The organism is Niallia sp. MER 6 (genome assembly GCF_023714395.1).
Taxonomy (GTDB): domain Bacteria; phylum Bacillota; class Bacilli; order Bacillales; family Cytobacillaceae; genus Niallia.
Map to the genome: position 1 here is coordinate 1 of NZ_JAMAUK010000006.1, position 57,671 is coordinate 57,671.

53 protein-coding genes and 3 pseudogenes (1 of these 56 running past the window's edge) are annotated in these 57,671 nt (G+C 35.9%); 40 read left to right on the plus strand and 16 right to left on the minus strand.

Features of this window, described 5'->3' with window-relative positions; translation table 11 throughout:
- The first annotated feature begins 534 nt into the window (after positions 1-534).
- The 6 genes from M3600_RS09985 to M3600_RS10010 all read left to right on the plus strand — a co-directional run bounded on the left by M3600_RS09985 (position 535) and on the right by M3600_RS10010 (position 6,283).
- A complete protein-coding gene (locus M3600_RS09985) occupies positions 535-1,506 on the plus strand; it encodes a LacI family DNA-binding transcriptional regulator (protein WP_237942863.1) in 972 nt (323 codons plus the stop codon).
- Positions 1,507-2,019: 513 nt separating this feature from the next.
- Positions 2,020-2,577: an RNA polymerase sigma factor gene (locus M3600_RS09990; RefSeq protein WP_251645694.1), complete on the plus strand. Its 558-nt coding sequence runs from the start codon at positions 2,020-2,022 to the stop codon at positions 2,575-2,577.
- On the plus strand, positions 2,543-3,994 hold the full coding sequence (locus M3600_RS09995; RefSeq protein ID WP_251645696.1) for an anti-sigma factor: 1,452 nt from the start codon (positions 2,543-2,545) through the stop codon (positions 3,992-3,994). The genes M3600_RS09990 and M3600_RS09995 overlap by 35 nt, the downstream gene beginning before the upstream one ends.
- Before the next feature lie 225 nt (positions 3,995-4,219).
- On the plus strand, positions 4,220-4,954 hold the full coding sequence (locus M3600_RS10000; RefSeq protein ID WP_251645698.1) for an SDR family NAD(P)-dependent oxidoreductase: 735 nt from the start codon (positions 4,220-4,222) through the stop codon (positions 4,952-4,954).
- Positions 4,955-5,071: 117 nt separating this feature from the next.
- Entirely contained in the window at positions 5,072-5,575 is a 504-nt protein-coding gene (locus tag M3600_RS10005) for a DinB family protein (RefSeq protein ID WP_251645700.1), read from the plus strand.
- Between the two features lie 135 nt (positions 5,576-5,710).
- Positions 5,711-6,283: a cysteine hydrolase family protein gene (locus tag M3600_RS10010; RefSeq protein ID WP_251645702.1), complete on the plus strand. Its 573-nt coding sequence runs from the start codon at positions 5,711-5,713 to the stop codon at positions 6,281-6,283.
- Positions 6,284-6,588: 305 nt separating this feature from the next.
- Here M3600_RS10010 and M3600_RS10015 read toward each other — a convergent pair whose 3' ends face one another.
- A complete protein-coding gene (locus tag M3600_RS10015; RefSeq protein ID WP_233315116.1) occupies positions 6,589-7,050 on the minus strand; it encodes a MerR family transcriptional regulator in 462 nt (153 codons plus the stop codon).
- Positions 7,051-7,415: 365 nt separating this feature from the next.
- On the opposite strand from M3600_RS10015, the gene M3600_RS10020 reads away from it, so the two are divergent.
- The 6 genes and pseudogenes from M3600_RS10020 (at position 7,416) to M3600_RS10040 (ending at position 12,005) form a co-directional block, all read left to right on the plus strand.
- Positions 7,416-8,267 carry an aldo/keto reductase gene (locus tag M3600_RS10020; protein ID WP_237942858.1) on the plus strand — a complete coding sequence of 284 codons (852 nt, stop codon included), beginning with the start codon at positions 7,416-7,418 and terminating at the stop codon, positions 8,265-8,267.
- 52 nt (positions 8,268-8,319) lie between these two features.
- Positions 8,320-9,330, plus strand: coding sequence for a zinc-binding dehydrogenase (locus M3600_RS10025; RefSeq protein WP_251645704.1), 1,011 nt, complete (start codon positions 8,320-8,322; stop codon positions 9,328-9,330).
- A gap of 169 nt (positions 9,331-9,499) precedes the next feature.
- Entirely contained in the window at positions 9,500-10,666 is a 1,167-nt protein-coding gene (locus tag M3600_RS10030; RefSeq protein WP_233315119.1) for an MFS transporter, read from the plus strand.
- Positions 10,667-10,855: 189 nt separating this feature from the next.
- Positions 10,856-11,066 (plus strand): annotated as a pseudogene (locus M3600_RS29180) (cyclase).
- A gap of 325 nt (positions 11,067-11,391) precedes the next feature.
- The gene (locus M3600_RS10035; RefSeq protein ID WP_237942853.1) at positions 11,392-11,556 is read left to right on the plus strand and encodes a hypothetical protein; all 165 of its coding nucleotides are present in this window, start codon (positions 11,392-11,394) and stop codon (positions 11,554-11,556) included.
- Between the two features lie 129 nt (positions 11,557-11,685).
- Positions 11,686-12,005: pseudogene (locus M3600_RS10040) on the plus strand (glyoxalase superfamily protein).
- A 690-nt stretch (positions 12,006-12,695) separates the two neighbouring features.
- Here the strand turns inward: M3600_RS10040 and M3600_RS10045 are convergent.
- Positions 12,696-14,114, minus strand: a complete 1,419-nt coding sequence (locus M3600_RS10045) for an MFS transporter (protein ID WP_233315122.1) — start codon at positions 14,112-14,114, stop codon at positions 12,696-12,698.
- A 608-nt stretch (positions 14,115-14,722) separates the two neighbouring features.
- Here M3600_RS10045 and M3600_RS10050 point away from each other — a divergent pair.
- Together M3600_RS10050 and M3600_RS10055 are read left to right on the plus strand one after the other, a co-directional pair.
- Positions 14,723-15,955, plus strand: a complete 1,233-nt coding sequence (locus M3600_RS10050) for an MFS transporter (protein WP_233315123.1) — start codon at positions 14,723-14,725, stop codon at positions 15,953-15,955.
- A 12-nt stretch (positions 15,956-15,967) separates the two neighbouring features.
- Positions 15,968-17,437, plus strand: a complete 1,470-nt coding sequence (locus M3600_RS10055; RefSeq protein WP_237942851.1) for a glycoside hydrolase family 32 protein — start codon at positions 15,968-15,970, stop codon at positions 17,435-17,437.
- Positions 17,438-17,478: 41 nt separating this feature from the next.
- Here M3600_RS10055 and M3600_RS10060 read toward each other — a convergent pair whose 3' ends face one another.
- Complete coding sequence (locus M3600_RS10060) at positions 17,479-18,309, minus strand: helix-turn-helix domain-containing protein (RefSeq protein ID WP_237942850.1); 831 nt, start codon at positions 18,307-18,309, stop codon at positions 17,479-17,481.
- Positions 18,310-18,460: 151 nt separating this feature from the next.
- On the opposite strand from M3600_RS10060, the gene M3600_RS10065 reads away from it, so the two are divergent.
- The 6 genes from M3600_RS10065 to M3600_RS10090 all read left to right on the plus strand — a co-directional run bounded on the left by M3600_RS10065 (position 18,461) and on the right by M3600_RS10090 (position 24,386).
- A complete protein-coding gene (locus M3600_RS10065) occupies positions 18,461-19,075 on the plus strand; it encodes a Gfo/Idh/MocA family protein (protein WP_251645706.1) in 615 nt (204 codons plus the stop codon).
- Positions 19,062-19,607 carry a Gfo/Idh/MocA family oxidoreductase gene (locus tag M3600_RS10070; protein WP_251645720.1) on the plus strand — a complete coding sequence of 182 codons (546 nt, stop codon included), beginning with the start codon at positions 19,062-19,064 and terminating at the stop codon, positions 19,605-19,607. The genes M3600_RS10065 and M3600_RS10070 overlap by 14 nt, the downstream gene beginning before the upstream one ends.
- The gene (locus M3600_RS10075) at positions 19,604-20,497 is read left to right on the plus strand and encodes a sugar phosphate isomerase/epimerase family protein (RefSeq protein WP_251645721.1); all 894 of its coding nucleotides are present in this window, start codon (positions 19,604-19,606) and stop codon (positions 20,495-20,497) included. The genes M3600_RS10070 and M3600_RS10075 overlap by 4 nt, the downstream gene beginning before the upstream one ends.
- Before the next feature lie 132 nt (positions 20,498-20,629).
- Positions 20,630-22,048 (plus strand): sugar porter family MFS transporter, encoded by a 1,419-nt coding sequence (locus M3600_RS10080; RefSeq protein ID WP_285854771.1) that lies wholly within the window; start codon positions 20,630-20,632, stop codon positions 22,046-22,048.
- 474 nt (positions 22,049-22,522) lie between these two features.
- Positions 22,523-23,578 (plus strand): acetamidase/formamidase family protein, encoded by a 1,056-nt coding sequence (locus M3600_RS10085; RefSeq protein ID WP_237942846.1) that lies wholly within the window; start codon positions 22,523-22,525, stop codon positions 23,576-23,578.
- A 175-nt stretch (positions 23,579-23,753) separates the two neighbouring features.
- The gene (locus tag M3600_RS10090; RefSeq protein ID WP_251645722.1) at positions 23,754-24,386 is read left to right on the plus strand and encodes an esterase/lipase family protein; all 633 of its coding nucleotides are present in this window, start codon (positions 23,754-23,756) and stop codon (positions 24,384-24,386) included.
- A 52-nt stretch (positions 24,387-24,438) separates the two neighbouring features.
- Here the strand turns inward: M3600_RS10090 and M3600_RS10095 are convergent, their stop codons facing one another.
- Entirely contained in the window at positions 24,439-25,215 is a 777-nt protein-coding gene (locus tag M3600_RS10095) for a hypothetical protein (RefSeq protein WP_251645723.1), read from the minus strand.
- A gap of 202 nt (positions 25,216-25,417) precedes the next feature.
- Between M3600_RS10095 and M3600_RS10100 the strand changes: the two genes are divergently transcribed.
- A complete protein-coding gene (locus M3600_RS10100) occupies positions 25,418-26,053 on the plus strand; it encodes an esterase/lipase family protein (RefSeq protein WP_233315131.1) in 636 nt (211 codons plus the stop codon).
- Between the two features lie 51 nt (positions 26,054-26,104).
- Here M3600_RS10100 and M3600_RS10105 read toward each other — a convergent pair whose 3' ends face one another.
- From M3600_RS10105 to M3600_RS10125, 5 genes are all read right to left on the minus strand, one after another.
- On the minus strand, positions 26,105-26,755 hold the full coding sequence (locus tag M3600_RS10105; protein WP_237942840.1) for an ABC transporter ATP-binding protein: 651 nt from the start codon (positions 26,753-26,755) through the stop codon (positions 26,105-26,107).
- 20 nt (positions 26,756-26,775) lie between these two features.
- Positions 26,776-27,627, minus strand: a complete 852-nt coding sequence (locus M3600_RS10110; protein WP_251645724.1) for a hypothetical protein — start codon at positions 27,625-27,627, stop codon at positions 26,776-26,778.
- A complete protein-coding gene (locus M3600_RS10115; protein WP_251645725.1) occupies positions 27,614-28,393 on the minus strand; it encodes a hypothetical protein in 780 nt (259 codons plus the stop codon). Before M3600_RS10115 ends, M3600_RS10110 begins: the two co-directional genes overlap by 14 nt.
- Before the next feature lies 1 nt (position 28,394).
- The gene (locus M3600_RS10120) at positions 28,395-29,528 is read right to left on the minus strand and encodes a hypothetical protein (protein WP_251645727.1); all 1,134 of its coding nucleotides are present in this window, start codon (positions 29,526-29,528) and stop codon (positions 28,395-28,397) included.
- 87 nt (positions 29,529-29,615) lie between these two features.
- The gene (locus tag M3600_RS10125) at positions 29,616-30,020 is read right to left on the minus strand and encodes a hypothetical protein (protein ID WP_251645730.1); all 405 of its coding nucleotides are present in this window, start codon (positions 30,018-30,020) and stop codon (positions 29,616-29,618) included.
- Between the two features lie 356 nt (positions 30,021-30,376).
- Here M3600_RS10125 and M3600_RS10130 point away from each other — a divergent pair, with 356 nt between their 5' ends.
- From M3600_RS10130 to M3600_RS10165, 8 genes are all read left to right on the plus strand, one after another.
- On the plus strand, positions 30,377-31,921 hold the full coding sequence (locus tag M3600_RS10130) for an alpha-amylase family glycosyl hydrolase (protein ID WP_237942829.1): 1,545 nt from the start codon (positions 30,377-30,379) through the stop codon (positions 31,919-31,921).
- Between the two features lie 424 nt (positions 31,922-32,345).
- Positions 32,346-32,888: a hypothetical protein gene (locus M3600_RS10135; protein ID WP_233315138.1), complete on the plus strand. Its 543-nt coding sequence runs from the start codon at positions 32,346-32,348 to the stop codon at positions 32,886-32,888.
- A gap of 179 nt (positions 32,889-33,067) precedes the next feature.
- Positions 33,068-33,934: a MurR/RpiR family transcriptional regulator gene (locus M3600_RS10140; RefSeq protein WP_233315139.1), complete on the plus strand. Its 867-nt coding sequence runs from the start codon at positions 33,068-33,070 to the stop codon at positions 33,932-33,934.
- A gap of 279 nt (positions 33,935-34,213) precedes the next feature.
- Complete coding sequence (locus M3600_RS10145; protein ID WP_233315140.1) at positions 34,214-35,251, plus strand: zinc-dependent dehydrogenase; 1,038 nt, start codon at positions 34,214-34,216, stop codon at positions 35,249-35,251.
- 37 nt (positions 35,252-35,288) lie between these two features.
- Complete coding sequence (locus M3600_RS10150) at positions 35,289-36,113, plus strand: class I fructose-bisphosphate aldolase (RefSeq protein ID WP_233315141.1); 825 nt, start codon at positions 35,289-35,291, stop codon at positions 36,111-36,113.
- A gap of 14 nt (positions 36,114-36,127) precedes the next feature.
- Positions 36,128-37,669 carry a xylulokinase gene (locus M3600_RS10155; RefSeq protein ID WP_251645737.1) on the plus strand — a complete coding sequence of 514 codons (1,542 nt, stop codon included), beginning with the start codon at positions 36,128-36,130 and terminating at the stop codon, positions 37,667-37,669.
- Positions 37,670-37,750: 81 nt separating this feature from the next.
- Positions 37,751-39,085, plus strand: a complete 1,335-nt coding sequence (locus M3600_RS10160) for an MFS transporter (RefSeq protein ID WP_233315143.1) — start codon at positions 37,751-37,753, stop codon at positions 39,083-39,085.
- 100 nt (positions 39,086-39,185) lie between these two features.
- Entirely contained in the window at positions 39,186-40,151 is a 966-nt protein-coding gene (locus tag M3600_RS10165; protein ID WP_233315144.1) for a 2-hydroxyacid dehydrogenase, read from the plus strand.
- Positions 40,152-40,207: 56 nt separating this feature from the next.
- On the opposite strand, the gene M3600_RS28915 is transcribed toward M3600_RS10165, so the two are convergent.
- The 3 genes from M3600_RS28915 to M3600_RS10175 all read right to left on the minus strand — a co-directional run bounded on the left by M3600_RS28915 (position 40,208) and on the right by M3600_RS10175 (position 41,824).
- On the minus strand, positions 40,208-40,339 hold the full coding sequence (locus M3600_RS28915; RefSeq protein WP_267913346.1) for a hypothetical protein: 132 nt from the start codon (positions 40,337-40,339) through the stop codon (positions 40,208-40,210).
- Positions 40,340-40,620: 281 nt separating this feature from the next.
- Positions 40,621-41,187, minus strand: a complete 567-nt coding sequence (locus tag M3600_RS10170; RefSeq protein WP_237942822.1) for a hypothetical protein — start codon at positions 41,185-41,187, stop codon at positions 40,621-40,623.
- A 121-nt stretch (positions 41,188-41,308) separates the two neighbouring features.
- Entirely contained in the window at positions 41,309-41,824 is a 516-nt protein-coding gene (locus M3600_RS10175) for a DnaA N-terminal domain-containing protein (RefSeq protein ID WP_251645739.1), read from the minus strand.
- A gap of 183 nt (positions 41,825-42,007) precedes the next feature.
- Here M3600_RS10175 and M3600_RS10180 point away from each other — a divergent pair, with 183 nt between their 5' ends.
- From M3600_RS10180 to M3600_RS10200, 5 genes are all read left to right on the plus strand, one after another.
- Positions 42,008-42,178, plus strand: a complete 171-nt coding sequence (locus M3600_RS10180; protein WP_248574496.1) for a hypothetical protein — start codon at positions 42,008-42,010, stop codon at positions 42,176-42,178.
- Positions 42,179-42,472: 294 nt separating this feature from the next.
- Positions 42,473-42,844 carry a DUF956 family protein gene (locus tag M3600_RS10185; protein WP_233315146.1) on the plus strand — a complete coding sequence of 124 codons (372 nt, stop codon included), beginning with the start codon at positions 42,473-42,475 and terminating at the stop codon, positions 42,842-42,844.
- Between the two features lie 490 nt (positions 42,845-43,334).
- Entirely contained in the window at positions 43,335-44,309 is a 975-nt protein-coding gene (locus M3600_RS10190) for a mannose/fructose/sorbose PTS transporter subunit IIA (RefSeq protein WP_237942817.1), read from the plus strand.
- A 32-nt stretch (positions 44,310-44,341) separates the two neighbouring features.
- Positions 44,342-45,148, plus strand: coding sequence for a PTS mannose/fructose/sorbose transporter subunit IIC (locus tag M3600_RS10195; protein ID WP_233315148.1), 807 nt, complete (start codon positions 44,342-44,344; stop codon positions 45,146-45,148).
- Between the two features lie 18 nt (positions 45,149-45,166).
- The gene (locus M3600_RS10200; protein WP_233315149.1) at positions 45,167-46,078 is read left to right on the plus strand and encodes a PTS system mannose/fructose/sorbose family transporter subunit IID; all 912 of its coding nucleotides are present in this window, start codon (positions 45,167-45,169) and stop codon (positions 46,076-46,078) included.
- Between the two features lie 88 nt (positions 46,079-46,166).
- Here the strand turns inward: M3600_RS10200 and M3600_RS10205 are convergent, their stop codons facing one another.
- Positions 46,167-46,859: an ArsR/SmtB family transcription factor gene (locus M3600_RS10205; RefSeq protein ID WP_237942816.1), complete on the minus strand. Its 693-nt coding sequence runs from the start codon at positions 46,857-46,859 to the stop codon at positions 46,167-46,169.
- Positions 46,860-46,994: 135 nt separating this feature from the next.
- Between M3600_RS10205 and M3600_RS10210 the strand changes: the two genes are divergently transcribed.
- Positions 46,995-47,885 (plus strand): DMT family transporter, encoded by an 891-nt coding sequence (locus M3600_RS10210; protein WP_237942815.1) that lies wholly within the window; start codon positions 46,995-46,997, stop codon positions 47,883-47,885.
- Positions 47,886-48,185: 300 nt separating this feature from the next.
- On the plus strand, positions 48,186-48,383 hold the full coding sequence (locus M3600_RS29350; protein ID WP_396953806.1) for a DUF3953 domain-containing protein: 198 nt from the start codon (positions 48,186-48,188) through the stop codon (positions 48,381-48,383).
- Between the two features lie 195 nt (positions 48,384-48,578).
- Here M3600_RS29350 and M3600_RS10215 read toward each other — a convergent pair whose 3' ends face one another.
- The 3 genes from M3600_RS10215 to M3600_RS10225 all read right to left on the minus strand — a co-directional run bounded on the left by M3600_RS10215 (position 48,579) and on the right by M3600_RS10225 (position 51,262).
- A complete protein-coding gene (locus tag M3600_RS10215) occupies positions 48,579-48,725 on the minus strand; it encodes a BH0509 family protein (RefSeq protein WP_233315152.1) in 147 nt (48 codons plus the stop codon).
- 674 nt (positions 48,726-49,399) lie between these two features.
- Entirely contained in the window at positions 49,400-50,230 is an 831-nt protein-coding gene (locus tag M3600_RS10220; protein WP_237942814.1) for a sulfite exporter TauE/SafE family protein, read from the minus strand.
- Between the two features lie 150 nt (positions 50,231-50,380).
- Entirely contained in the window at positions 50,381-51,262 is an 882-nt protein-coding gene (locus M3600_RS10225) for a LysR family transcriptional regulator (protein ID WP_251645741.1), read from the minus strand.
- A 608-nt stretch (positions 51,263-51,870) separates the two neighbouring features.
- On the opposite strand from M3600_RS10225, the gene M3600_RS10230 reads away from it, so the two are divergent.
- The 4 genes and pseudogenes from M3600_RS10230 to M3600_RS10250 all read left to right on the plus strand — a co-directional run.
- Positions 51,871-52,833, plus strand: coding sequence for an HNH endonuclease (locus M3600_RS10230; RefSeq protein ID WP_251645743.1), 963 nt, complete (start codon positions 51,871-51,873; stop codon positions 52,831-52,833).
- A gap of 739 nt (positions 52,834-53,572) precedes the next feature.
- Complete coding sequence (locus tag M3600_RS10240; protein WP_237942811.1) at positions 53,573-54,460, plus strand: glycerol kinase; 888 nt, start codon at positions 53,573-53,575, stop codon at positions 54,458-54,460.
- Positions 54,461-54,613: 153 nt separating this feature from the next.
- Positions 54,614-56,242 carry a PAS domain S-box protein gene (locus M3600_RS10245; protein ID WP_251645745.1) on the plus strand — a complete coding sequence of 543 codons (1,629 nt, stop codon included), beginning with the start codon at positions 54,614-54,616 and terminating at the stop codon, positions 56,240-56,242.
- Positions 56,243-57,128: 886 nt separating this feature from the next.
- Positions 57,129-57,671: pseudogene (locus tag M3600_RS10250) on the plus strand (class III lanthionine synthetase LanKC N-terminal domain-containing protein); it runs 12 nt beyond the window's last position.

A 57,671-nucleotide genomic window follows, 5' to 3' on the forward strand; every position in this document is an offset into this window, starting at 1 on the left:
GTGAAAATCTTTTTACTCATTATTTTCTCCGTCTCCATGTTTCTCTAGTTGTGTTACATAATTATACAAAAAAATACCCTATAGGTAGACTTTTTTTAAGTGTCTACTCTATAGGGTACATTTTATATGCGGATTCGGGCTTTTATTATGCACTATTTCGGGGCATATCATGAAGGAGCGACAAGCTGAGAAATATTTTCCGTATTTTATGTTGTATTTCCTGAGAAATCGCATGATATGACAATGTTTGCGGTTTTTTTACATCATTTATCTATAGAATAAAGACAAAATGAAACTAACTGAATTCTGACTTTAAAACAAAAGTAATCTTCATGTCTGTTAACCCAAGATTTGCTGATTAAACATACAAACAAGAAAATTCAGAGTAGAGCTTAAAAATGGAAGTGACGGCTAATGTTAATAACGTGATGAGCACTTTTTCTTCCTAAAATGTTATAAATCTTTCATCCAGTAAAACAGCGGATAATCTTTTGTACTATAATATACTTAATTGGTTTTTTAGGAGGAACAGAAATGAAGCCTAAAATTGAAGATGTGGCGAAAAAGGCTGGTGTTTCGCCAACTACTGTTTCGCGTGTTTTGAATAACCGCGGGTACATAAGTGATAAAACTAGGGAAAAAGTCCAAGAAGCGATGAATGAGCTTAATTATTTTCCAAATGATGTTGCTCGGTCTTTATTTAACAAGCGGTCTAACTTAATTGGCTTGATACTGCCGACAACGGCAAACCCTTTCTTTGGAGAACTGACTTTTCACTTAGAAAACATTTGTGCAACGTTAGGGTATAAGGTGTTGCTTTGCAATAGTTTAAATCAGATTGATAAAGAAGAAAAATACTTGGAAATGTTATTACGAAATCAGGTGGATGGAATTATTGTCGGTACACATAATCGCGGTATTTTTGATTATCATAAGCAAGGTTTAGCTGTTGTTGCTATAGATAGGTATCTGTCTGAAACCATCCCAGTTGTCGGCTCTGATAATTACGAAGGTGGGAAAATCGCAACAGAATTGTTAATTGAAAATGACTGTAATTGTATTGTGCTAATGGATGGAATTGGAGAACTGGAAACGCCGGCCAGATTAAGAAGAAAAGCGTATATAGATCTTATGGAGCAACAGGGCAGGACGCCAATTATTTATGAAATATCAGAGGTTTTTGCTCAAAATAGTTATATACATATAATAAATGAAATTTTTAACGACCATCCAGAAGTAGATGGTGTATTTGCCACTAATGATTTATTTGCGGCAGCATTTTGGAATGAAGCAAAAAAACGAGGAAAAAACATTAAGGTAGTCGGCTATGATGGGACAGAGACAGCTCAAACATTATTACCAGAACTTACAACCATTAGGCAGCCAGTCGATCTAATAGCGAAAACAGCTATCGATATTTTATTGAAAGAAATAGAGGGAGAATTCACAGACATTCATTTAGAAACAAGGCTGCCTGTTCGATTATTAAAAGGAACTACAGCTTAAATATTGCTTTATTATATGGTGGTAGAGATGCTGGTTTAATTCGCTTTTATTTTGACTTAGGAAAGAAAAAAGGTGACTATTTTGATTGAAGTTTTTGCTATTTTTAGCTTTTACTTATTACCCATTTATTGTATTGTTTTTTGTTTAAATCTTGTGTCATTGTTAAAGAAGATAAAGTATGAAGAAAATACAGCTAATAATACCGTATGGTTTACAATTTTCCTTTGTACTAATCATTATGACCATAGCTTCACTCACTACGCTTGAGTAGAGAAACAGAAAGAAATAATTTTTCCTAACTGCTGTATTATAACTGATTTGTTGAGGGATTCCATAATAATTTGGAATCCTTTTCTTATGCCACAATAAGGGCAGGGACAGGAAATAACTATCAAGGGTTTATAAAAGAGTATTAGTTTAGGAATGGAAAGCTCTTCTTTTTGTATTCTTTTTTTTATAAACTGTCACAACTGGTTACACTTCGTTCGTTATATAGAGTGAGAGGGGGATAAGATGAAAGTTAATAATCAAGATTATGAAAAGATGGAAGAATTATATGAGTTGTATGAACAAAAAATTTATTCTGTTGCCTATTCCATTTTAAATAATATCCAGCAGGCGGAGGATTCTGTTCAAGAGACATTCATCACACTTTATAACAATTTAGAAAAACTGTATAGCTTGGATACGCAAGAGCTTAAACGCTACATATTAAGAATAGCGAAAAACAAAGCGATAGATAGCTATCGGAAAAATAAACGCCATGGTCTGCTTGTGGAAGAATATCAAAGAGAATCAATTGAAACTATAGATGAAAATATTGAAGAGTGGCAACAGCGTTTAATGTCTGAAAATCAAATTGATACATTGTTAACAGTGTTGAGTGAATCTTGTAGACAGGTTTTCAAATATAAAGTTTTCTATAATCTGTCGTATCAGGAAATATCCAAGCTAATGGGATTAACGGAGGTCAATGTTCGAAAGCAATATGAACGCGCCCGTAAACGTGTACTTAATATGATAGGAGGTTTACAATTTGACGAATTCACAGGACTCAAAAAAAATGTATGATTTAGCTGAAAAAATTGCTTTAGATGATTTTGATTCATTAGCTGGACAACATGAATTCTCAGACACCTACAACCATAAAAAGAAATTGTTTATGGAGGAAATTAAGGCAAAAAGGGAACAACAAAAGATCAGGCGCAAAAAGAATCGTTTACTAATTGCTGCTGCCTGTCTATTAATTGGTATACCGACAACTGCTTTTGGTGCCGTTAAAGTCTATGATATGACTATCCAAAAACAAAATTATGAAGTAGATATTTCCGTGACAAATACAAATACAAATAACCAAGATAAATGGTATAAATTGAAAATTGCTAATATGCCAGAAAATATGGAAGAAGTTCGAAATACTGATGGCATGAAGTTTTCATTTAAAGATAACTATGCGCAAGGTGGTTTTTCATTTAGTCTTATGAGAGTAGGGGGAAAATCAGACTTCCAGACACTTTACGCAAATAATTATGAAGAAAAAGAGATAAATGGCAGGAAAGCAGTTATTATCAGTAAAGATTCAGTAAATGAAAGCATGACGTTTGACAGACAGGTATATCTCTTATTTGAGAACGAGGGAATCATGTTAGAGAGTTATGTTGGGGCTGATGTTAACGAGGACGTAATGATGAAGGTTTTGGAAGATATTTCACTTGTACCAACATCAAAAGAAAAGGCAACACCAATAATAGAGTATGAAGAAGCTCAAATCAGCGATGACCAAACTGAATTTAAAGTTATTCCTTTGAATAAAGACAGCAATAGATTATTTTCTATAGGTGAAGTGGTTCCAGTAACGATAGAAGAATTGGTTAATGGAAGCAATGGTACTGTCAGTAAAATGTATTCCTTAGAATATACGGTAAATAAGGTTGAAGTCTATGATTCGATTAAAGATTTCAAGCAGGGGAACTTTAATGAAATTGGATTAGAAATGCTAACCCATTATAACGCTATAGATCAGGAAAAAACCCTTATACCATACAAACGAAATATTTATAAAATGGGGGATGGCAAGGATACCATTGACAAGTTAGTAGATACCCAATTAATTAATGGAAAGTTTGTCTATTTAACTACAACAGTTACAAATACTAGTAATCAGGCAACCGAGGAAATTTATATGCATCCATCCTTGCAAGTGCTTAAATCGGAAGGAAATGCGTGGAACTATGCTAATTTTGATGGAAATTCAGAACACAGTATTATGACTGGCGAAGTTGATTATCTAGAACCTCACGGAAGTGGTAAATCCTTTTACAATATTGGAAGTATCCAACCAGGTCAAACGAAGAAGATTAACTTAGGTTATTTTGTTGATGAAGATAAACTGGACTCTATTTTCCTTGATGTTTTCCATTACTCTGGGTCTGGTATAACAGAAGACTTAAATGCAGAAGACCGTTGGTGGATTGATATTCGTCAATAGTTTAAAAACTATTAAAAAATGTAGTTTATAGTTATTAGACATAAACCTAAAAGAAATATTATTAAAAGAATCCAGCAGAAAATGGTGGGTTCTTTGTTATGTTACGAATATTGTTACAAAGTAATTCCCCAAAAGTAATTCCTCCACCTTTTTCCATTTGTTTCATTTATAATTTAAAGAAGATAAAATTTTCGAAAAAATCAATATAGAGAGGAGTTATAAAAAATGCTCAAAAAAAGAAAAGTTATAATAACAGGTGCAGGCTATGGAATTGGAAAGGAGATTGTCAAAGGGTGTTTAAATGAGGGTGCATCGGTAATTGCTTGCGATATTAATGGCAACTCTTTAAATAATTTATCACTGGCAATGGATAGTCGTAATGTTTTATATACATACCAATTAGATGTCAGTAAATATGAAGCTGTTACTAAATTTTTTGATTACATCGAAGCAGAACATTCTGACGTAGATTGTTTAGTTAACAATGCTGGAATTTATTTGGCAAAAAATATTTTGGATTATCAAGCAGATGAAATGGATAAAGTTTTAGACATAAATGTAAAGGGATTTATTTATTTTTCACAAATGTTTGGCAAAAAATTATTGGAAGAGAAACGGAAGGGAATCATCATAAATATGTCTTCAGTTTCAGGGATGGAAGGCAGTTCAGATGCGATTTACGGACTTTCGAAAGCAGCTATACTTGGTTTAACAAAAAGCTGCGCCATGAATTTTTCACCATATATTCGAGTTAATGCTGTTGCGCCTACGATGGTAAATACAACGATGATGGGGATAATACCTGATTGGAGAAAAGAAGAATATTTAAGTCACCAACTCATTAATACCCCTGTCCTACCTGAAGATGTGGCGGAAACGGTTGTTTTTTTATTATCAGATAAAGCAAAGCATTACACAGGAGCAACGTTCGATATTAATAATGGAGGATATTTACGGTAGTAAAAGACTCCACATTATGTCGGTACGAAATGGAAAATTAGTGTTTGGTGAAAAGCTTCATTTATGTATAATAAGAAGAATATTCAGTTATTATCTTTATAAGTGGGGGATAGTGAGATGGACAAACAGGAATATGAGTGGGTAAAACAAACAAGGCAGATTTTACTAGACCAGTGTAAAGAATTGAATGAAGCTGATTTTACAAAAGAGATTGGATTTGGATTTCAAAATATAAAAGATTCCTTAGTTCATGTCGCGGGTTGTTATCATGCTTGGTTAGGTTCTTTTGTGCTTGCCAAAACGGATGCACCATTATTATCAAAGGAAGCAATCAAGGAAATGAAAATGGAAAATATCCAACATTATTTTCAGCAGGCAAATATATATGTAGATAATGTTTTCGATCAATTCGCTGATAGAAATAATGAACTGATCGTTAAAGAGCCTTCTTGGAAAGTAGGCAGTGGGGTTGTAAGAAAATCGCCACACCAATTACTATGCCATTCTATTACACATGAATTTCATCATAAGGGGCAAATTGTAGCAATGCTGCGGTTACTCGGTTATTTACCTAATAATACAGATATTTTGGGACTATCTGAAAAGGAATTTTCATTTTAATAGTTTTAAAGAAAATCACCTAACAGAAATAAGTGCTAAAGGCAGCAATGATATTTTTCTATTACATAAGATGGTAGGTTAAATGAACAAAAGTGATTTAAAATGTAGTGAAAATTAATGATAGGAGGATATCTTATGGAGGAAAAGAAAAAAGCTTTAATTATAGTCGATGTGCAAAAAGCTTTCGATAATAAAAAATGGGGAGAACGTAACAACCTTAATGCAGAAGAAAACATTAGTAAGATACTAAAATTATGGAGAGAACAAGAATGGTTAGTAATACATATACAACATACATCTGATAATCCTAATTCAGTATTTCATCATAAAAATGAGGGGTTTGCTATTAAAGAAATCGTTAAACCTATTGATAAAGAAGTAATAATAAATAAGAAAGTAAACAGTAGCTTTATTGGTACAAATTTAGAAGAGATTTTAATAGAAAATGAAATAAAAACAGTTGTAATTACTGGTTTAACTACACCTCATTGTATATCTACAACTACAAGAATGAGTGGTAACTTAGGTTTCGATACATACCTGATTTCAGATGCAACAGCTGCCTTTGGTTTAAAGGACCAAAATGAGAGATATTATGATGCAGAAGCTATTCATAATATCTCTCTAGCTACATTGCACGAAGAATTTGCCACAATACTTACAACAGATAAATTGATAAACGAGTTCTTTTCTAGGCATATGTACTAAAAAATGCATTCTTTTCATAAAAGGGAGCGTCTTTTCTAGTACAATTAGAGCAGAATTCCTGTAATACAAAAATGTAGGATAAAAACATTCCTGTATCTCATTTATTCATCAAGCCTGCACTAATTAGTTGGCACTTTATTTATTCTTTTCTGCTGCTTTAGCTTTATAAAATGTTAAATTTAAGAATAAGTGTTTGTTTATTGAGAGATTTATAGTGTATGGGCATCATAAAGAAAAAGTCGATATTCCATAGGAACATCGACTTTTAACTATTAATGGATAATTTATATTATAAATAATTCTTTCTAATCAGCAATCTTAGCCTCATTAACGGGTTGACAAGATTGGCTGTCACTCTTTGGCAATCTACCATTATGCCAAAGGGCAGGGTTCGTATCATCTGGAATAACCTGATTCATAATATTACGGTAGTGCTTTTCTTTATTTAGAATATATTCGGCCATTAATTTTGCTTCTTCTAATTGCTTCAGGACCAGTTCTTTTTGCTTCAATATTATTTCAAAACGTTCCGGAATAGTAGAATCACCTTCCAAACAGAGCTCAACATATTTCTTTATATCATCAACTGACATTCCACTCTTTTTTAAGTTTTTTGCCCCTCTAAGCCAATTTATAGAATCATCCTTAAAGATGCGATTATTATTTTTATCTCGCTGTAGATTAGGAACTAACCCCTTATCTGTATAGTAACGTACAGTGTGGGAGGTTATATCAAGTAATTTAGCAACTTCTTTTACCGTATACATATATTAAAAAACTCCTTTTCTTTAAATTTAGGTTAATTTATATTATTGACTTCGTGTAACACGAAGGTGATATTGTAACGATACTCAGAATTTCAATCTTGTAATACCTATATAAATATAAAAAATACTATCTTTTCTTGACTTCGAGTAACACGAAGCTGGTAAGGTAATGATACTCAGGATTTCCAATCTTGTAAATACCTAAATCGATTTAAAAAATGCTATCTCTTTCTTGACTTCGTGTTACACGAAGAAATTATATTTAAAGCTGTTCAAAGAATCTGATAGTAAAATTTCGCAATAAAACATGCAAGAGTAAAGGATTTACTTTGAATAAATCAGAGACTATTTTTGGAGGTTTTAGTATGCAAAAAGTGACTTTAAATAATGGTGTTGAAATGCCTTTACTCGGATTTGGAGTTTGGCAGATCCCAGATGCTGAAGAATGTGAACAAGCAGTTTACGATGCACTTATTGCTGGTTATCGTCTAATTGATACTGCAGCTGCTTATGAAAATGAAGAAGCGGTCGGGAGAGCTATCATACGCAGTGGAGTGCCTAGAGAGGAAATATTTGTTACAACAAAACTGTGGGTTCAGGATGCTGGTTTTGAGCGTGCAAAAATAGCTTTTGAAAAATCATTGGATAGGCTGCAATTGGACTATATAGATTTATATTTGATTCACCAGCCATTTGGGGATATATACGGATCTTGGCGTGCGATGGAGGAATTGTATGCACAAGGAAAAGTTAAAGCAATAGGCGTAAGTAATTTCCAGATGGATCGTTTAGTAGATTTGATTTGTCATAACGATATTGTTCCAGTTGTAAACCAAATTGAAACCCATCCATTTTACCACCAATTGGAAAGTGAAAAAATTATGAAAGAATACAATATCCAGATGGAGTCTTGGGGTCCGCTTGCTCAAGGTAAAAATAACATTTTTCAAAATGAAATTTTAGTTACATTAGCTAATAAGCATAAAAAGTCTGTTGCTCAAGTAATTTTAAGGTGGTTAACACAAAGGGGAATTGTTGTGATTCCAAAGTCTGTTCACAAGGAACGAATTATCGAAAACTTTCGTATTTTTGACTTTGAATTAAGCCAAGACGATATGGACGCAATTTCAACTTTAGATACAAATACGAGTCTATTTCCTTCCAAAAACAATCCAAATATTGTGAAGCAATTTGCCAATTGGAAATTTGATATTTAATTTAATTTTCTCTGAAATAGAGAAAGACTTAGCCATGAAAGGATAGATTTATATGAAAGCAATAATGTTAAGAGAAACAGGGGAACCAAGTCAATTAAAGTTACAAGATATAGAAAAGCCAAAACCGGGTCCGAATGATGTCATCGTTCGATTACAAGCGGCATCTCTTAACCGAAGAGATCTTATGGTTGTAAAAGGGCAATACCCAGGGATGAAACTGCCAGCTATTCTTGGTTCCGACGGTGCAGGAAAGGTCGTCGAGGTTGGAGGCGAAGTTCAAAATGTCTTTATTGGTGACGAAGTCATTATAAACCCTGGAATAAACTGGGGAAATGATAAAGATAAAAAAAGTACCGACTTCCAAGTTCTTGGTAATCCAACTGACGGAACATTCGCTCAATATGTAAAGATACCAGTGGAAAATGTTTACGCAAAACCTACTCATTTATCTTGGGAAGAAGCAGCAGCACTACCACTCGCTGGCTTAACTGCCTACCGTGCTCTAATCACGAAAGGTAAAGTGAAGAAGGGGGAAACCGTACTTATTCCAGGTGTTGGCGGAGGCGTAGCTACTTTTCTTGTTCAGTTTGCAGCTGCATTAGGAGCAAAAGTTTACGTAACATTAAGCAAAGAAGAAAAGATAGAAAAGGCTAAAGAATTTGGTGCGGTGGGAGGTGTCAACTACACAGCAGATGATTGGTCGGAGAAATTAGAGAAATTAACTGGTGGTATTGACCTATCTATTGACAGTATTGGTGGAGATTCGTTTTCAACCTTAGTGTCACTTGGGAAAATTGGTAGTAGAATTGTCAGTTTTGGAGCAACGAGAGGTGCAGTACCGAATTTATTCCTTCCAAGTATGACTGTAAAGGAGATGTCCCTGATAGGTTCTACAATGGGAAGTCCCCAAGACTTTGCTGAGATGCTTAAATTTGTTGAAGAACACCAAATTCATCCTATTTTGGACGAAACTCTTTCGTTGGAACAGCTACCAGAGGGATTATTCAAAATGGAACACGGAGAAAACTTTGGGAAAATCGTTTTAACTATTCCACAAGATTAAAAAAATATCCAGTATATAAATGATTTATAACTAAGTATAAATAGAAGGCTCACATGAAATATGCTTTAAACCATAAGCTGGAATCATTTCCGGTCCGCTAATATTAGTTAGCGAAAATTTATTTATAAAAATATCAAATGAAATTTTTTGTTAAAAAGGGAGTACTATTTTGGAGAAACATACTAAACTACTTATTTTTATTTTAGCATTTGGAGTATTTGGGGTATTGAACACGGAGATGGGTGTAATCGGTATTTTACCTTTACTGGCAGAGCATTACGGAATTTCTGTCACAAGAGCCGGATTGTTGGTTAGTCTGTTTGCACTTGTTGTTGCTATTACAGGTCCAGTATTACCAGTTTTATTTTCAGGTATTAATCGTAAAAAGGTAATGCTTATTTCTTTAGGAGTATTTGTAGTCGGCACTGTTTTTTCTATTTTTGCAACTAATTTTAACATTGCATTAGTCGCTCGTATAATTCCTGCATTTTTTCATCCAATCTATTGTTCATTGGCATTAACAATTGCAGCTACGGCAGGGGATGAAAAGGAAGCTCGGAAAGCAATAACCATTATTGTTATGGGAGTTTCTGCAGGTATGGTGCTTGGTGTACCTATCACTACATTTATTGCAAGTATGGCTTCAATTGAAATGGCGTTACTGTTTCCTGCTGCTTTAAATGCAGTAGCATTTTTATTAACTTTGTTCTTAGTACCTTCTATGCCAGTTGCAGGGAAAACATCTTACGGAAAGCAGTTAAGCGTATTGAAAAGACCAGTTACATGGTTAAGCATTTTTACGATTATTTTTCTAACCGCCGCAGTTGCTGGAACGAATAGTTTTACCTCTGAATACTTGACTAGTGTTACACAAGTATCTGGGAAAACTTTAAGCCTAGTACTCTTTTTATTCGGTGCAGCAAGTATCGTTGGAAATCTTCTGGCTGGGAATTTTCTTACTAAAAGTGCAATCAAAACAGCCATTATTTTTCCGATAGTAATGGCATTAATTTTCATCGTATGGTTTTTTGTAGGAGAGCTTCTAGTTCCGATGGCAATAATTATGATTATATTCGGCATTTTGTTCTCCATTCAAAATAATTTGAACCAATATTGGATAACTTCTGCTGCACCAGAAGCACCAGAGTTTGCTAATGGATTATTCGTCTCGGGCTCTAACTGGGGAATAAGTATTGGAACTGCTGTAGGAGGCTTATTCATTACAGGCATTGGGATAGAATATATTGTTTGGGGAGGAATATTGTTCTTAGTGTTAAGTTTGGTGACTATTTTACTGAGAGGTTATATTTCTAAACCAGCTAAAAAACTGTCATAAATAATGTAGGCTACATTTGTAAAAATATTAATTAGAAAATGGCGATTCTTATAGATGAGGATCGCCATTTATCGTGGGTTATGAAATATTATGCCTTAATTGAGTTAGGATAGCTGTAAAAAGTCATTGTTTTACTTTATGAGAATATATATAATATCGACACAAAACTAACTAGAGGTGGATATAAAAATGGATAAAAGAGTCCAATTCGACTTTGAAATCGATTTTACTGAATGGCGGTGGTTTACAAGGACAGGATTTTCGTCTCGATATCCATGGAGATGACATTTCTGATGATGAGTTAGCGAAATATATCGTAGAGGATATGAGGTTGCTAATGGTTGGAAAAGTCAGGATACTCAACAAAAAAATAATTAATGAAAAACACAAGCGAAAATAAGAACCAGCTGCTATAATAGGCGGCTGGTTCTTATTTTACTATGAAAGGGTAAGTTTGTTGAAGAAGGAATATCTGTTTAACTTTCAGTGTTGTCTTTCACTTTGTTCTGAATTTACAAATGTAAACTTCCATTTAGTTGATGTAATTCCGCTTCATGCAGCAATATAATGGATTTTTAAAAACAAAAAGCTTTTCTTTAACATGTGAAGCAAATAATTTTCTCATTCTGTTGGGATTTTTTGATTAGGTTGACGAGGAAGTCCTATTTTTATAAATTAAAAAGGAAGTTAAAATAAAAGATAAGAAGCCTTTGAAAGGAGTTCCTATGAAGAAAATTATTTCTATTGTGTTGGTAGCTATTATAGTTGTGTCTATTTCATATTATTCATTTTCGAAAGAATCCAATGATAAAACAGAAAGTGTCATAACAGATAAAAATGGGAATTTAATTGAACCAATTAGTAGTGATAACAATAATATTGGACATTGATAGAAATTCCCCTTATAGTGTCTGTCAACGAGGAGCATTAAGGAGTTGACGAATGCAAAACTCGATTAATTCCTATCAATATGTATGTAAGTTTGGGTCTTTATCTAGTGTGCACAAAAGGAATAATATATGATTATACCTATCTTTCGTGTTTTGATATTGAAAAAGTTTGCTCGTTTTATATAAATTATTTAGGATTTAGAATAGATTGGGAACATAAATATTCGGAAAATATGCCAGTATATCTCCAAATTTCTTTAAATGATATAGTTATACATCTATCTGAACATAATGGAGACTCTTCTCCAGGGAATTAAATTAGAATTAAAATTAATGATTTAAAAAATTTTCATTCCTTACTATCAAGAAAAGAATATCCATACTCTAATCCAGCTATTGAAAAAATGCCTTGGAACACTATCGAATTAACAGTTATTGACCCTTTTTGAAATAGAATTACATTTTATGAGGGAATTGAGTAACAGAACAGTTCAGAAAAACTAATCATGTAAATCTTGTGAAATTTAAAGAAGGGATCCATGAATTAAGAAGGGTTCTTCCTTGTTATCTTGAATGGATAAAAGCTAAAAAGCGAGATTTCTTTTTAGACAGAAAAAAGAAGGATTTAATAGTTGTTTTTCAACAGTTAGTGATATAAGGAATTGTCAGAGTAAGATAGAATACATATGGTTAGAATAACTAAGGAATAGAGGATTTTGGATAAGTGGATAGACAACGAGCCCTTTTTTATGGATTTATATTGGTGTAGTTTTATTAATTACTCCCGTACCTCATGTATTATATTGGATGGATGATAATGAAGAAGTATTTCGTTATTTTGGATTATTTATATCTGTAATCTGTGCTGTCCCATAAATTTTTGATGTTGCTAGAGTATATAAAAATATTCTTAAGAAGTATAGTTAACGAGAAAATGAAGAAAAGCTGTCCGTTATGGGCAGCTTTTCTTCATTCACTAAAAGAGGGTAAACTGTATTAATAGTTGCCTTGCATTACTATTTAAACAGTCCAATAAATATGCTCTTACAGGAATTCAACTCAAAAAAGCACCAGCAAAATGCTGATGCTTTAATTCTGTTGAGAGTTCTATCCAGTTGATAAATGGAACCAATAGATTGTTAATAAAGTTTGTTTTCTTCTTGTTCAGCCTTCCACCATAGGGCATCTGCTGGATTCTCAATAACTTCTTTATAATCAGACTTTGTAGCAACTGTTGGGTAAGATCCTTTTAAGGATTTTCCTGTTGTACTCTTAAATAAGAATAGAATTACAAAGAATCCGATAAGACTTATGATTGTTAAGTACCAGGCAGGTGCTAAGTTATTGCCTGTTTGGTGAACGAGCCAGGTGGAAACTAATGGTGTAGTACCACCAAATATAGAAACTGAGACATTAAATGTTACAGATAGTGTTCGGTAGCGTATATCGGTATGGAACATTGCTGGTAGCGAACCAGGCATGGAGCCTTCATAGGTTGCAAGCAGTACACCCAGAATTAGAATACCTAATGAAATAAATATTAGGCCACTCATGTTTACGAAATAAAAAGCTAGCGCCGATAAAAGGGTCAAACCGCCTAAACCGATTAAGAAGACTTTTTTATTACCAATATTATCACTTAGCTTACCGAATAGTAATGTGAGTGGCACCATGATGACCATCACAAGTGTAATTAATATAGTACCGGTAGTGCTTGATAAACCAATAATTTCGTTTAAATAGGAAGGCATATAGGATAATAACATATAATTGGTAACATTAAAGAAGGCTACAGATACGAAACAGACAATAATATCTTTTTTATGATTTTTTAGTATAGAGAAGAAGCTTTCTTCTGTTTGTTCTTGAGCATCTGTAGTAGAAATTTCATTTTCAAAAATAGGTGATTCCTCTAGGTTCTTTCTCAAATACAATCCAACAAATCCTAGTGGTAAACCAAGCAAGAATGGAATTCTCCAACCCCATGAGGCCATTTGTTCATCTGATAAGGTGATAAAGAGTATGCTTGCTACGAGTGAAGCTAATATATATCCTGCAAGGGTACCAATTTCTAATCCACTTCCGAGGATGCTGCGCTTATTGTCAGGAGATGATTCAGCAATATAGACCATTGCACCGGCATATTCGCCTCCAGTTGAAAATCCTTGAATAATTCTTGCGACTAATAACAGGATAGGAGCCCATATTCCAATTTGATCATAAGTAGGTAATAAACCGATCAATAAGGTCGAAAAGGCCATTAAAATAATGGTTGTAGTTAAGACGACTTTTCTTCCGGCTTTATCACCAATTTTACCAAAGATAATACCGCCTAAAGGTCGCATTAAGAAGGCAATTGCAAATGTGGCAAAAGTAAATACTAATTTTAACTCGTCATTTTGTACTGCACTAAAAAAGTTCTGACTAATAATAACAGCTAAGTAGGAATATAAACCAAAATCAAACCATTCCATTGCATTTCCTACTCCTGTAGCAAACACACTTTTCTTCGCTGTTTGAATATCTACAATGTTAATCTTCTTCTTGTTAAATTTCATTTTTTCAACTCCGTGATGTGCGGTTATACAAAAATAACAGATTAGTTCAATCTAGTGTTACTCATGTATCATATTGTGGGGAAAAGCATTTGAGGTAAACTGAAAGCACAAATAATTAATATAGTGCCAAATTCGTCAGGTCAAACTAACACTGATCTCAAGTGAATAGTTGTTTCCCTCCTTTCATTTTTTTATAATCCTAACGATTTCTAAACCTTGCTATCATTCACTACAATAAATCTGCTTATATAACCTATATTTTTTGTCTCATACTAAATACCCGAACAGATTTTACTTTAAACATAATGGAATATTACAAAGACTTTTTAGGAAATAAGATTCTTTATAATATAGGACTTAAAATACTGTGGTTTAGCCATTTTGAAGTTAATAATGGAACCAAATAAAAATTAAAACTTTTTCTCAAGTAGGGAAGTAAGTTGAACATTTACCATAACTTTAGATGTTTCGATATTAGTAGACCTAAAACTAATTTAAGAAAAATCTATGTCAACCCGTTGACATATGAAACCGGTTGACATAAAATGATGTTGAAAGTGCTTTCAATTTAGATTTGTACTCCATTACATCAAAAAGGGGAAATTGAAATGAATGGTTCAAAACGATTGTATTGGCAATTAAGTGCTTATTTTTTCTTTTTCTTTTTTACTTGGTCTTCTAGTTATTCCTTATTTTCCATTTGGTTAGGTCAAGAAATAAACTTAAACGGAGCAGAAACTGGCATTATCTTTTCTGTAAACGCTATCTTCGCTTTATGTATGCAGCCCATATACGGATATATTTCAGATAAAATTGGTCTGAAGAAAAATATTCTGTTTTTCATTAGCTTGCTGCTTGTTTTTGTTGGACCGTTTTATATTTATGTTTACGGACCATTATTGCAATTTAATGTGCTATTAGGGGCAGCGGTTGGTGGCCTTTATCTTGGAACAGCCTTTTTAGCCGGCATCGGTGCAATCGAGTCTTATATTGAAAAGATTGGCCGGAAATATCAGTTTGAGTATGGGAAATCAAGAATGTGGGGCTCGCTGGGGTGGGCCGCAGCTACTTTCTTTGCCGGGCAGCTGTTTAATGTTAACCCGAACATCAACTTTTGGATTGCCTCTGTGTCTGCGGTCATCCTCGTTGCAATCATTTTATCTGTAAGAGTAGAGATGACTCATCATGAAATGGAAAGAGCCGACTCTGTTACCTTGAAAGATGTAGGACAGCTGTTTCTCTTAAAAGATTTCTGGTTTTTAATGATGTATGTTGTTGGTGTCACTTGCGTTTACAGTGTATATGATCAACAATTTCCAATCTATTATTCTTCTTTGTTTGCATCTGAAGCCCTTGGTAATCAAGTGTTCGGCTATTTAAATTCATTCCAAGTGTTTTTGGAAGCAGGAATGATGTTCTTAGCTCCATTTCTTGTGAATAAGCTTGGAGCGAAACGAAGTTTATTGCTGGCAGGTTTTTTGATGGCTTTCCGCATCATTGGCTCCGGTATTGTAATAGGTCCAATTGGAATTTCTTCGATGAAGTTAATTCATGCAGTGGAGCTGCCAATCATGTTAATTGCTATCTTTAAATATTTAGCTGCGAATTTTGACACTAGATTGTCATCAGTCTTATATTTAGTCGGCTTTCAATTTGCATCTCAAGTCGGTGCATCGATTCTATCTCCTTTGGCCGGCAGATTATATGACAGTATTGGATTTAGACAGTCCTATTTATTAATGGGATTATTGGTGCTCGTATTTTCGATTATTTCGATCTTTACATTACTCAATTCGAATAAAACGATAAATAATAAGAAAAAACTGCAAATAGTTAATTAGGAGGAATTGTACATGTTAACAACTAATAAGCTTCAACTAGCGCAAGAAGCCATCGAAAAGGCAAAGCAGCAAATGAATTCCCGCTACAGATTAGGCTATCATATTATGGCGCCTGCAAATTGGATAAATGATCCGAATGGTTTAGTCCAATATAAAGGGGAATATCATGTGTTTTATCAGCATCATCCATTTGATGAAAACTGGGGTCCGATGCATTGGGGCCATGTGAAAAGCAAGGATTTAGTTCATTGGGAGCACTTGCCAATTGCCCTTGCACCAACAGAAGCATACGAAAAAGATGGTTGTTTTTCTGGAAGTGCTGTTGATGATAATGGCATTCTTACCTTGATTTACACAGGCAATATATTTATAGACAAAGAGAAAGATATTCTCGATCAGTCCCAATGTATTGCTACTAGCACAGATGGCATTCACTTTACAAAAGACACCGCAAATCCGGTAATATCCAAGCATCCTGAAGAAGGATCTGGTCATTTCCGTGACCCTAAAGTATGGAAGTATGAGGACTTCTGGTATATGATATTAGGCACAAGAAAGGAAGATACCGGCAAAGTTGTTTTATATAAATCAAGTGATCTACGAGAGTGGCAATATATTGGCGTATTAGCAGAGAGTGATGGATCACTAGGTTATATGTGGGAATGTCCAGACTTCTTTGAGCTTGGAGGAAAGCATGTACTATTATTCTCTCCGCAAGGCATGGAGGCACAAGGTGAATTATATAATAATATCTTCCAAACAGGCTATATAGTTGGAGATTACAGTTATGAAACAAATAGCTTTGAAGCAGATGATTTCACAGAACTAGATAATGGCCATGACTTTTATGCAGTGCAAACATTTTTAGATGACAAAGGCCGCCGCATTGCGATTGGCTGGATGGATATGTGGGAATCGATTATGCCGACAAAGGAAGACGGCTGGTGCGGCGCCTTAACACTTCCCCGCGAGTTAACACTTGATCAAAATAACAAAATTCTCATGAAACCAGTAGAGGAATTGTCATTGCTGCGAACAACAGAGCAAAAGGTGTGCACAAACAAACATCTAGCTGAAAGCTATCTCGTTGAAGCAAATAATGATCTTATGGAATTAAAGCTTGATATTGATTTAACAAAAACAGCAGCACAAACAGTGGGCGTGAAAATCCGCGGCATCAATCAAGAGGAAACCTTGATAAAATATGAAACGAAAGAACAGAAGCTAGTGTTAGATGTGTCTAAAGCTGGAAAAAGCGAAGATGGAGTAAGAGGCACTACACTTAAAGCTGACACACAACTTTCACTAAGGGTGTTTATCGACAGATCCTCTATCGAAGTATTCGCAAATGATGGACAAGTGACAATGACAAGCCGTATATATCCTAACGAAGCAATACTAGGGTTTGAACTTTTTGCAGAAAATGGAGCAGCTGAAGTAATCGATTTTACTTATTGGGAATTGAAAGATATATGGGAATAATAATAGAAGGAACAAGTGTATACCACTTGTTCCTTCTTTCTTTAAAATGGCAGATTTCTAAACTTCTTTGGTGTTAATTCTGTATGCTCTTTAAAAATTTTTATGAAATGAGGCACACTGTTAAAGCCACATTCAAATGTGATTTCCTGAATAGATAAGTCTGTGTTGTGCAAGAGCTCTTTGGCATGATTAATGCGGAAGTTAATTAAATATTGATAGGGAGAACAGTTCAAATGTTTTTTAAATACTCGTGAAAAATGATATGGACTTAATCCTGCACAATCGGCAATGTCCTGAAGCTTAATTTGGTTAGGAAAGGAGCTTTCTATGTAATTAATCGCCTCTAAGATAGATTTGAATTGCAAGGAATCCACTTCACTCGATTTCTTTTTTAATTCATACAATATCTTATGTATATAAATAGATACAGCATCCTCTTCTACATGATTTTCTTTGGCTGCATGGAGAATACTAGTCATATAGTCTTGAATTACATAATTGTTTGCAATCGAAAAAACACATCCGCCTGCTTCATATAGGAGATTATAATAAGCTTCACTCGCATTACCAGAGAAATGAATCCAATCAAATACAGTTTCCTCTTCGGCCTGATATTTATGTGGTTTATAGCAATTCAGAAACACAAACGAGTTTTCTGAGGCGGTATATTCCTTTCCCTCATAAAAGATTCTCATTTTTCCCTTCTTTACAATCATAAATAGATAGCTGTTCCAATTGTTCCGCTCTACGATATATTCGTTACTGCAGCAGAACGTACCAGAGTAAGATAAATAGAAAAGTGCATCTTTCGCGAAATCACTAGGTGTATGAAAATACATTTTTGATTGTGATAAGACTCCTTTTTCCACCATATAAAACTTCCTCCTACATATCTTTTACACGCATTATAAAGACAGCAAGAATATTACATTATTTAGCAATATCCTATAATGACATTGTAAATAGAGTTTATTAATATGTACATAAGGAAAGCAAAAATAAACAATAAAGGAGTTAAATAACATGGAAATTAGAATTGGACTGATTGGTGCAGGTTGGATGGGGAAGGCTCATACGAATTCATTTGTAAACGCTTTATTGAACTTTGGTCCTGAATATGGCAAGCCAATTTTTGAAGTTGTATCAGATGTTAGTGCAGAAGCAGCTCAAAAAGCAAGTGAGACATTAGGCTATTCTAGATGGACAACAAACTGGCAGGACGTAGTCACTGACGAACATATTGACATCGTTGATATTGCGACACCAAATGCATTTCACTATGAAATTGCAAAGGCTGCACTAGAGAACGGCAAGCATGTATACTGTGAAAAACCTTTAACTCTATCAAGTGAACAATCATTAGAGCTTGCGGAAATTGCGAAGGCTAAAGGAGTCGTCAACTATGTTGGCTACAATAATGTGATGAATCCAGCCACTGCTTATATAAAAGAACTAGTAGACACTGGGAAACTAGGCGACATCGTCGGCTTCTTCGGAACGTATGCACAAGATAGCCTGCTTGACCCAGATTTGCCTATTACGTGGAGACATATTAATAAGTATTCTGGTTCTGGCGCACTAGGTGATTTAGGGCTCCCACTTGTTAAGTGTTTCCCAGTTTATTTTGGGAAATATTGAAAGCGTTAACGCAACAGCGAAAACTATATTTAAACAAAGACCATCATCTCCTGGTTCTTTAACTTTAGCAGAAGTAGAAAATGAAGATATTATTGCAATCCTAACAAACTATGAAAATGGAGCAGTCGGCACAATTTCTTCGAGCCGGATTGCAGCAGGAAGAAAAAATTACTTAACATATGAAATCCAAGGAACAAAAGGCACTGTTCACTATTCTTTAGAACGTATGAATGAAGTAAACGTGTATTTCACATCAGATAATAGTGCAGACAGAGGTTTCCGAACAGTATTTTTAGGTCCAGATCATAAAGGCTATAGTGCATTTTATCCAGCAGCTGGTATTGCAATCGGTTATAACGATATGAAAGTGCTTGAAGCACACGAATTGCTGTCAGCACTATCAAAAGGCACTGCCTATGCTTGTGATTTTGAATTTGGCGCACAAATTGATAAAACAGTTGATGCCATTCTAGCATCAGCAGTACAGCAGCAATGGGTTCGTGTGAATGAAGTGGGAGGTGTAATCGCATGAATATTAAAATAGGAACAGCACCAGACTCCTGGGGAGTATGGTTTCCCGAAGATGAAAAGCAAGTGCCGTGGGAACGGTGCTTAAATGAAATGGAAGAGGCAGGCTATGAGGGGATTGAGCTTGGACCATGGGGCTATCTTCCGAATAATTATCAGCAATTAAAGCAAGAGCTTGAGAAACGCAACTTAACCCTGACAGCAACAACATTAGTTGGTGATCTTACTTCTGAGAAAAAAACACAGGAAATGATTGCTCTACTCGATGAAATGGCAGAGCTTCAGCTGAAGTTTCCAACTGCGAAATATGTAGTGTTAATCGATGATTGTTATACAGATTTGTTTTCAGGCGAACTTATCCGTCCGCAAATATTAAACGATGACGAATGGAGCTCATTTATCCGCAATGTAGAACAAATAAAAAACCATGCAAAATTAAGATACGGCTTGGAAGTAGTGTTTCATCCACATGCACAAAGTCATATTGAGACAGAGGAGCAAATCGAAAGACTTCTGTATGACACAGATATAAATCTATGCTTAGATACAGGACATCATGCATATGCAGATGGTGATCCAGTTGCGTTCATGCGCAAACACCATGCTCGTATTCCATACCTTCACATTAAAAGCTGTGATCTCAAGGTAAGAGAAAGAATGCAAATAGAGGGCTGGTCCTTTGCTAAAGCAGTGAGTGAGGATATTATGTGTGAACCTGAATTAGGTGTAGTCGATATGGAAGCTTTCTTTAAAACTTTGCAGGACATAAACTATAATGGGTGGGCAGTTGTCGAACAGGATATGTATCCTGCACCATTTGATAAGCCATTTCCAATTGCAAAGCGGACAAGTGAATACTTAAAAACTATTACTAACGTAATTAATACCAAATAAACAGTTCTTTACAACTCTATCATAAAGAAGATCCATCATATGATAGAGTTGTAAAGCTAAGAAAGCATCCGTTTTATTTGATTATTTTTGAAAGCGGATACAAATACTCTGGCGAAAAAGGAGGAATGGGCAATGGATAATGCAAAGTTGTCTAATCATTACTCGATGGAGACAGGAAAGGGTAATAAAGATCCTAAAAAAAATCTCCGGTTAATTACGATTGTAGCGACCTTTGGAGGATTGTTGTTTGGTTATGATACAGGTGTAATTAACGGTGCACTGCTATTCATGGCTCAGCCTGACCAGCTTAACTTAACTCCTTTTACAGAAGGTTTGGTCGCAAGTTCACTTGTTTTGGGAGCGGCAATTGGTTCCATCTTCGGAGGCCGGCTCTCAGATACTAGGGGACATCGAAAAACGATTCTTTATTTAGCGATCTTATTCTTCTTCGCAGCGCTTGGCTGTGTTATCGCTCCTAATACAACCATCATGATTTCATTCCGATTTCTGTTAGGGCTAGCTGTAGGCGGAGCATCCGTTATCATCCCCTCTTATCTTGCAGAAATGTCACCAGCAGAACGACGCGGCAGATTAGTAACACAAAATGAATTAATGATTGTCACTGGTCAATTACTTGCCTATGTTTTTAATGCTGTTATCGGAAATACCTTTGACGAAGCAGGACATGTCTGGCGATATATGCTAGTGATTGCTACACTACCAGCCGTTGCCTTATGGTTAGGTGTTCTTATATTGCCAGAAAGCCCACGCTGGCTCGCATCAAAAGGGAGAATAGCAGAAGCACTGCATACACTAAAACAAATTCGTGAAGGAATTTCGGCTGAGAAAGAATTAAAAAGTATTCAAGCAAGTATCGAAGAAATGAAAAACACCAAAAAAGTTACCTTTAAAGATTTAGGCATTCCATGGATTAGAAGAATCGTTGTCCTTGGAATAGGAATCGGAGCGATTTCACAATTAGTAGGCATTAATTCAATCATGTACTATGGCACACAAATTCTCCAAAACTCTGGCTTTGGAACAAAGGCAGCATTAATCGGAAATGTCGCAAATGGCTTAATTTCCTTAGTAGCCGTCATTATTGGCATGTCCATCATGCATAAAGTAAATAGACGTTCTATGTTTCTGACAGGATTAATTGGTGTTACCGCAGCTCTCCTTTCAATCGGAATTTCCACACTGCTTCTTGCGGATTCCCCAATGCTGCCATATGTCGTCCTTTCTATGACATGTTTATACTTAGCGTTCTTCCAAGGAGCAGTCGGTCCAATGACATGGCTCACCTTATCAGAGATATTTCCAGCCAGAATCCGAGGAATAGGGATGGGAATGGCAGTCTTGTTTCTCTGGCTTTTCAATTTTTTAGTTGGTTTATTCTTCCCCGTACTATTAGACAGTGTTGGCTTATCGGCAACCTTCTTCCTTTTCGCCGTATTTGCGGTTGGAGGGATTGTGTTTATAGGAAAGTATTTACCGGAAACAAGAGGATTATCGCTGGAGCAGATTGAGGAGAATTTTAAACGGAGTTAAAGGATCTTATAATTGTTATTTAGAGTTGCATCTGAATGGATGCAACTCTATTTTTTGTATTCATGCAAGCTATTAAAATACTTTGTTAAATAATCTGACAAGTTGCTTGCCTGTAAAGAAGGAATAAATTACGATGAATTGCAAATACATCGACTTATTTACCTTTCATTTGAACGAAAATCCCAGAATAACTAGGTACGTCTTAGAGAATGCTCCGAAGAAGTTGCACCATACTAGGCTAGCGATTTTTCTGTTTATAACAAGGTAGCCGCCGAATAGGTAAAAGGTGAATTGCATAACAGGCTGTCAAGGTGATGGAAAACTTGAAAAAGACTTGGACAGCTGTAACACACAGATGTTTTCTTCAGAGAGATTAATGCGGTAAGCATAATTCATAGTAATACTTTCATGGAGGATTGTCAGCACAAACCTATGTGACTGTATCGGAGGAAAAACCGAGAGGGGAGAGGTACAATGGCTGTAAATGATACGAAAGTACAAGAAACATCGCTTCATACACTGAAAGCAACTTCAAAAACGGTGCATTGGGGCTATTTTGATAATTCTGTTAAGCCAGCGTTAGAAATAAACTCCGGTGATATCGTGAGTGTAGAAACAGTAACACACCAAGCGGGGGACGCACCTGACTTGATGATGGATGACGGGATTAAAGAAATATACGATAATATTCCTTTTGAGCAAAGAATACCAGGTGCTCATATTATGACTGGACCGATCTATGTTAAGGATGCAACACCTGGAGATATGCTTCAAGTAGAAATTCTGCAGCTAACTCCACGCTTACCTTATGGTGCAAACTTGCTGGCGAATTGGGGCTTTTTATTTAATGAATTTGATAAAAAGGAACGAATCACTATTTATGAATTAGACCGAGAAGGCAAGTGGCTGAATGCTAAATTTGCTTACGACTACCCTTATGAATACAACATCAATGGTAGAATTATTGCACCTGAAGAGGCTATAAGGGAGCCTGCATTAACAAATATGCAAATACCAGCAAGACTTCATATCGGCAATATGGGAGTCGCACCTAAGGAAAAGGGTTGCTTTAGTTCAACACCTCCAGGAATGTATGGAGGAAATATCGACAACTGGAAAATTGGTGCTGGTGCTACGATTTATTATCCAGTCGGAGTAGAAGGCGCATTGCTGTCCCTAGGTGACGGTCACTTCGCGCAAGGAGACAGTGAACTGAGCGGAACTGCAGTAGAAGCTTCATTAAATTGCTTGTTAAAAATAAATGTCCGTAAAGACATGGCCTTTCACTCTCCCTTGCTTGAAACAACTGATGCATGGATAACCCATGGTTTTCATCCGGATTTAGAGCAAGCCGCAAAAAATGCAGCGTTAGAAATGGTTGGATTTCTGAGTTCAAGATATGGGCTGTCAAGGCAAGATGCATACTCGTTAATCAGCGTTTGTGGCGATTTTTCGATAACACAAGTGGTGGATGAAAATAAAGGAATTCATGTATCAATCCCAAAAAGTGTATTGCTGCCTAAGGCTTAGGATATATCCTAAGTCTTTTTATTATTCTTCTCCTAGTTCTGTTTATTCCGATCAGAAGCTGAAATGTAAAAAAGCTTCTATTTTTCTAACAGAAGTTACCGTGAATTTCTCCACAAAAATTGTCCATAATAAAACAGTCATGAACAGCATAATTTTTAGGAGGAAATGAAGAAAAATGAGAATGTTACATTCACTAATAGCATGTATGACGATTCTTTTATGTGCAGTCGGTTTAAACCCAACTTTCTCCGAAGCACAGCGAGTAACACATGATCCTGTAATTTTCGTGCACGGATTAGGGGGAAACAGTACTAACTTTTATTTCATTAGAACCTATTTGAAGCAGCAAGGCTGGGCAGATAATGAGTTGTACGCCATTGAATTACTTGATAAAACAGGGAACAGCATTACAAATGCGAAACAGCTGTCTACTTATGTAGATGATGTGCTCAGAAAAACGGGTAAGAAAAAGGTTGATATTATAGGACACAGTGCAGGCGGGATAAATGCGTTAACTTATATTCTGACTGATGGGGGAAATAAAGTTAACGATGTAGTAACATTAGGATCCCCAAATCGAGTAATAACAACAAAAGCACCCGTCGGAACAGATCCAAACCGCAAAATCCTTTATATATCCATCTACAGCAAAAACGATTATATAACACCTAACAAACTTTCCATCCTCGATGGAGCAAAAAACATTGAAATAACTGGTGTTGATCATTTTGGGCTTGTTACTAGTAAAAAAGTAAATGACTTGATTAAGGTTGCTTTGAATGGCGGCGGGTTGAATACGAATAAATAATTAAAACCCTATTATGTGGACATGAGGTTAACATAATAGGGTTTTAATCTATTTACAATTCGTCCAGTATGGTTGTTACAGAGTACTCTGCCACATAAGGCTGATTCTCATTTAAAATGTCATCTGTAAAGTTTATTCCATCTACAATAACTGTTTTCTCGTTATTCTTAGTATGGGAGAGGCTAATGCTTACTACTGCATCACCATTATAGATATTCAGCGGTGTTAATGTTTCATTTAGGCTATCATAGAGCAGCAAATCTCCGTTTATTACAGTCCCGTATACGTAACTTTTGACAACTAATATGTATTGATCATCAAGCCATAGTGCTTGCTTCGGATAGTAATTGTTTTCATTCTCGTTATCCACTTTTACTTCTACCGTACCCTCATCCTTCATGTACACAAAAAGACTTCCACCTTCTTCAAAACCACCGAGGGGATTAAGCAGTATGTTCTGATAAGAAGGGGAGTAAGAGATAATATCGTTATTGTTTAAATAATTAAAAGTACTTGTTTTTCCATCATTTGTAGAAACGACTAGTTTCTCTTCAAAAGGTGTATATGTTAACTCGAAATTATCGATGCTTTCTGTTGTCGAGTCATCTTGAGGTAATATGTCATTATTTGCTGTAACGACTGCCTTTTCCTTACTGCCAGTTTTAGTTTTCTCGTCCATTGATGGTGCTGAATTAGATTCTTTTTTCTTTTCAGATGCTTCTTCAGAGTAACTTTGATATAAAATACCCCCGTAAAAAGCTCCTCCAAGCAATAATACGATAATTATTCCTGTGATACTGATTTTCCGTTTTTTCTTTTGCATTCTCATTAATAACTAGACCTCACTTTTTTTCTTAATAACGTACAAAATAATAACATAATTAAGAACATTTAAGAATAGCAAATTTAGTTGTTATTAGTGATATAAAAAAATAGAATACACTTCCTAACAAATCTTACCGGTTGTTTCTCCTCTCGAAATATATAACAATAGTTATAGCAAGATAACTTCTAAACCATAGGGGGAAATAATGAAGACTACCAAATTACTAATTTCATTAGTTGCATGTATGGCTATTATTGTTTCTGTTGTTGGAGCGAAACCTTCTGTTTCCAAAGCAGCGTCAAGTCATGACCCGGTTATTTATGTGCACGGAACAGGCGGTAACAGCACAAACTTCTATGCAATTAAAAGTTATTTAAAATCACAAGGCTGGGCAGATAATGAGCTTTATGCTATTGAATTATTAGATAAAACAGGCAACAGCTATACAAATGCCAAGCAGCTTGCAACATATGTAGATCAAGTATTAAAGAAAACCGGCAAAAGCAAGGTCGATATCATCGGACACAGTGCAGGCGGTATTAATACATTGACTTATATATTGAACACTGGCGGAACAAAGGTGAATGATGTTATCACATTAGGATCGCCTAACAGATTTGTTACATCAACAGCACCAGTTGGCAAAGATTCTAACGATAAAATTCTATACACGTCTATTTACAGTTCAAATGATTATTTAGTGCCAACATGGCTTTCTAACCTTAAAGGAGCAAAAAACGTTGAGCTTAGTGGAATTGGCCATTTAGGGTTGGTTGCTAACAGCAAGGTAAATGAGCTTATTAAAGCAGGATTAAATGGCGGCGGTCAGAATACAAACTAAAATGAATATAAAAAATGACTCAAGAGCTGTCTTGAGTCATTTTTTTATATATCAGTTTTTAGTATTCGAGTTTATTATTTTGCCGAGATCCAACTCATGTACTGTGTCACACAGAATCTCAATATCCTCTTTACTATGGCTGGCGAGTAATATTGTTTTTCCTTGATTTTTTAGCTCTAAAAGGATTGTTCGAATATCTTTAACTCCTTGGTTATCCAAGCCATTCATCGGTTCATCAAGTATAAGGATATCAGGATCTTCCATCAGTGCTTGAGCAAGACCAAGTCGCTGCCTCATTCCGAGTGAATATTTGCCGACATGTTTTTTACTTTTAGAATCTAATCCAACTTTTTCAATTACATGTAAGATCTGTTCCTTTGATATTTGCTTTTTGATTGCAGCAAGAAATTTCAAATTGGTGTATCCATCATAATTAGGCAGAAATCCCGGTGCTTCAATAATGATACCTATATTTTCTGGCACATCACAGTCCTGACCGATTTGCTGATCATCTATCTTAATACTTCCAGATGCTGGGATAACGAACCCACAAATACACTTTAAGAGAATGGTTTTCCCAGAACCATTTCTGCCAACTAAACCGTGAATTTTGTTTTTTTCAAACGATAAGGAGATGTTATTTAATACAGTCGTTTCTCCAAACCTTACTGTTAAATCATGAACCTTAATACCTGCATGCATCTTAACTACTCCTTTCTTGCTTATATAGGTGGTAACACATTAATCGTTTGCTTGCGGTTAATTACAATGGCTGATATTATCATTATCCCGATCAGTAGAGCAAAACTAATATAAATATAGGTTATCGACGGCATTGGAGTTGTTCCATTAATATCAATCCGTGCAAGATTGCTCCATGACACAGGTGAAAAGCGGTATAAATAATATCTATTGGTAACAGTCGCATCTAAAACTAGCAGGAAGGATGCCGTTAATATTCCAAACACTCTAGTGTTCGAAAAGGAATTAATAACATAAATAATAAGCCCTAAAAATACTCCGGTTAACCATGAAAGCAGGAGAGAAAACCACAATGCTTGAATGGGCGAAAAATAGTGTAAAACATCTGAAGGAATAAATGTTTTTAAATTAACTACTTCGGCTGCATTAGTATTTGCAAGTGTGCCAAGAACTTTTCCCCATTCCATTGTAAATTGGATATTGAAAAAGTTAAGCCCGATAGATAGGAGCAGGAGAAAGATAAAATAAACTGCTGAAGCGATGAAAATATACCCAATTTGTCCGATGCTCCATGGAATTCTGCCGCTTCTTGCGATTATATAGGGCTGGTTCTCGTCAATAAAAGGAGCATCACTGAACAGTAATAGTAAGGGGAAAAAGAACAGTAGCTTAATAAATTTCTGAGTAAAAAGAAACGGAAACATCCATGGCGAGACATTAATATCAATGTCTTTTCCAAAATCTACGATTTCCTTCGTAAAGCTATGTGTCAAAATGATCAGCAGAATAGCGATAATCCAAACTCGGTAATTGGAGGACCATTTGCGGAAATTTTGCAAACACACAAATCTTGCTGTATTAAACAACTTCATTACGCACCCTCCTCTTAACTTGATAAGAAAACAGCCATCCAGCTAGTATTGATAACATAATAAAAATAAAACAAAAGTAGATAAAACTGATGAGGGGACCTTGCTGAATGACATCTGAACTTCTTGTAAGTAAGTACAGGTTAAATGCATTTGGAAGTAGGATGGTAACTTCTTCTAAAACATAACTGGCAATAACAGGTGCAACTATTGCAGCAAAGTGAATTGGTATAAACGCAGAGAAGGTTAATCCAACAACTGTCCATAATGCTGCTGCCATACTAAAAACAAAACTTTGTGCTAGTAAATATAAAGGCGGGAAAATACTGGTACTAAGTGATTTAAATGGTGGAAACAATACTTGGTTTAAATCTTCATTTGGAAACAAGGGGAACTTAAATGACAGTAAGATGATAAATAGGATTTGTCCTATAAATACAGTTAATAAACCACTGACAAAACAAGTAATAATTTTTGACCACACATATTTGCTAATCCCTGTACGGATGACAACTGGTTTTATAAATTGGCATTTCCAATCACTGCAGAAGCTGGATACATAAGGAAAAGCAGCAAATAAAACTACTAATTTTTTAAACATTGTTAAGCCTATAAAAATATCAAAATAATAAGCTACATCTCCAGCAACACTGTTAATTTCTTCCCAGACGCTTATAAAACAAAGTAAAGTAACACCGATGATGGAAAGGTAAAAAACAGGAGACGAAAATACTTGCATAAACGACATAGTTAATGCTTTACTTTTCATATTAATAGTCACTTCCAATACGCAATTCTTGGCCCGTATCTGCATCGATTATGATAGTAAAATAATCGGATGCTGTGTTTGTGCCTTTTTCATCACTAGACGTTACATCCTGTTTGGCGGTAAAGACCCATGCAGGGGTTAGTTTATAGCTGATGGAATCCTGCTTGGACACAATTGGAACATACTCTAATGCTATTTTTGATATTGTTATTGGGTCTGTTAATATGACATCTTTGTACTTGTTTTCAACCATGTTTAAGGCGTCTTCCAAGGAAATCGGATTTACTTTATTTTGTATTGTTTTGCCTGTATCATAAATGCCGTCTAGAGTTAAGGCAATTATTCCATCTTTATTAACAACACCTACTATCCGGCTTCCTATTACCGGTATTTCAGCAGCATTACTAAAATAACCTTTGTTTGTTATGATTAGATTGTTTTGTACAACAGATAAGGTGACTACATATGCTTCATCAGCCTTTTCCCATTTGCGAGGATGACCGCCGTCCTTTTGTTCGTAATCCTCCCATTCATTTTCTAATGTTTCTAAATCTAAAGCAATCACATCTGGATTTCCAAGGTTGGTTATACCGTATTCATTTGCTGCCTTTTTAACCTTTTCAATGGCCTCGTTGCTATTAATATTTTCAAGTGCTGTTTTTTTGTATATATCGTGCAAATCAGACCGTATATTGGGTTTTGCACCATATATAACATCAGAATATTCACGATCACTGTAAAATGAATCCTCAAACCTAACATTACCTAATTCTATCGACATATACGATCCATCCGTAAATTCAAAATATACATCTTTATAGTCTGGTTTAATCTCATTATTGTTTTCAAAAGTATCTGTTAATTCTTTATTATTTACAAGTTCCTGCTTTAACGGATCGTTCTTTAAGTCCTTCGGTGAGATGGAGAGTGAGGGATAATCCTTATTTTCTCCACCAGCTATATCTGCTTTTACAAGCAAGTTTTTGTCCAATTCCACATCAAGATTATCAGGTGTTGGTTCATTTGATTTGTTTGCCTGTTTCGAATCAGATACAGCGTTTTGTTCACCTGTTGGAAAGCAGCCAGAAAGCACGACTAGAAATGTGCAAAGCAGCAATAACCATATTTTTTTCAAGACTTATACTCCTTTCAAAAATGATTAAGTAATAATCAGAGACCGATGCAGGTAGTCGGTCTATGTTAATTTAGACGATTTAGCTTGTTAAGAGTACCAATAACCTTCTGAGTGTACAGAGTATTTATCTGTATCCGCTTGCAGAATTAAACTTTGACCTTTGTTCGCTTTTTTACTATAGGCTTTTACTATTTTTGCGGTATTTGCGGACGTGACTTTAAAATAACCAGTATAGGATGTTGCACTAGTTGACGGTGTTTTTCTTACATTGTAGTAAAATAGATCTTGGGAGATAACATTGTGCTTTGTAGTGTAAATATAGCCTTTTTGTTCAGTATCATCTTTCGGGTTAGGTGCAGAATACGCTACACCACTATTTTGCGACGGAGTTACATTAAACGAGAAGGATTTTTTCTGTGCAAACCCAGTAGGAGTCAAGATTGAAAAAAGAAAAGCGGTAATTAATAAACCAGGGATAAGTTTCTTTTTCATTGTTTTTCTTCTTTTAATCATTTTTTTATAATCTGTCAGGGACCTGCATGCCAGATTACATGTAAAATATAACACGGCTAAAGAATTAATAGTTTTGCGAATTATGACATTTTTCTATTAATCTAGTATTTTAGAGTTAAAGTCCTGAAGACTGTGACATTTTTCGTAACTGAAATAAGCTAAAGGATGTGGTATTGTTTAAAAGCTGTTTTAGATTATGTTTAAGAAAACTTCTTTTTTAAGCTGCTGATAATTATCATGTAAAAAGAATCAATTTCCCCCAAATATTTGCAACGTGCTGTCCATACAGGTATAGTTAAAATGTAAACGATTTCATTTAAAAAGGGGGAAGGCAATTGAGAAATTGGTACGGAGTAAAATTGTCATTGCCGCAAACTGTTAGTTTATCATCTCAGGTAAGTGCTCAAAGCGGGGAAAGCCAATATGATAAAGACGGTGTTTTTTATGAAATCTATGTGAAATCTTTTTATGATTCTGATAGTAATGGCCATGGTGACTTAAAAGGGGTTATCAGTCAGCTTGATTACTTGAATGACGGCAATAGGAGCACCAGTAAAGACTTGCAAGTAAATGGAATGTGGCTGATGCCGATTAATACGTCACCAAGCTACCATAAATATGATGTGACAGATTACTATAATATAGATCCTGAATATGGAACGTTGGAAGATTTTCGTAACCTGACTAATGAAGCACATAAACGGGGCATGAAGGTAATTATGGATTTAGTTGTTAATCATACGAGCAGTGAGCATCCTTGGTTTAAGGAAGCCAGTCAAGATATAAACAGTAAATACCGTACTTATTATGTGTGGGCAGATGAACATGCCGATTTAAACGAAACAGGATCATGGGGTCAGCAAGTATGGTATAAAAACCCAAACGGAGAGGGCTATTACTATGGCACATTTTGGTCTGGCATGCCTGATTTGAATTTTAATCATCATGACGTTAGAGCAGAAATGATTAAAATTGGGCAGTATTGGCTCAGCCAAGGGGCCGACGGTTTCCGGCTGGATGCGGCGATGCATATCTATAAAGGGCAAACTGAAGATGGTGCAGCTAATAACCTCGAATGGTGGAAAGAATTCAGAGCTGTGATGCAGCAGAGTAAACCAGATGTGTATTTAGTCGGTGAAGTTTGGGATTTGCCAGAGGTAGTTGCACCGTACTATGAGGCATTAGATTCAGCCTTTAATTTCCATTTAGCAGATAAAATCATCCTTTCTGTTAAAAGCGGCACAGATCAAGGTATTACCGCAGCAGCACTAGCAACAGCAGCGCTTTACCACACTTATAATCCCACTATAATCGATGCCATTTTCTTATCCAATCATGATCAAAACCGTGTTATGAGCGAGCTGAATAGTGATGCTGCTAAAGCGAAGTCGGCTGCATCCATTCTGTTGACATTGCCTGGCAATCCATTTATCTATTATGGGGAAGAAATCGGTATGACAGGCGCAAAACCAGATGAGTTCATCCGTGAGCCATTCCGTTGGTTTGAAGGCGACGGGGAAGGCCAAACAAGCTGGCAAACACCAACCTACAATATTGGCGGAAATGGTATCTCTGTTGAAGCACAAGACAACGATCAAGCTTCCCTGTTAAACCACTATCGTAAAATGATCCGTGTTCGCCAAGGGTATGACGAGTTACTAAAAGGAAATTTAGAAGCGATGGAAGTCAATAATGCAAAAATAGTCGCCTATAAACGGACCCTCCACCAAACCATCCAGATTTATCATAATATTTCAAATGAGACAGTTGCAGTAACTATTGCCGGCAATGGAGAAGTAGTTTTTTCAAGTGAAGCGGGTGTAATAAAGAATGATTCGATGTTAACTATACCTGCTAATACTACTGTATTAGTAAAATAAATATCCAGTTAGATCCTGTTTAGGCAGGATCTTTTTTAGTGGGAAATTAAATGAGTGATTCAGGGGTCACTATTGTAAGGGTCTATGATATATTTACGTAAATGGAAGAGTGGTTTGTTAAAAGGTGAAATTCAATAAACCTGTTATATAAAGGGTTGAATAATAGTGTCTAATTATAGTCACTATAATGTCAAAAATCTCTTAACTTTTATAGCAATGTACTCATAATGCATAAGTTTACAGCCATTTTCTTAAATGTGCGTCACTATGTTAAGACCCTATTATTCCTTTTAGGATTTATAGAGCATGTCAGATTAGGAATAGAAGGTATGCAATCCGAGCATTTTAAACATATATCTATATTTGATATGTTATAGTTATTAGAGAGATTTTTTACAAACATAGAATAAGTGAGGTTAAGATTTTGACAAAATTATTTTACAGTCTGTTTGCTGTGCTAATATTGCTTGCAGGATGCAGCGATAATAATTCAACTCCGAAAGAGGAGACAGAACAAACTGAAGACAAAGCTTCTCAGGAAGAAACACAAAAAGAAATAGTTAATTTCATTAATAATGATATTGCAAAGGTTTCTGCCTATGAAACAGAAGCAAATGACGAATTGGCAACTGTTTCTGGTGACAATTACAGTTCAGAGGATAAGCTATATGATGTGCTGACAAATAAAGTAATTCCTACATATGAAAAAGCTGTTAGTGAAGCAAAAAATATACAAGTGAATTCTTCAGAACTGGAACCATTGAAAAAGCAAATGGAAGATGCAACAAGCACTTACTACGAAGCTTTGCAGCTTGAAAAAGAAGCGCTGGAAAAGGATAATGAAGAACTGTTCGGGAAATCTAACGCAAAGGCACAAGAGTACTTGTTGATGTTGAAAGATTATCATGAAGATATGGCAAAACTAGCGAAAAAATATGATATTGATTATCAGCAAGGCGCTGAATAATTAATTAGGAGGTAAGCCGATGGCTTACCTCCTATATTTATGCCCTAAGATAAATCTGCTTTACTTGAATCATTTTCATAGCCATTCTGTTAAAATGGAGAAATTAAGTAGGAAATTTGCCAATAAATATTATAAAATTAATGATAAATTAGTATGTGAAAGAAAGTGGAGGGGTATCCATGAACGAATTGAATATCAATACAAATCCTGGTTTTTTCACAAGAATAAATGCTGCCATGTCAAAACTAAGGGATTCTGAGAAAAAGATTATAGAGTTTATTGAACAAAACCAAGATGAGATAATTCATCTTTCCATTACAGAAGTCGCTGAAAGAAGTGAAACAAGTGAATCTTCTGTTGTCCGTTTATGTAAACGCCTTGGTTATAAGGGGTTTCAAGACTTAAAAATAAACTTGGCAAAGGAAGTCATTGCCCCTGAAAAACAAATTCATGAAGTGATTGAAAAGGGCGATGACGTTGTCATGATTAAAAAGAAGGTATTCCAGTCAAATATTCAGGCACTTTATGATTCAATCGAGGTTTGCAGTGATGATGAATTAAGAAAAGCAGTGGACGCTATATCAAAAGCTCGCGTAATTGAACTATATGGAACGGGCGGCTCAGGGGCAGTCGCAGCGGATGCTCATCATAAACTGTTAAAGCTAGGTATAAAATCATTTACCTATAGCGATCCTGTCCTTCAGGCTATGTCAGCAAGTGTACTCACACCTGAAGATGTTGTTATCGCCATTTCACATACAGGCTCTAACACAGACGTTTTAGCGGCGGTGAAAATTGCAAAAGAAGCAGGAGCTGCCATCATATGTATTACGAATTCTTCAAAGTCTCCTATTACTAAAATTTCGGATATTGTGCTGCAAACAGCTTCTAAAGAGACCTTATTTCGAACAGATGCCATTTCATCAAGGATTGCTCAATTAACTATTATTGATATTTTAGTTGCTTCTGTTGCGAATCAGCAATATGAACTGTACTATAGCAACTTGCAGAAAACCCGAAAGTCCACTACTGATAAAAAGATGTAAGAGTGTACTTGAAAAAAATCTTCAAATTTTCTAAAAATATCTTGAAGGAAATTACCACCCTGTGATATGATGATTGTGCAAAAGGAAATAACAGAAAATTCTATACAACTAGACCGTACTTCTTGTTTTTTGAAAATACAGCGTAGAAGGAGGGATTTACCAAGATTCTCTTATTGTCATGTGAGAAATAGAGGAATTGTTTCACACTATTGGTAAATTCCTTCTATTTTTTTGAATTTATTGTGAAGGAAATTTTCTTCATAAAGGAGAGAACAGAAAATGAAAGCAGCTGTATTTCATGGTCCTAATAATATGAAGCTGGAAGAAGTAACGAAGCCGGAAATTAGTGAAAACGAAGTGCTTGTAAGAGTAAATGCAAGTGCTGTATGTGGCACAGATATTCGTATATATGAAGGCAAAAAAACAAAGGGCGTTCGAACTCCGTCGGTGATTGGTCATGAGCTTGTCGGCACCATTGCAGAAGTCGGTGCAAAGGTAATGGAATTTAGTGTTGGTGACCGAGTGGGAATAATGCCAGTTATTCCGTGCAGGAAGTGTTACTACTGTTTAAATGGCAGGGAGAATGTTTGTGCAAATCGTACTGCGATTGGCTATGAATTTGACGGTGGTTTTGCAGAATATGTGAAAATTCCAAGTACAGCTCTTGAAGCTGGCAACCTGGTGAAGATTCCAGATAATTTGTCCTTTGAACAGGCAGTCATTGCAGAACCGCTTGCATGCTGCATGAACGGCCAACGAAAAGCAAATGTAAAAATGGGCGACGTTGTAGTAGTTATTGGCGGAGGACCTATTGGGCTGATGCATGTACAATTAGCCAAAATAGCAGGGGCGACTAAGGTGATATTGAGTGAACCAATTGATCATCGCCGTGCTAAAGCGGTTCTTGCAGGTGCCGATTATGCTGTGAACCCGGAGGAAGAATCACTTGAGGATATTGTTTTAAGTGAAACAGATGGTTTAGGGGCAGATGTAGTCATCATGGCAATAGGCATTCCTTTCTTAGTTAAAACGTCCGCCAATCTATTAAAAAAAGGCGGTACATTAAATCTGTTTGCTGGATTTACAAATGGCGTCTTGGCGGAGATTGATCCTAACATTATTCATTATAATGAGATTACCATTAATGGAACCTCTGCTTTAACAAGAGCTGATTATCATAAATCATTGTCTCTCATTGCATCAGGCAAAATCAATACGGCTGCTATTATCACAACAGGCTACACTCTTGAAAATATCGAACAGGCAATTTTAGATGTAAAGAATGGTAATCATATGAAAACAGTCATAACCCAATAACAAGTAGAAATAATATGAGAATAGGAGTGTTATTTATATGTCATTATTAGGTAAAGAAGTTCGTATGAATCGTCTATTAAATCAAAAGTCTGGAAAACTATTAGCTGTTGCAGTCGATCAAGCAATGGCACGGGGTATTTTTGAAGAGCTGATGCCAATTCAACGTAAATTAGATGAAATTGTAGCAGGTGAACCTGATGCCATTACGATGCATAAAGGCATTGCGGATATGTGTTACCGTCCTCATGCTGGCAAAACAGGCTTTATTTTGAAGTGCTCTACGTTCTCCCCTTGGCAGCCAAATTATGATGCATGGGTAACAGAAGTAGATGAAGCAGTGCGACTAGGCGCAGATGCAGTGTCGATGGGCTGTATTGTAGGCGGTGATGATCAGCCTGAACAATTACGCAATCTAGGTATCATTGCTGGTCAGGCTGCAGCTCACGGCTTGCCAATGATTGCACATATTTATCCAAGAGGAAACCAAATTCCTGAGAATGAAAAAAATGATTGGAAGAATGTAGCCTATGCAGTTCGTGCTGGCGCTGAGCTTGGTGTGGATATCGTGAAAACAAAGTATACCGGCAATCCAGAAACTTTCGCTAAAGTGGTTGCTTCTACTCCAGGAAAGGTAGTTGTAGCAGGCGGAGAAAATGGAAATAATATTGATGACTATTTCCAAATGGTTTACGATGTTATCGATGCGGGCGGGGTAGGTATCACGTTTGGCAGAATGGTATGGAATAATCCTAATCCAACAGCGGTTGTGTCAGCGTTTAGAAATATTATTCATAATAAAGGAACTGTTAAAGAAACAATAGAACTTTATAATGAGTTAATGAATTCTCCATTGAGTGTATAGAGGGTGGTATAGTTATGTCTCATATCATTGGCATAGATATTGGCACTAGCGGGATAAAAGTTGGTGCAATGAATAAAAAGGGAGAATTAGGGTTTCTTGAGTATGAGCCCTATTCTCTTCTTTACCCTGCCATGGGCTGGATTGAAATTGATCTTGATGATATTTGGAGTAAAACGAAAACATTGCTGTTAAAGGTGTGGCAGCAAGTTGAGCTTGAAAACACAGGCAAAGTAGAAGCAATCTCTCTGTCTACTTTTTGTAATAGCTCGGTGTTTTTAAATGCAAAGGGCGAGCCCCTTTATCCAGGCATTATGTATTTAGATCAAAGAAGCACACAAGAAGCAGCTTGGATCAAAGACCAAGTCAGTGAGAAATCTCTGTTTGACATTACTAAAAATCGATTAGAACCTGGAATGTATACGCTTACAACTCATTTATGGTTTAAAAACAATTATCTAGAATTATATGCGCGCACCTACAAATGGGGGAATCTTTCTACCTTTATTCTGCACAAGCTGACAGGCAATTTTGTAATGGATTGGACGCAAAGTTCCTTTAGCGGGATGTATGATGTCAAAAACTATTGTTGGTCTCCTGAAATATATGAGGCGGTTGGTATAAACCCTAAGAAGCTTCCTGAGGTTGTTGATCCAAGTTCTATCGTTGGGGAATATGTGCATCCAGTAATTGCGTCCGTCCGCATACCTGTGATTGCCGGTGCAGCAGATACAGCATGCTCCACTGCCGCCCTCGGAATCGGTGTCAATGAAATGTTCGAATCTGTCGGGACTTCGAATGTTTTAACTGTTTGTACAGATAATCCAGAGCTGTTAGATAAGCGATTTTTAAATAGATGCCATGTTATAAAGAACCATTGGTTGTCTCATGGAGCCATGTCCTTTCCTGGTGCAGCTATACAATGGTTTTACGACCAATTTCTAAAGCCGGAAGGATACACGAAAGCTGAGTTAGAAGAATTGTGCAAACAATCAGCACCAGGAGCAGGCGGTGTCTTTTTTCTGCCTTATATGCAAGGAGAGCGAGCCCCGATTTGGGATCCTAATGCAAGAGGGGTCTTTGTCGGCATACATTTAAATACAACTAAAGCCGATATGTTTCGAGCTGTGTTAGAAGGCTGTTCTTTTGGTTTGAAACAAATTAATCAAATTATTGAATCAGACTATCAACTCCGCGTTAAAAGCTACCAATCTATCGGCGGCGGGGCAAAAAATCGGGAATGGGCCCAAATTAAAGCAATTGTACTAAACAAAAGCGTTCATATTAAAGATATTTCGGAGACAGGTGTATTAGGAACATGTATGATTGCTGGCACCGTAATAGGCTATTTTGATTCATTGGAGGAGGCGGTTGAAAAAATTCACAATAATACGATTTCCATAATAAAGCCAGACTTGAGTAAGCGAGTGCTTTATGAGCAGTTAAATAATGTGTTTCATCAAATTTACCCGTCTTTAAAAACATTTTTTGCATTAAGCAATCAAACACTTTCTAAAGCTGACAATGAGACAGAAGAGGATGAAGAGGTAATTATTTAGTATTTTTTGTAAACCCTTACAAAGAGAAAAATAGCAGTTTTTATGAGGAAAATACTATTTTTTATGATTGGGGGAAATGAAATGAGTTTACCTGAATCCAAGGTCAATCCAGGATTAGAAGGGAAGAGAAAGTCAGGATATCGTTGGTTAGTTCTTTCGCTTATTTTTGTGGTCTATATTGTTTGTTATGCTGATCGAACGAATATCGGTGTTGTGCTGCCATTTATTCAACAAGATTTTACGCTTAACAACTTTCAAACAGGGGCTATATCAAGTTTTTTCTTCCTAGGCTATGCCATTTCACAAATCCCGGCCGGTTTCCTACTCGGCAAAAAAGGAACTCGCGGAATAGTAGCTATTGCAGTTATTGCCTTTTCCTTAGTCACCTTTTTCCTTGGGATGGTTTCAAGTGCTGCACTTTTGATTTTACTTCGTTTACTTCTAGGTTTAGCAGAAGGTCCTGTTCCTGTCAGTATGTCAACCACCATTAACCACTGGTTTCCGGCTAAAGAAAAAGCTACCGCAACAGGAATTTATATTGCTTCTACACAGCTTGCCCCAATCTTTGTACCCATCATTGCTACAGCTATTGCCATGTCTTTCGGTTGGCGTTATGTTTTTTACTGGTTTGCTATCCCTGGATTTATAATTGCGATCATTTGGTATCTGGTTGTCAGAACAAAGCCTGAAGACAGTCCAAAGGTATCAAAAGAGGAGCTAGAATATATTCGCCAAGAAGAAGTGCCGACAGAGGCCGCAACGGAAAATAGATCACTAGGCTGGCTAGATAAAGCTATTCGTTACCAAAAAGTCGCTAAAATCAGCACATCTAAAGAAGTTTTTACGTCTTGGAATATTTGGGGTAATACATTAACTTATTTTTTAATGAACAGTGTATTATACGGCATGTTGACATGGGTACCTATGTATTTAGTCAACGCAAAAGGCTACTCCTTTATGAAAATGGGCTTTGTCGCGTCTACACCTGCAATCGGCGGTCTGTTAGGTGCTCTTTTAGGCGGAATTATTTCTGACAAAGTATTCTTAAAAAGACGTAAGCCAACCATGTTAATTACAGCCATCGCTACCGCATTGATGATGCTTGTCGTGATGAATATTCCAGATAACGCCATTCTTGTTTCCCTTAGCTTAGGGCTGGCAGGCTTCTTCCTTAATATTGGCTGGCCCGCATTTACTGCTTATCCGATGGGGTTAACAAATAGAAATACATTTCCTGTCGCGATTGCAACAGTAAACAGCGGCGGAAACCTAGGCGGATTCTTTTCCCCAATGATTGTTGGCGCAATCCTTGATGCAACTGGAAATTATAATATCGCCTTTGGATTCTTTGCGGTCATGCTAGTGCTTGGCTTCTTCATTATTACCACTTTAAAGGAACCAGCACTAGAAGGATAAATTCATAGTCATTTATAGGGCAGAGGAGTTTTCCCATGCCCTGTTTTATTGTAAGCTATAATTATTGAAATACTTTCCAGTTGAAAAGGTGGAGATTGTCTTGAAACAAACTGTATATATTACTAGAAAACTGCCAGAAGACATAATTAATACACTTTCCCTTCATTTTCATGTGAGAATGTGGGAAGAAGAGAATATCCCCGTGCCAAGGGATATTTTACTTAAGGAAGTAGAAGATATTGATGCTCTTATTTGTCTCTTAACAGATAAGATTGATGAAGAAGTCATCGGCAGAGCTCCACATCTAAAGATAATCAGCAATGTCGCAGTAGGCTACAATAATATCGATATAGCAGCAGCGGTAAAAAGGGGAATACAGGTTACGAACACACCTGGAGTGTTAACAGAAACAACTGCAGATTTAACATTTGCTTTGCTGATGGCGACAGCTAGAGGTGTGACAACTGCTTCTGAAGCTTTGCGTAACGGAAAGTGGGGCGCATGGTCTTTAATGGAATTTACCGGACAAGATATTTATAGTGCAACATTAGGGATTATCGGCTTAGGAAGAATTGGCGAAGCGCTTGTTAAAAGAGCAAAAGGCTTTGATATGAATGTGCTTTACTATAATCGTTCCCGAAAGCAAGACAAAGAACAGGAGCTTGATATTCACTATGCAGAATTAAACGATTTATTGCAGAAAGCCGATTATGTGTGTCTGATGATTCCATATAGTACTGAGGTGCATCATCTGATTGGCAAAGAGGAATTGTCCCTAATGAAGCCTACTGCCATTCTCATCAATACAGCGAGAGGCGGACTGGTCGATGAAGATGCTTTATATCAAGCTTTAAAGAATCGAGATATTTGGGCAGCTGGGTTAGACGTCTTTGAAATTGAACCAGTACCTGCTGATCACCACTTGTTATCTTTAAATAATGTGGTGACATTGCCTCATATTGGCAGTGCAAGCTACAAAACAAGAATGAGCATGGCTCAGCTTGCTGTCGAGAATGTTGTAAGCGTACTAGGTGGTGGTGAAGCCTTAACTCCTGTTCAAATGTAAATTCTGTGTACCTCCATTTATGAAATAAGTGGAGGTTTTTACGTGGAATTACTCCTTTAGTCTAGTATTAAATCTTTGACAAAAAAGAAAAACCACCAAGCAACAATCATTAAATGTGCTGCTGTTACAGTGAGTGCCCATATAGAGCCCTCTTGCAAACCAATACCGATATACTCCCATTCATTCAATCCATCACTGCGGCCTAATGCAATGCGAATAAAAAAGAAAGAAATGGTGTGATTAAAGTTACAATTGCAGTGAAAACAGATAGAGCCCTTTTTCGTTTACGGATTGCATTATAAATAGCTGCAGCTAATGTCGCGATAATAAACAAATAATAGAATAACCAAACCCAATTAGGAAGAGTCTCCGAACATCATAGTTCAATCTTCTTTCAGACGTTTCTCTTCATAAACACTATATGCGTTATACGTAAAAAAGAAGCATATCAGATATGCTTCTAGCGTTATTATGATGGATACCATGAAAGCTTGCTATCACTGTCCAATGGAAGCGATTTTGTTTCAGCACTCAAGGAATCAAACCATTTGCTTGCAATCTCTTCCTTTGCCAGTTTTGCATTAGCATCATCTTCCCAAATGATATGGGAAAACCATGCTCCCGTCGCCGATTCGAATTGCAGTTCAGCAAAAGCAATCAAAGAATGTTCAGCCTGTGCGAAATTGCCATTAACTGCCGAGGCGACAGACGCTGCTTGCGGCATTAATTCATTCTTAATTTTATCCTTTATGTTAGCATCTTCAAGCTCATCCCACATTACTAATTTCCCATCGAGCTGATAGAAAATTTCAAAAGATGGTTGTGTTCTCATATCCACTAAAATAAAGGCACGTTCCACGGAATTGTTTGCTGCCTTAACAGTATTTAAGATAATATTTTGCGCCATCTCCACCCAAAAATTGATGGCTTCCTCTTCAGGTGAGCCTAAGTAAAACTCTTCTTCAAGCTCTGTTGCAGCAGCTTCTCCTTTGTTAACGTCTTCGACTTTCTTAAAAAACCGATTAAAAAATCCCAACTTATACACTCCCATTCTAGTATAATCTTAATGCAATTATTATAGATTATTTTACAGTTTTAACCAAATGTTTCGTCGGTCATGGTATTGATTCCTCCCTTTTTCCTATTGAACCAATACTTTAATTAGCAACAATAAAGCTTAATGACGGCCTTATCCCCATTATTTTTTCAAGAGAGCTGGCAATCAAGCTTGCATATCGTTCTTCTAACCAATCACGTGCGAAGGTATTTGGACAAAATATGCGAACATATTGCGAATCTTTCATTTCAATCGTTGTGTCTTTGAGCCATGTATGAAAAGAGGGAGCAGATAATTTCCCTTTGATATCATTCAATGTTTTTTGCCAAATTTCTTGATTAGCAGGGGCATTGTATTCTTCGTTCTGATTTTCTTCCTGCGACAGACTATTATTCCTTTTCATAGTCTTCATTTCCTCTTTTAGCTTTAGATAAGTACTAAGGTCCTCTATATCAAAATCGATAAATGATTCAACTAAAACTCCAAACTCTTCATAAGATAGTTCAGAATACTTGAATAACACAAATGCCCCTTTAAAGTCTTCCTTTTGTAATGCCATCTCAATTCGCTGCTTATCAATTGTTTTGTATATATCCTTCATTGTTAAAGTATCCATTGTAGCCTCCTTAGATGGAAAGAGTGTAAAAAAATTATAAAATGACTTAGCAGCGAGCACAAATATAAATAGACCTAGCAAATCATAGAGGTAATTTGATATAGATAGAGGCAGAAATTAAGATTTAGCAAGGAAAGATAGTATTTTTTTAATGTAAAATTAAAAGGAAGTTTGGCACTCGAAGTGGTAAAAATATTGGAAATTTGCAGCAGCTGTCTTGCTGAAAAAATAGTGAAAAACACAGACAAAGTTGATGAGAAAGAGCATGACATTCGTCCATTTATGATCAGATGGCTGAACAGCCTTGGTGCAATGGTGCTTTACGCTGCTCCTGCCTATGTTTTATCTTGCTAGACTACTAGTTTTATAGCAGGATATGTTGGTTGTCGTTGGCAGTAAAAAAACATTGTAATAAAAACAAGGAAATGCTGATCAGACATAGTGTTTGAGGGACTTTTTTATTAAAGGGTACAAATAGTGTCTATAATAAGACACTATTTGTAAACTAGTTAAAATATGTCCTAAAGTTAGAGGGACTTTCCAATTATTTTTAAAGATAATGTTCCTTGCTGACACCATATTTTTTTTGCACAAATGAAAAAAACACGTATAATAATGTTAATTAATATTAGAAATGGAGTACACAAAATGGTCCAATCAATTAATACAAAAGTCGATTTAGTTAGTGATGCAACCTCACATATGGGGATTTCAGAATATGGAAAAATCATGATTGGCGACAAGGGATTTGAATTCTTTAACAGTCGTGATGCTCGGAAGTTTATTCAAATACCTTGGGATGAAGTTGATTTTGTAACGGCATCAGTTATGTTCAAAGGGAAATGGATTCCTCGTTATGCTGTTCAAACGAAACGAAATGGGAAGTATATATTTTCTTCTAAAGAGCCTAAAAAAGTTTTGCGCGCCATTCGCAATTACGTAGATCCAAGCCATATGGTCCAATCTTTAAGTTTCTTTGATGTTATTAAACGGGGTTTTAAGAGTAAAGTAAAAAAATAGTTTTGCCTACCATTTTGGCAGAAAAATTATATTACAGTGATTATGTTGTCTACAATTCCGTTTGAATAAACCAGCCAGAAGGGCTGGATGTATTCATGCTGCAAGTATACTTGGTGAGAATCGTTAAATTTTTTTAAAATCTTTCTTGTAAGCGTTATATTAGTGTGCTATAATTTCTTTGGAAGCTCAGTAAAGAGGCATCCAAATTTTTAACTATTAATTTAAAGCGTTTACATAAAACTGGATATTTATCATATTTTTTACGTGTTACTGATTCGATCAGGCATGAGTTAAAAGTATTGATTTTTTTGAGGATTAAGGGGCAATCTATACCTATATTCTCATTTAAAATCGACTTTTTACTCATGCCTTTTTTGTTATTTATATCGAAAATGTAACCGCTTTAAATGAGTTGAAAAAAACAGCTGAATAATATTTGGTTAAATCACCATGTTATTTAGCAGTAACACTAATAAAAGGAGGTAAAAAGATGGTAGGAATTATCATTGCTAGTCACGGTGAATTTGCCACTGGTATCATGCAATCTGGAGCAATGATCTTCGGAGAGCAAGAAAATGTAAAAGCAGTTACTTTGATGCCGAGCGAAGGACCTGGTGATGTCAAAGCAAAAATGAAAGAAGCAATCGCCTCTTTCGACAACCAAGACGAAGTATTATTCTTAGTCGATCTTTGGGGTGGAACTCCATTCAACCAAGCCAACAGCTTGATTGATGAACACAAAGACAAATGGGCAATCGTTGCTGGTATGAACTTACCGATGTTAATTGAAGCATATGCATCACGCTTCTCGATGAACACAGCCCATGAAATTGCTGCCCATATTTTAGGAACAGCAAAAGAAGGGGTTAAAGTAAAACCGGAAAGCTTAGAACCAGCAGACACAACTGCTGCAGCTGCTGCCCAAAAACCTGTAAATGCAGGTGCGCCTGGTAAATTTGAATATGTGTTAGCACGTATTGATTCTCGTTTGCTTCACGGCCAAGTAGCAACAGCATGGACAAAAACGACACAGCCTACGCGTATTATTGTGGTATCTGATGCAGTGGCAAAGGATGAGCTTCGAAAGAAATTGATTCAGCAGGCTGCTCCTCCAGGTGTTAGGGCACATGTTGTACCAATCAAAAAAATGATCGAGCTTGCCAAAGACGATCAACATTTCGGCGGTCAACGTGCATTACTTCTGTTTGAAAGCCCGCAAGATGCACTTAGAGCGGTTGAAGGCGGTGTTCCATTAAAGACAATTAACGTTGGTTCCATGGCACACTCACCTGGTAAGGTTCAACCGAATAAGGTTTTGGCCTTTAGCCAGGAAGATATCCATACTTTCGCTAAACTGAAAGCAGCGGGCCTAAACTTTGATGTACGGAAAGTTCCGAACGATTCAAAAGGCAATATGGATGAAATTCTTAAAAAGGCTCAAGAGGAATTAAATAAACAAAAATAATCGTAAATAGAAAGAACGGGAGGACTAATAACATGGATTTAAATATGATTCAAATAATATTAGTCATTATCGTAGCATTTTTAGCTGGTGTAGAAGGTATCTTGGATGAATTCCACTTCCACCAACCTATCATTGCTTGTACGTTAATCGGCTTAGTTACAGGAGAATTAGTACCATGTCTTATTTTAGGTGGTACCCTGCAAATGATCGCTTTAGGCTGGGCAAACATTGGAGCTGCAGTAGCACCTGATGCTGCGTTAGCATCTGTGGCATCCGCAATTATACTAGTTTTAAGTGGACAGGGCGAAGCTGGCGTGTCCTCTGCAATCGCGATTGCTGTTCCTCTTGCAGTTGCAGGTTTATTGCTAACAATCATCGTTCGTACAATTGCAACAGCATTAGTACATTTGATGGATGCAGCAGCTAGAGAAGGAAACATTAGAAAAGTGGAAATGTGGCATATCGTAGCTATCTGTATGCAGGGCTTACGTATTGCTATTCCTGCTGTATTGATTTTAGCTATCGGAGCAGGTCCTGTTAGAGAATTGCTAGAAGCGATGCCAACATGGTTGACAAGCGGCTTAGCAATCGGCGGGGGAATGGTTGTAGCAGTTGGTTATGCAATGGTTATTAACATGATGGCTACGAAAGAAGTATGGCCATTCTTCGCAATTGGTTTCGTATTAGCGACAGTTTCACAAATCACACTTATCGGTCTTGGAGCTATCGGTGTGGCTCTTGCACTTATCTACTTAGCACTTTCTAAGCAAGGCGGCTCAGGTGGCGGCGGAAATTCCAACAATGGAGATCCACTAGGCGATATTATCGATAATTACTAAGAAGGAGGGGAATAAACAATGGAAAAAGAATTGAGATTATCAAAAAGAGATCGTATTTCTGTTTGGTGGCGTTCCACTTTCCTTCAAGGTTCTTGGAACTACGAACGTATGCAAAACGGCGGTTGGGCATTTTCAATGATTCCTGCCATCAAAAAATTATATAAAACAAAAGAAGATCGTGCAGATGCACTAAAACGTCACTTAGAATTCTTTAATACACACCCATATGTTGCTTCACCTATCATTGGTGTAACACTAGCACTTGAAGAAGAACGTGCTAACGGTGCACCTGTTGAAGATACAGCCATTCAAGGTGTTAAAGTCGGAATGATGGGACCTTTAGCAGGTATAGGAGATCCAGTTTTCTGGTTTACCATTAAACCAATCCTTGGTGCATTAGCAGCGTCCCTGGCATTGACTGGCAACATCCTTGGTCCAATTATTTACTTCTTTGCATGGAATATCATTCGAATGGCATTCACATGGTATACACAAGAATTTGGCTACAAAGCTGGTTCCAAAATTACAGACGACTTATCTGGTGGAATACTTCAAAGTATTACAAAAGGTGCCTCTATACTCGGGATGTTCATCCTCGGAGCGTTAGTTAACAGGTGGGTATCCGTCCAATTCACACCAACAGTATCATCTGTTGAATTAGACGAAGGTGCTTATATCGACTGGGATAACTTGCCTGCTGGAGCAGAAGGAATTAAAACCGCGCTGGAGCAGCAAGCAGCTGGTCTCTCCTTAGATCCAGTTAAAGTAACAACTTTACAAGCCAACTTAGACAGCTTAATCCCTGGTTTAGCAGGATTGCTGTTAACACTTCTTTGCATGTGGCTGCTGAAGAAGAAAGTTTCTCCAATCGTTATGATTCTTGGATTGTTCGCAGTTGGTATCGTATTCCATTTAATTCACTTGATGTAATTTAAATAGCACTTCCTGTTATGATGAAATGATTATAATAGGAAGTGCTTTATTTTTTATAAAGAAATCATGAATTAAAATCCTTCAATTAAAGCAGATTCTCGATTCCAAAAAATTCTTTGAATCCAGACTTCCCTCGCGCTGTAATCATGATTTCCCGAGAATTCTCTTTTGCTTCAATCCAGCCTAATTTAATATACCTCTCAAATAAACCGTTTCCTAATGCTCCTCCTAAATGATGAGTACGTTCACTCCAGTCAAGACATGCATGTGAAAAAGAGCGGCGTTTCTTAGATAAACCTACTAAATCTAATCCTAATTTTTGAAAAAAGGATTCTCCTTTTGCTGTTACGATGAATTGTTTATCACTTCTTTCTATGTATCCTGCATCTTCCATTATTTTTGTTAGTTGTACACTTACGCGTCCCGCTAGATGATCGTAACAGGTTCTCGCATTTTCTAGCCTTTTTAATTGACTTGATTGTTTTAATGAACGAATTTCTGGTGGTGGAGAGATAGACATTAATATCTCAAGTGTATTCGCTACTTCTTCATTTGCTAATCGAAAATATCTGAAACGTCCATTTTTTTCCGTAGTCACAAGATTATTTTCGACTAGTTTTGCAAGGTGGAAGCTGGCCGTTTGTGGTGTGATTTTGGCCATATATGCTAGTTCGCTGGCTGTATGGTACTTTCCATCCATTAAACCTGCCAGTATAGTTGCTCTTGATTCCTCTGTAAGTAAAGCGGTCAGGGCCGTAATATTCGGACTTATACTCAATTTTTAACACCTCTGTAATCCATACTTCGATAAGCATCGTATTATATAGCTCTTATAATAATAGTAAAGAAACGTAATCACAAGGGAGGGCAAGGTTTTAAATTTGGAGAAAAAAGCTTGGGAGGGTCTGAACAAATGACTAAATACAACTTTTTTATATTAATTATCTTGACTACTGCATTAATGGGCTCATCATTTGCCATCGGTAAAATAGGTTTAAGCTATTCAAGTCCTTTATTATTGGCTGGGTTACGATTTGTTCTTGCTGGCATTATTATGGCTGTTATCGTAAAGAAATTTAAAAGACCGCAGCCTAGTGGTTATAGAAATTGGCGAAGAATCCTAATTATCGGAGCTCTACAAACAGCAGGCGTAATGGGGTGTATTTTTATTAGCTTAAGAACAATTACAGCCAGTGAATCTTCCATCCTAACTTTTATGAATCCTTTATTAGTAATTATTTTTGGGACTATTTTTATGGGTAACCGTTACAGATGGTATCAATGGAGCGGTGTTGTCCTAGGATTTGTTGGTGTTGGAATTATATTGGGCGGAATTAAGGATTTTAATATAGGCATAGTTTTTGGAGCTTTCTCCGCTGTTTTTTGGGCAATTTCAACATTATTAGTTAATAAGTGGGGGAGGCATTTTGATACATGGGCACTTTCTGCCTATCAAATGCTATTTGGTGGGGGAATACTCCTCTTTTTAAGTTTCTTACTCGAAGATCCTTTCTTTTATATCAATAAAAACTCGATATTAATTCTTTTATGGTTAAGTATCATGTCTTCAATCGTTCAATTTGCGGTATGGTATTTTCTCTTACAAAAAGGAGATCCAGGTAAAACAAGTTCTTATTTGTTTTTAGCTCCATTTTTTGGTGTTTTAACTGGGAATATATTGCTACAGGAGGTTATTTCTTATTCGCTTATAAGTGGAGGAATATTCATTTTGTTAGGAATTTATCTTGTAAATAACAACTTTAAGAAAGAAATTGTTAGCAGCAATAGTTATCCCTTACGATAAATCAAAATGTAGGAGGAGCGTTTAAAGATGGAAAATAAAACGTGGAAAGATTATTTTTATGAAATAATTAAGGCATTATTGCTTTATAAATAAGGAACCATTCGACGACTATGGAAAATACGAGTTTACGAAGTAAATACATACATTGTTAACAATTTCTGCTCAAGTTATCTTAATGAAACATTTACTAACCTTATACGTATATTTAGAGGGAAAAGTGATTATTGCGGAGGTAGATAAATGGCAGGAAAAAAATTCAATCTATTATTATTACTTCAAATGATTTTGACGGCTATTGTTATGGTTATATGCATTTATAATGTAGTTACCCAAAATTTCACCTTGCAACCATTAGCGTTCCTACTTCTGAGTGCAATAGTCATTATTATCGGATTGCGAGAATATAAAAGAACGAAGAGTTTTAGGTGGGGTATCTTTTATCTATGCACATCGCTTTTTGTTTTATACGTAGCTGTCCAGGGGTTTATGTATAATTAATAATTTTATTATGTAATAAACATAGTGGGTTAATTCAAATGTAATTCCGGATTTTCAGCCATTTTAGTAAACAGAAAACATAAAGGGATTCTTGATAAGAAAGAGATTGAGACAAACCATTTGGAAAAAATACCGAAAACAAACCGGGAAAATCGGCTTAAGGATTTTCCCGGTTTTTATTATTTTATATGGTTGTTACATATAATCATAAACTGAATCAACAAAATAGAGCCAGTGATAATATTCAATCTGTGAATCCGTCATTTTGGCGGTTTCTTTCTCATTGAATAAATGCTGCTCAAGTAATTCTTGAACTTTTGAATTTCTTTCGATTCGGCTCATTATAAATCCTCCCTTTAGTTTGAGAAGTAACGAAGTTTTTGAATGTTGTTGAAAACGTTTTCTTTATATGTTTATTATATATCTCAATATGAGATTAAACAAATATTAAAATTAGATGATTTTTCGAAAAATAATACGTAAATGTTATTTATCTTCATTCTTTATTAAGCATGACCGTATTTCTTAAGCTTTGTTCGTTAGTGAGAAGGGAATGGATTTGAAGAATGGTTAATGCAATTTCAGGGTAACATTGTCAGGCAACCAATTCAGACCCTAATTTGGCTTTTGTGAATTGGCATGTTAATGAGGTGTTTCGAGGGCCCAGTTACGAGATTCATTAAATAATTTAGCCTAGCCCATAATCAAACAGTAGGACGGTAATTTTGAAAAGGCCGTTCTGGTTTGCATTATGGGTAACCAATCATAGAGACTAAACTATAAAAAGATGAGTTATATATTCAATAAATCACCAAAATACTTAAGATTTTTCAGCAGGCTGCAGCATAATAGTGACTATATTTAGACACTATAAATAAACCTTGATATAAAAGGTTTTTTATCTAAGTTGAAACACAGATAATAATTGTTTGAAAAAGACAAGTGACTATTCATTGTCACCTTCTAATAACGAAATATGGCAATATCAATACTTCTCCTTTAGGAACGAAGAATGTTCAACTTAAATACATCCGAAAACCAATTATAATCAACAGCACAGACAGCATTTGCAAAATCACCGTGCCTGGAATTTTTCTCGACAGCAGCACACCGATCTGTGAACCGATAATTACGCCAATACTGCCCCATAAGACTGTGTTCCAATCAATACTGCTGTAGAACCATTGCGAAAAAACACCGACTAGAGAATAAATGGTTAAGGAGAAGATAGATGTTGCTGTAGCAATATGTGTTGGCAATTTAAAGGCGTAAATCAATATTGGAACTAGCAGCCAGCCGCCCCCAATTCCTAAGTAGCTTGAAAGGATGCCCATAAAAAACCCGATTGGGAGAATAGAGACTAATGGCAGACATGCAGTCTCCTTAAAATCAGGAGTTTTCTCAACTGCAGCAGCTACTTCATCTTCACCACTGCCTTCTTTGCTTAATAGCCGCTTTTTCTTTTTTAAGCTCGCAAATGGGGGATTTTTAGCAAATAGGAAAATCCCTAAAGCAACTAAAACTGTTGCGAATATGACATAAAAATAGCTGGATGAGTAGATTTGCAGGAGCCAAACTCCGAGTAGGGAACCAGGAATTGCGCCTGCGCTAAGTGTTAAGCCTGTATGATAAGAAATTCGTTTTTGTTTTGCATATCCAACAACTCCTGAGAGAGAGTTAATTAACACAATCACTAGACCAGAGCCGGCTGCAAGTTTTGGATCCATATGGAATATGAGCAGAAGAGCAGGTACAAAGATAAAGCCGCCGCCAGACCCAACTATTGTGCCGTAGCCTCCAGCAATAATGCCAACGATAACCAGTAAAATACAAATATAAATGTCCAAGATACTTTCCTCCTAACCCTTATACATTAAGGCTATCAAAGGAATGAGTTATTGTATATTTGAATAATTTTATATCCTATAAGCAACTGTTATACCCATGACGGACAACCTAAAAAAAGCAGGTGCTTCCTAGAAGCACCCTGCAAAAAATTAATGGCGAATATATTGAATGAAGTATTTTAACCCGGACTTTTTAAAGCGGTGAGATTTTTGCACCATCCATAAATCTCGGGAAATCAGGAAATTGCTTATTTTAACTTCATGCAATGTTCCGTATTGGATCTCCCTGGTAACCGTTAACTTTGGGAGTATGCTGACACCTAAGTCTGCTTCTACCGCACTTTTAATTGATTGATAGCTACCCAGCTCCATTGCACTTTTAATCTTTTCAAGTACGCCATGTTCAGCTAATGCAGACTCAACAATCACGCGTGTACCTGAACCAATTTCTCTCCAAATCATTTTTTCATCAAGCAATTCCTGAATACCTATTTGCTCTTTATTGCTCCAAGGATGGGCAGGAGAGGTTACAAGGATAAGCTCATCATCCGCAAACTTCTCTCGAATTAAGCTATCGTTATCAACCGCACCTTCAACAAAAGCAATATCGATTTCGTTATTTTCAAGTTTAGCTAAAACCGTAGGTGTGTTTCCGATCGAAAGACTGAATTTCAAGTCAGGATAGCTCTTGCTGAATTGTCCTAATAATCCTGGCAATAGGTATTCACCAATTGTGGAGCTGGCTCCAATATTTAAAACGATTTCCTCATTCCCAGTCAATTCCTGGATAGCCTCAAAAGAAAGCTTAGAATACTCGACCATCTCTTTTGCATATGGATAAAGAATTTCACCTGCTTTTGATAAGGTCAATTTTCCAGCGTTTCTCTCAAACAGCTGTGCTTGATAGATTTCTTCGAGTTGTCTAATCTGCCTTGTCACAGCAGGCTGTGTAACAAAGCTTAGGCGGGCTGCTTGGCTGATTGTACCTTCCTCAACAACGAGGCAAAACATTTTTAAGCTGTCTATGTTCACATCACAACCTCCAATATAAATGAACGACTTTATAGTCAATATCCAATAGTTTATATAGTGAATTGTATCATTTTCTCTATGGAAGAGCTTATGTGTTTGCTTTTTCATATGCAAACAACAGAGACTAGTTAGGGACTTAATATAGTCTCCAAGGGATAATATTCAACAGAAATAAACTATAAAAAATTGACGAAAATCTTGAAAAAACGATAGCAATCAATAGAATAGTCACTATATATAGACACTATTGTGTATGCATTGATAATTCAACACTTATTAATAAAGATTCATTTTTGAAAAAGGTCAGTTTAACAGCTAAAATTCTATTTAGCGGCATACTATGGTGACTTCAAAAATGCAATGATTTAAAAACTTGTCATAATAAGTCGAATTGTAGTGTTTTAGAGAGCCGTTAATGTCGATACTTATGATATAATTTAAGTAGTAATGAAGAACTAAATATAATCTGAAATAAATGCATCTAAAGCTTAAATATAGATAGTAAATTATACGCACCCAACAATTATCTTAATAAAAAGATAAAGCATTAATAAAAAATTAAACGGAATTATAAGAATCACAGCAAGCGGGTTACAGGGGGAAGCAGTTTGAACACATATATCGTAATGCAAGGAAGCAAGTATCATGAAGTAAGGGATTTAGGAATCATTTGGTCGCCTCAAATAGATAAGGGCGGCAATATAGAACATTCCTGGGAAAGAATGAAGGAAGTTAAAAAGGGCGACCGGATTTTTCACTATGTGAAAGGAAATATTGTTGCTATCAGCATTGCTAAAGAGGACTGCATCGAATCAAGAAGACCTCTTGTTTTACAATCTGACCTTTTTGATGACGAAGTAGGCTACTTAGTTGAGCTAGAGTATTATGAGCTGGATAAATCAGTTAATGTAAAAGGGAAATTTGCGGAAATTCTCCCAGTGCTACCTTTAAAATATTCACCATTTCAAGAGGATGCTAGCGGCAACTCAGGCTACTTATATCCATGTAACGAAGAACTAGCAATCAAGCTACTAGAGTTAATCGGTGAATTGAACATCTATTTAATTGATACAGAGCAATTGGAATTATCCATGGATTATATTAAAGTAACAGAACATAATACTTTGATTCCAGTAATTGCCGAAACAGAGTCAGAGGTTAAAACAAAAATCAGACTAGGTCAGCAACGATTCAAAAAAGATTTGTTGCAACTGTGGGGCTGTAAGTGTGCCCTTTGTGATATAGACCTTCCAGAACTGCTGCGAGCAAGCCGCTCTAAGCCATGGAAAGACAGCACGAACGAAGAGCGAATTGATCCATATAACGGCTTACTGCTTTGCTGCAATCATGATGCATTATACGAAAACGGCAAAATAGCATTTGATGGGCAAGGAAGATTGCATATATCTCCTGAAATAAAGGAGGAGGACTACTTGAAATATAGCTTATTAACGAAGAAGAAGATTAAGCTGAATCCGGAGAATAAAGTGTATTTTAAGTGGCATAAGCGAAATGTATGGAGCAAAGCAATAGATGTTAAAGAGGAAATGGAAAGCGGGGATTTAGGATAATTTAAGAAAGGGATTTGAAACGCGAAATCTCCGTTTCAAATCCCTTTTTTTGATATTGTTAAAAAAGAAACAAAAAGTTCACTATAATATGGTTAATGCAGCATGACACGGGTGGAAAGACTCATGCTAGTGAACAAGGCAGGGTTATAGGTGTAAGTCAATGAATTCAATTTTTAGCAAGAATAACCGGCCCTTTCATTGGAGGGCAAATCTATGTAGCAATAGGGCATGCTATGCCAGCATTTATGGGTGTGCTTCTTATTGCGATACTAGTTTTGTATAAAGGGAGGTCTGTATTAAGAGCTAAGTGAATTTTCATTTAGATTCTTATATATATGCCTGTACATTGCTTACTTTTAAAAGATGTAAGAATTCAGATGAGCTGGAGAGGGGATTTAGTTGATCCCTTAGTTGACTCTTTCGGGTTTCTGAATTTTAATCAATTTATAGAGCATGCTGAGATAAGAGGATATTAGAAGTGTTATTCTAGGAACCTTGGAAAATTTTTAATTTTTTACATTTATAGGATAAGATATACTCTTTCATTTCATTATATGGTATGATTTTCCTAGATAATTTAGTTGATTATAGCTATTGATAATGAATTCGTATGATTTAGAATTTATGTTATAAGGATTACTACCTATGTTTTGCTTTATATATAATTAAAATTAAATATACACTGATAGGACCGATGAAACCAAAAGTTATTCTTTAGAATAAAGATAGGAGAGTCGAGATGGACATTAAATATTTATCTACCACTGCTCTTTCAAAAGAGTTACAGTTACCAGCTAAAGAGGTATTTAAGCTGTTATCAGATAACGGCCTAGTAAGAAGACTGGATGATAACTGGTTATTAACTGAATTAGGTAAAAACAAGGGTGGAGTAATAAAGAGCCATCCTCGTTATGGGAGTTATATTGCATGGACTGAGGAATTTAAGCAGGATAAAATCTTCACTTCTAAAGAAGAAGAAAAAAACTTGCTGACTTCTACTGCACTAGGAAAGCATTTTGGAATATCAAAATTTAGAATAAACCCCATTTTATCTGAATTGGGTTTAGTTCAAAAGTCAGTTAAAGGATGGACTGTAACTCCATTAGGTAAATTAGTGGGAGGAAAACAATTAGAATATGATAAGACAGGGGTTCCCTATGTCTGTTGGAAATCTAGTATTCTAACAAGAAGCAGGATTATTAATGCTTTGAAAGAGGCAAAAGGAGATTCAATCGAAGAAAAAAATGAAGTTCAAGAAAAAGAAACAATAGGGTTCCGTGAAAAGTTTGAAGCAACACACAGAAGTGCTGATGGTCATTATGTACGATCCAGAGCAGAAATGTTAATAGATAACTGGCTATATATGTCTGAGATTGTACATGCATATGAAAGAAAACTCCCTGTTGAAGAAGATGTATATTGTGATTTTTATTTGCCAGTAGGTAAAGTCTATATAGAATACTGGGGACTTGAGAATGATCCAAGGTACTTACATAGAAAATCAGAAAAACTAAGGGTCTATAAAAAATACGAATTTAACTTGATTGAATTAAACGACGCTGATATCCAGAACCTAGATGATATTTTACCTAAAAAATTGTTGAAGTTTGGTATTCAGGCATACTAACCTTAAAATGGCAGCCACAAAAAAAGTTGGCTGTTTTTTTGTCTGCATTTTAAATATCCATATTCATCTCTTAAAAATGGATATTTAATCCATGTCAATTAGTACTCCAATTATAGTAAAATAGGGCTATTGATGTAATTAAGGAGAAATACAATGTCAAAAAAGAATTTTCTTTATTTATATATAGTAGTCAGTTTACTATGGATCTTCGGAACAGATTATTTACTAAATTTTGTCGACAGTAAATCGACTATGCTGTTTCTGCAAAAATTAAAAGGAATTTTATATGTTTGTTTTACTAGTATTCTTATTTATGTCCTCATTGTCAGAAAAGAGGAATTCGAAACCGTAACAGAAGAGAAAAAACAGCTGCAAACGCTGATTAATTCAATGGTTGATTTTGTGAAGTTTAAAGACGGAGACGGCCGGTGGCTTGAGGTAAATGAAGCTGGTTTGAAGTTTTTTCAGTTAGAAGGTCTCGATTTTAGAGGGAAAACGGATTCCGAAATGGCGAAGTTTACAGACTTTTATCATGATGCACTTGTTAGCATTGAACAATCAGATGAAGATGCATGGAAGTCTGGCAAAGTTACGCGGCATTTAGAATATCTCTCACTTCCTAATGGGGAAACGAGAACATTTGATACAATAAAAGTCCCTAATTTCAATGATGATGGAAGCCGCCACTCATTAGTAATAATTGGCCGTGATATTACAGATCATCTAATGACAGAAAAGGACTTGAGCACAACAAAGCAGCAATATCAGTCCCTCTTTGAAAATAACCCGGATATGGTGTATGTCCTTGATTTAGACGGAAAAGTAGTGAATGTAAATCGCCAGTTTGAGAAAATAACAGGCTACAGCGCAGAAGAGTTTATTGGCAAAGAAATCGTCAGCTTAGTTACAGACGAATTTCAAGAACTTCTCAGGAACTCATTATTATCTCATGTTCTTCAAGGCAAATCATCTACAAAAGAAACAAAAATCAAAAAAAGAGATGGCAGTATCAGTGATATATCCTGTACTACTTTTCCAATGATGTTGGACGGCGAAATCGTCGGTGTTATAGGTTATGGCAGAGATGTTACCGCAATAAAAGAAACGGAAGCGATGCTCCGCAAAGCAGAAAAGCTGTCTGTCGCTGGTGAATTGGCAGCAAGTGTTGCCCATGAAATCAGAAATCCACTTACCTCCATACGCGGATTTATTCAGCTAATGAAATCAGATAACAAACCATCAGACAAAACCTTTCATCAAATTGTCTTAGATGAAATCGACCGAATTAACGATATCGTTAGTGAGCTATTATTACTAGCAAAACCACAAGAACTGGCATATGAAAAAGCAAGAGTAGAAAGCATTATGAGCTCTGTATTTGGATTGCTTGAATCTCAATCAAATCTGTATGGAGTAGAAACAAAATTAGAAGTACTAGGCGCACTCCCAGAAATAGATTGTGAGCCAAACCAATTAAAACAGCTGTTCATTAACATTATTAAAAATTCAATCGAAGCAGATTCCAACAAAGTAAACATCACCATGAAAAATACAAAAGACGGCTTCATCCGAATAAAAGTAAAGGACGATGGCTGCGGAATAGAAAAGGACAGAATCAAACGACTCGGAGAACCATTTTATTCAGCAAAAGAAAAAGGAACAGGCTTAGGGTTAACGGTCAGTTACCGGATTGTTCAGGCACATAAAGGAAAAATCCGTTATGCAAGTGAGGTTAATGAAGGTACAGAAGTGGAGATTTTGCTCCCGATTAGCATAGATTAAAGAGTAGGGACATTTTAGCTTTTCTAAAATGTCTTTTTCTTATTTGAAGAAAATTGAACTTACATAATATTTGTGAAAATATGCTAATTTAAATATTGATACAATGAAACTTATACAATCAGGTTCGAAAAATGATAAAAAAGTTTGAAAAATAGACGCCGGCAGATATAATTCTTGCGATTAAGCAGTATAAAAGTTCAGAGCTGTTTTAAATAGTTACTTTGTTAAACGTACGGATTAAATTTATTATTGCATTAGCGATATGAATTAAGTTGATACTATAGTGAGTTTTTGTGAAGTCACAGGGGAAATTTGGTTAAATATAGTTAAGTTAAAGAAGCCCTATTGTTTTTTGGGAAATTTAAAAAGAAAAATAATTACTATTTTTATGATACAACTCCGCTTATATCACTTACTGTAATTAAATATATTCTTTTTTATTATAGTTATTTCAACCTAATAATTGGAGATTTAAATAGTAATATCGATGTTAATTATTGACAATTTTAAAGGGGGGTAATATGGTAAATATGTAAAATACAGAATATACAAAAATATATCGGGTGAATCTTGTGATGTTTAGTGTAAAGGAAGATGAACTAGCAGAAGATGCTTGTCGTCATTCCACAAGAGCTTTTACAAGGTATATGTGACAACGGAGCTCTTCTTCATATCAAAACCACATAGCTCATATCTTCCTTTAGTCTTCTTAAAAATATACCTACACATATATGAATTCTAGTACATAATAACTCTACAGATATTTGTGAGTGGGCTTGCACCTAAATATCATTCATTTTTTAAATTTTGATTTTATTTATTCTAGTAAAAATTATATGTGAAATTATTTCTCACAATATTTTTGATTGGAAGGAGGCGTTAAATAATGGACTTGAGATACTTGAAGTATGTTGTTCCAAATGAAAAATATTACGTACCACCTAATGAAAAAGCAAATGAAACAAAGTTTATTTTACCATCACTCCCTCAACATTGGATTCTGAAAAGCGATGAACATTGGACTTATTGCTTACTTAATAATATCTCTCTGCCAAATCAAGGGTGGAAAATACACATAAGTTCTACTACAAATAGTGCACAAGATACATTAGAAGTAGTATCATCTTTACTAATCAAGAAAAATATTATCTTTAAATTTGTTGCAAATAAATTAGAGTTGGCACTTAAAAATTCTAAATATGGAGAAAGAGGTAGTTCAGGGAAATTTATAACCATATATCCTTTAAATGAATCTGAATTCATTTTTCTTATTGTGAAACTTCACGAAATATTAAAAGGTTTACCATAAGGACCTTATATATTAAGTGATAAAAGATGGTTAGATGGGAATGTATATTTAAGGTATGGAGCATTTCTTGAAATGCATATTACTGAAGGTGCAAGAAAAATACCCGCAATAATGAATTCA

Coding starts and splice junctions, on each gene's coding strand:
- M3600_RS09985 (WP_237942863.1), top strand. CDS start 535: ATGAAGCCTAAAATTGAAGATGTGGCGAAAAAGGCTGGTGTTTCGCCA.
- M3600_RS09990 (WP_251645694.1), top strand. CDS start 2,020: ATGAAAGTTAATAATCAAGATTATGAAAAGATGGAAGAATTATATGAG.
- M3600_RS10000 (WP_251645698.1), top strand. CDS start 4,220: ATGCTCAAAAAAAGAAAAGTTATAATAACAGGTGCAGGCTATGGAATT.
- M3600_RS10005 (WP_251645700.1), top strand. CDS start 5,072: ATGGACAAACAGGAATATGAGTGGGTAAAACAAACAAGGCAGATTTTA.
- M3600_RS10010 (WP_251645702.1), top strand. CDS start 5,711: ATGGAGGAAAAGAAAAAAGCTTTAATTATAGTCGATGTGCAAAAAGCT.
- M3600_RS10015 (WP_233315116.1), bottom strand. CDS start 7,050: ATGTATACGGTAAAAGAAGTTGCTAAATTACTTGATATAACCTCCCAC.
- M3600_RS10020 (WP_237942858.1), top strand. CDS start 7,416: ATGCAAAAAGTGACTTTAAATAATGGTGTTGAAATGCCTTTACTCGGA.
- M3600_RS10025 (WP_251645704.1), top strand. CDS start 8,320: ATGAAAGCAATAATGTTAAGAGAAACAGGGGAACCAAGTCAATTAAAG.
- M3600_RS10035 (WP_237942853.1), top strand. CDS start 11,392: ATGAAGAAAATTATTTCTATTGTGTTGGTAGCTATTATAGTTGTGTCT.
- M3600_RS10045 (WP_233315122.1), bottom strand. CDS start 14,114: ATGAAATTTAACAAGAAGAAGATTAACATTGTAGATATTCAAACAGCG.
- M3600_RS10050 (WP_233315123.1), top strand. CDS start 14,723: ATGAATGGTTCAAAACGATTGTATTGGCAATTAAGTGCTTATTTTTTC.
- M3600_RS10055 (WP_237942851.1), top strand. CDS start 15,968: ATGTTAACAACTAATAAGCTTCAACTAGCGCAAGAAGCCATCGAAAAG.
- M3600_RS10060 (WP_237942850.1), bottom strand. CDS start 18,309: ATGGTGGAAAAAGGAGTCTTATCACAATCAAAAATGTATTTTCATACA.
- M3600_RS10065 (WP_251645706.1), top strand. CDS start 18,461: ATGGAAATTAGAATTGGACTGATTGGTGCAGGTTGGATGGGGAAGGCT.
- M3600_RS10075 (WP_251645721.1), top strand. CDS start 19,604: ATGAATATTAAAATAGGAACAGCACCAGACTCCTGGGGAGTATGGTTT.
- M3600_RS10080 (WP_285854771.1), top strand. CDS start 20,630: ATGGATAATGCAAAGTTGTCTAATCATTACTCGATGGAGACAGGAAAG.
- M3600_RS10085 (WP_237942846.1), top strand. CDS start 22,523: ATGGCTGTAAATGATACGAAAGTACAAGAAACATCGCTTCATACACTG.
- M3600_RS10090 (WP_251645722.1), top strand. CDS start 23,754: ATGAGAATGTTACATTCACTAATAGCATGTATGACGATTCTTTTATGT.
- M3600_RS10095 (WP_251645723.1), bottom strand. CDS start 25,215: ATGAGAATGCAAAAGAAAAAACGGAAAATCAGTATCACAGGAATAATT.
- M3600_RS10100 (WP_233315131.1), top strand. CDS start 25,418: ATGAAGACTACCAAATTACTAATTTCATTAGTTGCATGTATGGCTATT.
- M3600_RS10105 (WP_237942840.1), bottom strand. CDS start 26,755: ATGCATGCAGGTATTAAGGTTCATGATTTAACAGTAAGGTTTGGAGAA.
- M3600_RS10110 (WP_251645724.1), bottom strand. CDS start 27,627: ATGAAGTTGTTTAATACAGCAAGATTTGTGTGTTTGCAAAATTTCCGC.
- M3600_RS10115 (WP_251645725.1), bottom strand. CDS start 28,393: ATGAAAAGTAAAGCATTAACTATGTCGTTTATGCAAGTATTTTCGTCT.
- M3600_RS10125 (WP_251645730.1), bottom strand. CDS start 30,020: ATGAAAAAGAAACTTATCCCTGGTTTATTAATTACCGCTTTTCTTTTT.
- M3600_RS10140 (WP_233315139.1), top strand. CDS start 33,068: ATGAACGAATTGAATATCAATACAAATCCTGGTTTTTTCACAAGAATA.
- M3600_RS10145 (WP_233315140.1), top strand. CDS start 34,214: ATGAAAGCAGCTGTATTTCATGGTCCTAATAATATGAAGCTGGAAGAA.
- M3600_RS10150 (WP_233315141.1), top strand. CDS start 35,289: ATGTCATTATTAGGTAAAGAAGTTCGTATGAATCGTCTATTAAATCAA.
- M3600_RS10155 (WP_251645737.1), top strand. CDS start 36,128: ATGTCTCATATCATTGGCATAGATATTGGCACTAGCGGGATAAAAGTT.
- M3600_RS10160 (WP_233315143.1), top strand. CDS start 37,751: ATGAGTTTACCTGAATCCAAGGTCAATCCAGGATTAGAAGGGAAGAGA.
- M3600_RS10175 (WP_251645739.1), bottom strand. CDS start 41,824: ATGGATACTTTAACAATGAAGGATATATACAAAACAATTGATAAGCAG.
- M3600_RS10185 (WP_233315146.1), top strand. CDS start 42,473: ATGGTCCAATCAATTAATACAAAAGTCGATTTAGTTAGTGATGCAACC.
- M3600_RS10190 (WP_237942817.1), top strand. CDS start 43,335: ATGGTAGGAATTATCATTGCTAGTCACGGTGAATTTGCCACTGGTATC.
- M3600_RS10195 (WP_233315148.1), top strand. CDS start 44,342: ATGGATTTAAATATGATTCAAATAATATTAGTCATTATCGTAGCATTT.
- M3600_RS10200 (WP_233315149.1), top strand. CDS start 45,167: ATGGAAAAAGAATTGAGATTATCAAAAAGAGATCGTATTTCTGTTTGG.
- M3600_RS10210 (WP_237942815.1), top strand. CDS start 46,995: ATGACTAAATACAACTTTTTTATATTAATTATCTTGACTACTGCATTA.
- M3600_RS29350 (WP_396953806.1), top strand. CDS start 48,186: ATGGTTATATGCATTTATAATGTAGTTACCCAAAATTTCACCTTGCAA.
- M3600_RS10215 (WP_233315152.1), bottom strand. CDS start 48,725: ATGAGCCGAATCGAAAGAAATTCAAAAGTTCAAGAATTACTTGAGCAG.
- M3600_RS10240 (WP_237942811.1), top strand. CDS start 53,573: ATGGACATTAAATATTTATCTACCACTGCTCTTTCAAAAGAGTTACAG.
- M3600_RS10245 (WP_251645745.1), top strand. CDS start 54,614: ATGTCAAAAAAGAATTTTCTTTATTTATATATAGTAGTCAGTTTACTA.